Genomic DNA, 57,671 nt, shown 5'->3' with positions numbered 1-57,671 from the left:
TAGTAACCCGCATTACGAATATCTAATACAGAGTCTTTTACTTCTCCAACATCAGAAATTCTAACAGCTCCCCCATTTTTATAGCTCACAATTAAGGGAATATAGTCAGCAGCTTGTTTGGCTTGGTCATTTGCTTTAACTTCCCACAGCTCTTGTTTCTTTTCTATAAAGCCCTTAGGTCGGTTTGCATTTGTTGAAGTAATGGCAGAGCGTACAGTATCGAGCCCAATACCATAGTGCGCCAACTGGCTAGGGTTAAGCTCAACCCGTACCGCGGGCTGTGCTGCTCCCCCAATGCTGACATCACCAACTCCCTCAATCTGGAGGAGTTTTTGCCCCAAAATCGTATCGGCTGCATCATACATCTGGCCTCTAGATAAAGTTTTAGAGGTCAGCGCCAAAATCATGACCGGCGCATCAGCAGGATTGGCCTTTCGATAAGTTGGGTTATTTTGAAGCCCTGATGGTAACGAAGAAAGCGATGCATTAATTGCACCCTGCACGTCACGAGCGGCACCATTAATATCGCGATTTAAATCAAATTGAAGCGTAATACGAGTAGAGCCTAATGTACTTGAAGAGGTAATTTCATTTACCCCAGCAATACGTCCTAAATTTCGCTCTAACGGCGTAGCCACAGTGGCTGCCATCACCTCTGGACTTGCCCCTGCCTGTTTTGCCGTTACAGAAATAGTAGGAAAATCAACTCGCGGTAATGACGCGACGGGTAAAATATTAAAAGCTAAGAAACCCAGCAATACCAACCCAATACTCAGTAAAGTCGTTGCTACAGGACGGCGTATAAAAGGCGTTGAAATACTCATACTTCATCCACCCCAGACTTAAAATGTTCATAAGGTGGCAACTCGCTGGCATCTTTATCTGGACGGCGATTTCCTTTTATGCGCTGAGCCAAATGGTCAAAGGCAAGATAAACAACTGGTGTGGTAAATAAAGTAAGAAGCTGACTCAGAATTAAACCACCAATCATGGTAATACCAAGTGGGTGGCGTAATTCCGATCCCATTCCACTACCAATAACCAAAGGCACAGCACCTAATAATGCCGCCATTGTTGTCATTAAAATTGGTCTAAATCTTAGTAAACAAGCTTGATAAATTGACTCCATTGGGGTTAGACCCTGATGCCGTTCTGCATCTAGGGCGAAATCAATCATCATAATTGCATTTTTCTTAACAATACCAATCAGCAGCACAATGCCAATAATGGCAATAATGTTTAAATCATTATGAGTTAAGGACAATGCTAAAAGTGCGCCAATCCCTGCCGATGGTAAGGTCGATAAAATGGTGAGTGGATGTATGAAGCTTTCATAAAGCACGCCCAAAATAATATACATCACCACAATTGCAGCAATAATAAGCCATACCGTATTACTTAAAGAAGCTTGAAACGCAAGAGCAGCCCCCTGAAATTGAGTCATCAAACTATTTGGTAGCTTTAACTGTTGCTCGGTTTCTTTTACCGCTTGAACTGCTTGTTCTAATGACACACCTTGAGCAGTATCAAATGAAATTGTTGCGGTTGTGAATTGGCCTAGATGGTTAATCTCAAGCAAAGTATTTCTAGGTTGAATCGTGGCGATTGAACTTAAACGAACTGGCTTTCCACTGCTTGAAGGAATATATAAATTTTCTAAGGCTTGCAGACTATTTTGATCTTGATCGGATAGCCCAAGCACTACATGGTATTGATTAGTTTGAGTGAAAATAGTACTGATGAGCCTTTGCCCAAACGCATTATAAAGAATGTTATCAATATTCGCTGTCGTCACCCCATATTGAGCGGCGGCGTCACGGTTAATATCAACATAGACCTGTAAGCCTTTATCTTGCCAGTCACTTGCTAAATTTGTAATTTCAGGACGCAAAGACAACGCTTGAACAAGTTTTGGAATCCATGTCGCCAAGTCCTCAGAACGCGTAGATTGCACGGTAAACTGATATTGAGTTCTACTTTGTCTTGCATCGATTGTTAAATCTTGAGCAGGCTGCAAATATGTAGTCACACCTTGAGCCTTACTCAGGCGTTGTTGCAAATTACTAATAACCATCTGCACATCGGGACGAGCCGACTTATCCTTTAAATTAATTAAAATACGACCAGTATTGAGTGAGCTATTTGTCCCATCAACACCAATAAACGATGAAATACTTTGTACAGCAGGATCTTGCAAAATAATTTTTGCCGTTTCTTGCTGTTTAACGCTCATTGCCTGAAATGAAATCGTCTGATCAGCTTCAGTTATAGCAATAATTTGTCCTGTATCCTGAACAGGGAAAAAACCTTTCGGGATAAAAACATACAACATGACCGTAAAGACAAGCGTCGCAACCGTAACGACTAAAAATAGCCCTTGTCTTGCTAGTACCCAACGTAATGCTTTGGAGTAGACACCAATCGTTTTATCAAAAAAGCTCCCCATGGCATGATAAAAACGTCCCTGCTCTGCCTCATGGATATGTTTGAGCAATCTTGAAGACAGCATCGGTGTGAGTGTCAAAGAAATAAAAGCTGAAATTAAAATAGAAACAGCAAGGGTTACCGCAAACTCACGAAATAATCGTCCAACTACATCGCCCATAAATAACAGCGGAATGAGTACAGCAATTAGCGAAATAGTCAGGGAAATAATGGTAAAACCGATTTGCTCCGAACCTTTTAAGGCAGCCTGCATCGGCGGTTCGCCTTGCTCAATATAACGGGAAATGTTTTCGATCATGACAATGGCATCGTCAATGACAAAACCCGTTGCAATCGTAAGCGCCATCAAACTTAAGTTATCGACCGAAAAACCGATCAGATACATCACAGCAAAAGTGCCAACCAAAGAAAGTGGTAACGCCACTGCGGGAATAAAGGTTGCCCGTACACTACGTAAGAATAAAAACACGACAATGATGACCAGCACCATTGCCAAAACCAGCTCAAACTCTACATCTTTTAGTGAAGCCTGAATGGTCGCAGTACTATCATTTAAAATTTCCACATTCACAGATTGTGGAAAACTACTTTGTAATTTAGGCAGTATTTGCTTAATTTGATCCGCAACCTGAATGACATTTGCATTGGGTTGACGTTGCACATTAATAATAATGGCTGGCGTTTGGGTTGCAGCATTATTGCTAGTATGTCCAACCCATGCTGCTAAACGCACGTTTTCTGCGGAATCAATGGTCGCAGCAATATCGGACATACGAATTGGTGCACCATTTTTATAGGCAATAATTAAATTTTTATAATCATCCGCCGTATGCAACTGATCATTGCCATCAATGGTAGAGGACTGCACGGCTCCACTAATGGTACCTTTCGCTTGATTCACGTTAGCTGCCGTGACCGCTGTACGCACATCTTCTAAAGTCAGCCCCATATTGGCCAAAGCTGCCGAGTTTACTTGTAAACGCACTGCGGGGCGCTGTCCACCACTTACACTAATTAAGCCAACTCCACTCACTTGAGAAAGTTGCTGTGCTAAACGGGTATCGACCAGATCTTCCAGTTTAGTAATCGGCATTTCTTTAGAGCTGATTGCAATGGTCATAATTGGCTTATCAGCCGGATTTACTTTGCTATAGGTCGGTGGGGTAAGCAAATCGTTAGGTAACAAATTATTGGATGCATTAATTGCAGCCTGTACTTCTTGTTCAGCAACGTCCAATCCCAAATTTAAATTAAATTGCAAAGTAATGACTGATGCCCCATTGGAGCTAGTCGATGACATTTGGCTTAGACCCGGCATCTGCCCAAACTGACGTTCAAGCGGAGCGGTAATCGTTGAAGCAATAACCTCAGGACTAGCCCCCGGATATAGGGTCGTGACCTGCATAGTTGGATAATCGACCTCTGGCAATGACGCCACAGGCAAAAATTTCCAAGACACCAACCCACATAAAAAAATGGCAATCATGACCAGTGTAGTCGCCACTGGACGCTGGATAAATAAACGGGAAGGATTCATCGGAACTCCTTACTGCGCGTTTTGAGCAGAAGGTTGACTGGCTACAACACTTGATGTGTTAGCCTGTTCACGTCGATGTTGCCATTTATGCTGTCCAGTATCTGAAGTGCTATTTGCCTCTGGTGTGCCACCTTGCGCATTTTGATGCTGCCAGTGCCGATTACCACCATTTGTATCAGTAGCTTGCCCTGCACCTTGATGTCGTCCAGTACCAGCTACACTAATTTTTGCGCCATCTTTAAGTTTATCAACGCCATCTGTGACTACGCTATCATGGACTGTTAATGCCCCACTGGTAATTACGGTGTTATCACCTACAACAGCCCCAGTTTGAACATTCACAGCACTTACTGTCTGGTCAGAATTCACTTTATAAACAAAAGAACCATTGGCACCGAGTTGTAAAGCAACTGTTGGAACAATCATCGCATTGGCAATATTGCCTAAACTCATCCGAACATTAACGAACTGATTTGGAAATAAATGCTGGTTTTGATTATCAAAACTGGCTTTGATATTAATAGTTCCAGTATTGATATTGACCTGATTATCTAAAGCCACCAATTTACCATCGGCCAGTTTTTGAGTGTTTTGACGGTCCCAAGCTTCAACCTTAACGTTTTGGTTAGGGTTATCCATAAGTTGCATCAATTGCGTTAAATATTGCTCAGGTACTGCAAATACCACTGAAATATTCTTAAACTGAGTAATATTAGCAATGCCGTTTGCATCAGATGTCGTCACCATATTGCCAACATCTACCTGACGTAAACCTATACGCCCATCTACTGGAGATACAACACGCGTATAACTTAATTGGAGTTTTGCATTTTCAACAGCAGCCTGATCTGTCTTTAAGACACCTTCATACTGTTTGACCAACGATGCTTGAGTATCATACTGTTGCTTAGCAATTGAATCTTGCTTCCAAAGCTGAGCATAGCGTTGTAAATCAAGCTTAGCATTCGTTAACAATGCCTGATCTTTAAGTAACTGGCCTTGAGCTTGCAATAAAGTTGCTTTAGGGGCACGGTCATCAATAAGCGCTAAAAGCTGCCCCTTGTGAACATAACTCCCTTCTTTAAAATTAATTTGCATCAACGTACCATTAATTAACGGATGCACAATAATTGTATTGGTGGAGGTGACAGTACCTAAAGCTTGAATGGTTTGTTGTACATCTTGTTGCACCACCTTACTCGTGCCAACCACAATAGAAGAGTTGCCCCCTCCAAAATGACTACCTTTTCCTCTTTTATCCGAAGATGCACTTTGTGAAGACTTTAGCGGCTGATGTGTTAAATGCCAGATTCCAAACCCTACAAGGAATAGTATTAAAAACAATACTATATAGCTTAAAAATGACTTAGTTTTTGAAGGTTTTTTTATGACCTTGTTTGGTTCAGATGTGTCATTCATAGAATCATCGTACGCTTATTTTTTCATACAATATAAATATGCTTTTATGTTTAATTTAGACTTAAATGTTAACAAATCACAACACAATTGTTTGATTAAATTAAATTATTCAGCTTTCTTTAAATAATGATTTTAATAATTTAATTAAACTTATTTTAAATTTTTCATATATAAACTATTTATAAGCTATCAATATATATGCTGAAATAACAGTCTCAGTATAATTATTATAAAAAAAGATTGCTTCATCATTTTTCTAGAATAAATTTAAGTAAATAGATACAAATGGTAGGAATGGTATGAATCAAAAAATAACAAACCCAGAAGATATTCCTTTAGCATTTCAAATCGCATGGAATAATCATGATATGAAGGCCTTTGCTGCTCTTTTTCATCAAGATGCGACTTTCGTTAATCGTTTCGGTCATTACGTTAAAGGTGTTGATGAAATTGTTGCACTTCATCAGCCTATTCATGACACCATCTATAGCGACTCAACACTAGAGAATGAACTCATAGACATTACACCTATGAGTGATGATATCTGTATTTCACACTTTTGGAGTCGCTTAACTGCGAGCGTAGCTCACCCTCAGGGCCCCCATCAAATTGATACTCTCATTCTTACTGTACTCACCAAGAAGAACAATTCTTGGTACATTCAGGCGCTTGAAAATGTGACTTTAACAAACCCTCGAACGGGAGAGACCATACTTAGAAATATATAAAAGAGCGTAAGATTATTTTTAGTAATTTATATGTATAAAAAAAAGCCCTTGTCATTAACAAGGGCTTTTTAAGAATTTTGGCGGAAGCGGTGAGATTCGAACTCACGGAGGACTCACACCCTCGTCGGTTTTCAAGACCGGTGCATTAAACCGCTCTGCCACGCTTCCAACGAGCGCTATAATATAAATAAAAAGCCAACTTGGCAAACCTTTTTATTTAAGTTTTTATCTGAACGCTCAAAATAAAAACAAAAAACCTTTAATTTTGAGTTTTTATCTACCTATTACTACTTTTATGCCTAAACTTATCTTTATTTGGGAAGTATTAATTGTCTTTAACTATCCTTCATGCTTCACACAACTATATGATACTGGTCTATCTTTTTGATAACATAGTCATAAAGATAAAAAAGCTTTACGCTTTACTCAGGGTATTCTCCCCTTTTCAATTACAGATAAGTTTTAATTCCTGTTGTGGTTTCTAACGAAACTATCTATATGAAGAAAGTTTGAGCTATATGACGAACCGCAAACTATTAACGGCTGAAGGCTATCAACGATTACAAGATGAGTTAAACGATCTTGTAAGAAAAGAACGCCCAGAAATTACCAAAATTGTGTCTTGGGCAGCCAGTCTTGGCGATCGCTCAGAAAATGCAGATTATCACTACAACAAAAGAAAGCTACGTGAAATTGATCGTAGGATTAGATACCTCACCAAACTTTTTGAAGTTGCCCAAAAAGTAGAATATCGGCCGGAACAAGATGGTAAAGCCTATTTTGGAGCTTGGGTTGAATTAGAAAATGATGAAGGCGAAACTACTAAATTTCGTATTGTCGGCGATGAAGAAATTTATGGTCGCAAAGACTATATTTCTTTGCAGTCACCTATGGCAAAAGCTTGTTTAGGTAAAGCCGTAGATGATGAAATACAAGTTCAAACACCTAAAGGTAAAATGATTTGGTACATAACAAAAATAAGTTATCAGTAATTAATTCAGAGTATTCATTTTATTTTTTATTACAACCCAAATTATAATATTAAAAATATATTAATATCCAAATTTATACATATTATTTTATATAAAATTAGAAATCATTAAATTTAAAAAAGTAGATAAAATGCCATCGATAATTGATCAAAATTAAAACACAATTATATTTTTATATAAAAAGAGATTATTAATCATGAAAGGTATAAAAATTTCTGCAATATCTACTTATCACCCAAGAACAATTAGAAATAATGAATATTTTTTAAATAAATTTGAAGATAAAGATAGTTTAAATAGAATTTTTGAAAAAGTAGGAAGAAATAAAAGACATGTCATTATTAATGATGAAGAAAATGCGCTCACAATGGCAGTTAATGCATCAAAACAATTATTAAAAGATTATAACATTTCACATGACAGCATTGATATTATTATATTTTCTTCTACAACATTAGAATATCTATCCCCAACTAATGCTTTACTGATTCATTCAGAATTAAATATTAAAACTGACTGTATATGCTTTGATATAAATGCTAATTGTTTAGGAATGTTTGTTGCTCTTGAACAAGCATCCGTTTTGCTCGCATCAAAAGAAAGTTATAAACGCGCACTGGTGATTGGGTCTGATCATCTAACAATGCTTGGAGATGAAAAACAGGTGATTCCTTCAACAATTGTCGGAGATGCAGCAGCAGCAATAATACTAGAAAAAAATACCAATGATTCGGGCATTATTGACAGGATGTACCAAACAGATAGTAGTTTTTGTAAAACTATTGTTTTTCCTCCTCATGGCCTAACGAATTATCACAGTAAGGAACAAAAAATTCATTGGGCACCATTTACTGGTTTGGAAAGTGTGGAATTCGCGGCAGATGCACTAGATAAATTATTGAAGAAAAATAATTTAAACATTGAAGATATATCTTGTTTTTTACTATCCCAATTTACGAAATCAAATATTGATATTCTTCAAGATAAAATCAATATTCCCTCTGAAAAAATTGAATATATTGGAGATCAATATGGATATACAGGAGTAAGTAGTTTTTTTATTGCCTACAAAAAACGGTTAGAAAAATCACTTATAAATAAAGGTGATATTATTGTTTTTTGGTCTTTAGGAGCAGGTTATCAGACCGGTGTAATGCTATGGAAGATTTAATAAGATATAACTGATAAAGTTATTAATTGAGCTAAAAGATACTTTTTCTAGTGGTATCTTTTAGCTTTAATTTAAATGTAAACAAATTAAATAGAACTAAAAATCACTAAATTATTTTATTTTTTCAGTTATTTAAGCTATAGCAGTTACCTAGTATATAAATCAAATTTCACGTTGTAATAACATGATGGCTACAAAACGTAGCATTTCATACCCGATTTTCTCACACCACAAGTGTATAAATTTTCTTCCTTAATAAATTCATGGTGTTATGTTGATATATCCGATATTTAATTGTTCAAAATTTGACAAACTTTTTTTTGAATATTATGATGCGCGCATCTTAAATGTTGAGTATTTTTTAACCCAACTTAAAACTATGTAGATTTTCTACACAGTCTGTTTTTTCATTTCATGTCATTTTGAATGACGTCATGACTGCCCACCCCTTATTGAATTTATCAACTTTTAGAAGTTATGGCAGCTTTTTGTCTGGCTTTTAGGGCATAAATTATCTGTAGCGGAGACAACATGCACAGTAATTCAAGTTCTGGGTCGAGGCTTTGCCTTAACTCTTTATTTTCTTCTCTCCCATTGAAAGTTCTTGCACTCAGCACTATGTTTTTTCCCTTTCATAGTATTAATGCAGGAAAAACCCTACAGTACAATACTGTAGTTAACACAAACACATTAACGGTAGTTGCTGTAGAAAGCCCAACTACTGTTTTTAAAGAAGATCAATTTTTGCATGGCTTTGGTTATGACCTCGCTCGTAACTATGCGCAAAGCTTAAATGTAAAACTAGACTTCAAAATCGTGGCAGATAATGCCACTGCACTCAAATGGGTCCAGCAAGGTAAAGCAAATCTTGCCATGACGACCGCAGGCTTAAGCTCAATCGAGAGCAAAGGTTTAATGTCTTTTTCTGCAAGTTGTGGTGATATCGTAAATTTGCAAAAAAATGGATTAAATCCTGATTTAAGCTGGGTGTTTAAACAAGCAGATGATCCTCTTACACAAACTGCCAGTGGTTTTGTTTGTCAAAGCAAGCAAAATGGTCTGACTCAACAACTGGCTTCATTTTATAACCGTAACGTTGTAAAACCTGAGTCTTGGTCTACTATTCAACGTGATTTAAGTACACGTCTGCCCATTTACAAAGCTAGCTTCAAACAAAGCGCAGCAAAGTATGATTTAGATTGGCATTTGCTTGCAGCAATGAGCTATCAAGAGTCATATCTCAAGCCAGAGTCTGTTTCACCAACAGGCGTACGTGGATTAATGATGTTAACCAACAGTACAGCTCGGGCAATGGGTGTAAGTAACCGTAGTGATCCAGCGCAAAGCATTCAGGGCGGTGCGAAATATTATGATCTCATGCTAAGTGAGTATGATGATATTCCTTTCCCAGATCGTAACTGGTATGCCCTTGTGGCTTACAATATGGGTCCGGGTGCAGTCAACCAGATCCAGAAACGCTTACAGACTCAAGGAAAAGATCCGAACCAGTGGGTCAACCTTTATGAGTACTTACAGCGTAATCAAATGCGAAATGGTCGGTACAAACAAGCGGTACAGTATGTGACCCGTATTCGTGCTTATCTTGAGCATATTAAAACGGCACAACCTCGAATCAATATCTAATTTTTATTATTTAAAAGTTGATAAATTCAGTGTTTGTACAAATAAAAAGCTTACCTCTTGGGGTAAGCTTTTTATATGAATTCTTTTTAACTTAAGCTGTTGTTTGTTCTAATACTTTCTTGAACAAATCTTTTTGTTCTTGGCTTGGTTTAGCTGTTTGCAAAGCCATTAACTGAGACATATCGCCTTGAACTTTAATTTTACCAGTCATAAATGCTTGCATAGCTGCAGCCATATCAAACTCTAAGAATACTTTACGTAAAGTTTCAGCATCCATATTTAAAGTTGTTTTGGCATTTGAAGACAAACCTTTTTGGATTTTACCCCCATCTAAAGCTAATTCGGTATTTCCAGAAGCATCTGTAACTACTAAATTAATTGCCAAATTCGCAAGAGCTGGTGGCAAATTAAGATCACCTGCTTCAGCAGTTAATTTTTCGACAGTCGCAAACCAATCATCAGTTAAAAATGCAGGCATGATTCTTCCTCAAATTTATTTGTTCAATTTCTCTAGTTAGTTGTCTATCCAGACAACATCATATGAAGCACTTCTGCTTGTGCGTTGTTATAGCATGTAATTTTAAGGTTGGGCTATGACTTTTTGTACGGAACATTCATTTTTTAGTGTTTTGATACATTAAAGGCACTTGTTTATAAAGTGCCTTTAATTGACTTGTTCAAATATTTTATTCAGCAGCGAAACTTAAGTTCACTACATCTAAACGATTTTTAAGTTCTTCAGGGTCTTTAAAGTCGATCTCACGCTGAGAATCTAGCGCTTCAAAATCAAACAAATCACGGTCAGCTAACTGAGACGGAGAAACGTTTTGTAAAGCACCAAAAATACTGTGTAAGCGTTTCGGATATTGCTTATCCCACTCACGTAGCATTTCATTCAGCATGGCACGTTGTAAGTTCTCTTGTGAACCACAAAGGTTACACGGAATAATTGGAAACTTACGTAATTCGGCATATTTGATAATGTCTTTTTCTTCAACATAGGCCAAAGGACGAATCAAAATATTTTTCTTATCTGACGATAAAAGCTTAGGTGGCATTGCCTTTAAGCTACCGCCATGGAATAAGTTCAAGAAGAAAGTTGCAATGATGTCATCACGGTGATGGCCTAGCGCAACTTTGGTGGCACCAATTTCTTGGGCAAAGCCGTATAGCGAACCACGGCGCAAACGTGAACACACTGCGCAGTATGTTTTACCTTCAGGTGTTAAACGCTTGGTAATGGTATAAGTGTCTTTTTCCAAAATGTAATATGGAATGTTATTTTCTTCCATATAACGTGGTAAGACATCTTCTGGAAAACCCGGCTGCTTTTGGTCAAGGTTAACCGCAACAATGTCAAAATTGATCGGTGCAACACGTTTGAACTGCAACAAAATGTCGAGCAAGGTATAACTGTCTTTACCACCAGACACACACACCATGACCTTGTCACCATCTTCAATCATATTGAAGTCACGAATGGCATGTCCAACTTGACGGCGAAGCTTCTTAAGCAAACGATAATAAACCGAGCTTGTTGGAAGTTCAGGCTTAAAATTAAATCCTTCGTTGGACTCAACTGGCGCGTACATAGACGAGATATACCCATAAATAAAAATACCGCGCAATTTTATATGATTCGGACGGGAATCGCATCAAAAGAATAGTTTCAATTCTTGAAGTCGTCATAATGCTCAGGCATGATGCAAAAGCCGTGCTCCATTTTGACCGATGAGTTCATTTTTTGCGCAAAATGCTTACTTTTTGGACTTTTCCACAGTTTTCCACAAAACCTGTGGATAAAATTGTGGATTTCTTCATGCTTGACAAACTGTTTTCACCTTCTGTTAAGGGTTTTATTTAAATTGATCATTTTTTAACCAATCATTTTTACCTTTAATTTTCAAATAGTTATTCAAGTCAATAGAATCATTTTAAAAATTTTTTTTAATTTTTTTTGATGATCATTCGAACAAAACAGCTTGATTTTTTTAAACAGCCAAAATAAAAAAAATTACACAAAACTTCTTTCTTTAATATTTTTTGATAAACTCTTTGAGAAGTCTCGAATACCTTAAAATTGTGAATAACATAAAATGAAAAATTCGGTTCAATATCTTTTTTCTTGTTTGCTGGGGATGACCACTTTTTCGGTCGGTGTAACGTCGACTTTTGCAGGTCAGATGTACGTTTACCAAGATAAAAATGGCAGTACTTTACTGACCAACCGTAAAAGCTATGATAATTCACTCAAGAAAGTAAAAGTGACTTACTATCCTGATAGTAATATTCATAGTTATACAAACTGGGGCGCTTCAGAAGCTTCTGTTCTACCGAGCTATAGCAAAAATAAAAATGCGTTTGACCATATTATTAGGCAGGCGGCACAACAGCACGGTGTATCTGAAGGTCTAATTAAAGCAGTCATGCATACCGAATCGGGTTTCAATGTAAATGCCCACTCTCCAGTCGGTGCCCAAGGCCTAATGCAACTCATGCCAGCCACTGCCCGTCGCTTTAACGTTTCTAACGCTTACGATCCTCAGCAAAATATCTTTGCTGGTGCGAAATATCTAGGCTGGTTGCTCAAGCGTTTTAATGGCAATACGCAAATGGCACTCGCAGCCTATAATGCTGGTGAAGGCAACGTTGATAAATACGGTGGCATTCCCCCATTTCGTGAAACCCAAGATTATGTTCGCCGAGTAACCAGTCGATATCAGAACTTATATTCTGCTGGGGTAAGCCTTTCATCTTTTACGAACTCAAATATTTCTACCCAGGCTGTAAGTCGTCCAGAGCTACCTCAAGCCACCACAACACAACAAGTATCGGCTAAACCTGTTAAATATTCTTCTGCACGCCAAATTGTGACTTTGGCTGATGGTACCTATACTGATGCACCTACAGGAACTTATGTCACCAATAACGCAACAGCAATTGCGCATATTAGAATCGAGTAAATTGAAACAACTCATGCATTGCAGTTAATCTTTTAACGAGGCCCATTGTCTAAAAATTGTAATGATCTATTACCCATACCTCTGTGTTTAGATGGGCCGTATAAATAACTTGTTTAATTTAAATACATTCTTATCCACTAAAGAATGTATTGATTCCTTATTTTTTTCTTGAATTTTTCCCCTAAGCGCCGCATATTAGCTAAGTGATTTATAATTTATAAATCAGATAATATTTTATTTATAAGAGGATTTTCTCAATGATGCGGATTGGTTTGTTTTTGCTTACCAACCTCGCGGTACTGGTTGTAGCTGGCATTATTTTGTCACTCTTCGGTGTCGGTAGTTACCATGGCGCGGGTGGCTTGAATCTAGGCAACCTTTTAGTCATCTGTTTTGTGTTTGGTATGGTGGGCTCATTAGTCTCTCTATTTATGTCCAAATGGATGGCTAAAAAAACTACTGGTACAGAACTGATTGACCCAAATGCTCCTCGTAACCAAGCTGAAAGCTGGTTATTGCAAACAGTCGCTGAACTTTCTCAACGTGCTGGTATTAATATGCCAGAGGTTGGTATCTTTCCTTCATATCAGTCTAATGCCTTCGCAACAGGCTGGAATAAAAATGATGCCTTAGTTGCCGTTTCAAGCGGTCTACTTGAGCGTATGAACAAAGATGAGCTACGTGCAGTGCTTGCGCACGAGATTGGTCACGTTGCAAATGGTGACATGGTCACATTGGCACTCATCCAAGGTGTTGTAAACGCCTTTGTTATGTTCTTTGCTCGCGTAGTAGGTGACTTTATCGACCGTAATGTTTTTGGTCGTCAAGACAATGAAGCACCTGGTATGGGTTATTTCCTCATTACGATGGTTTTAGATATCGTATTCGGTATTCTAGCTTCTGCTATTGTGATGTGGTTCTCTCGCTACCGTGAATACCGTGCTGATGAAGCAGGTGCACGTTTAGCTGGTAAACAAGCAATGATTTCTGCTTTATTACGTTTACAGGCAGAAACAGAGTTACCTGACCAAATGCCAAAAGAAATGAAAGCGTTCGCTATTGCGGAAGGTAAAGAACAAGGCTTTAGCTTGGCTGCATTGTTCCAAACTCACCCTTCGATCGAACAGCGTGTTGCAGCGCTACATCAGTTAGATTGCCCATAACACAGTGAATGAAAAGCCTCCAGTTGGAGGCTTTTTTATTAGGCTGAATGGGCAAGTGCCCAAAGAAAACTGATTCCCCACCACATTGCAAAACCAATCAAAATAAGCACAAACACCCCCAATAAATCGGGTATATGTAGCCATAGCCAACTCACAACAGGGTTACGCCAGAAAGCTGACTGTTGCTGCTTCTTTTCAAGCTTTTCATGTAAATACGGATGGACAACATGCATATCACTTTGAATCGCATATTCTTCACGAATGTGGGTATGGACGACGTCTAACGCTTTTCTGCTAGGACGTATAAAAATATCGAAAATAGTCCCAGCAACTGGAACACAACCCACCACAGCATCGACTACAGCCAATTTTATAACGGGAGTGAGCTTATGCTGCGGTACACCAATTTGCTTGGCTTTATATATGGCATAGCAAGTCAGAACAAACCCCGCTACATCACCCGCAATAGGAATGGTACTTAGGGCCGCATCGGCCCCAATACCCTGCTTTGTAAAAGGAATACGGACTGCGCTATCCATCATGGTTGCGAATTTAGCCAGATCTCGTTCTAATGCGATGACCTGTTGCTGTGTTAGTTTTTTTTCTTGAAGCATCTAAATCAAATATATGAAGAGAAGTTAAACTTAATATACTTGATTTAATACCTCTTTTTAAATTGTTTACTTTTAACTCGAAGCTTTCGACTTAAACAGTGAGCGTAATAACACGTACATCACTGGAATAAAGAATAAAACCAGCACAGTACCAAACATCACACCGCCTAAGATACTAATACCAATTTCTTGACGGCTCACCGCACCAGCACCCTGTGCAAACACAAGTGGAATCACACCAGCACCAAAGGCTAAAGAAGTCATTAAAATCGGTCTTAAACGCAAGCTCGCGCCTTCTAGAGCAGCCTGAATAGCATTCTTTCCTTTCTCTTGAGCTAATGCAGCAAACTCAACAATTAAAATTGCATTTTTACATGACAACCCAATCGTAGTTAAAAGTGCAATTTGGAAATACACGTCATTTGGTAAACCAAAGATATAAGAGAAAATAATGCTTCCCCCTACACCTAATGGAATAGAAGTCATTACGGCAGCAGGAATACTTAAACTTTCATACAAAGCAGCTAAACATAAGAAAATAAAACCTGCCGAAATCAGATATAACCATACAGCCTGATTCGTTGACTTCTGCTCTTCAAAAGACAAGCCTGTCCAAGCTAAACCTATATCTTTTTGTTGATTTACAAGTTGTTCAACATCCATCATGGCTTGACCAGAACTGCTACCACTCGCAACATCTGCCTGTAACTGTAAAGCACTATATCCCATATAGCGTTTCACAATTTCTGGCGCCCCGCCCCAGCTAAAGTTTGCAAATGAGCTAAAAGGCACCATTTCATTTTGGCTATTACGCACAGACCAATTATATAAATCTTCAGGTTTAGATCTAAACTGGGCATCACCTTGAATCATGACGCGTTTAATACGGCCCCGATCAATAAAGTCATTTACGTAAGTTCCACCCCATGCACTCGATAACGTATTATTAATTGCTGAGAGTTCCAAACTATTTGCCAAAGCCTGTTTCTGGTCAATCTTGATATTCAGATTCGCTTTACTATTGGTAGACTGCTTATCAAAATTTTCGAAAGTTGAATAGTTTTTACTTTGAGTTTGTAACTGTCGGAACATCCCATCTAAGAAGTTTTGACCCTGACCATTTAAGTCCTGAATCCAAAAATCTAGACCATCCGTTTGGCCTAAACCATTTACTGAAGGTGGTAAGGTCACATTAATTTGAGCATTATTTAAATGACTAAAATATTTCATTGCACGCTTTTGTATAGCGTCAGCGGAGTTTTCTTTTGCAGTACGGACATCCCAAGGTTTTAAAGCAACAAAGCCTTGTGCTAAATTTTGTCCGGTACCGGCATTATTTCGACCGTAACGAATTAAAACCAAATCAACATTTTTATCTTCTTGTTTCAGAAAGTATTGGCGTACTTGCTCACCGATTTTCTGACTTTCAGAAATTGGAGCACTATCTACCAATTTAATTTGAACGCTTAAAATACCTTGGTCTTCTTTAGGAATAAATCCACTTTTTAAACCACTATAGAACAGCGTAAAAACTGCTATGAGCGCAACAAAAATCACAATAACTGATTTACTGTAATCAATACTCGTCTGAACAAGCTTGATATATTTATTCTTAAGTTGATCAATTTTTTGGTTAAACCAAATTGCCCAACGCTTAGGTTCAGAGTTCGGTTTTAAAATTAATGCACATAAGGCGGGGGTTAATACAAGTGCAACAACCAGCGATAGTGCCATAGCGGCAACTAAAGTAATGGAAAACTGGCGGTAAATCACCCCAATTGAGCCACCTAAAAAAGACATTGGAATAAAAACTGCGGTTAAAACCAAAGTAATCCCAACCAAGGCCCCACTAATTTCACCCATTGACTCAATCGCAGCTTCTTTAGGGCTTAAATGCTGTTCATGCATAAGCCGTTCAACGTTTTCAACCACCACAATTGCATCATCAACCAACAAACCTATGGCGAGTACCAATGCAAATAATGTCAATGTGTTAATGCTAAACCCGAGCACATATAAGACAGCAAAAGTCCCTAGAATAACAACTGGCACGGTAATACTCGGAATAAGAGTGGCGCGCCAGCTTTGTAAAAATAGGAACATGACCAAAATAACCAGAATAATCGCTTCTACAAGGGTCTTAACAACTTCCTTAATTGACTCTTGAACAAACGGCGTATTATCTCGTGGATAAACGATCTTATATCCGGCTGGTAATTTAGTTGCGAGCTGATCTAAGGTTTGATGAATGAGCTTAGAGGTCTGAATTGCATTTGCACCAGAAGATAATGAAATACCTAAACCTGCCGCAGGATAACCATTAATCGTATTAAAGGACTGGTAGTTCTCTGCACCAAGCTCTACTCTAGCAATATCTTTTAAGTAAACATAACTCGCCGTCTTATTCGACTTTACAACAATATTTTTAAAATCATCGACTGTTTTTAATCGAGATCCAGCCGTCACTTTTGTATTTAAATATTGTCCATCAATGACTGGTAAATCACCAATTGCACCTGCAGCAACTTGGGTATTTTGGGCAGTGATTGCGTTGGCCACATCACTTGGCATTAAATTATATTGTTTTAACTTGTCCGGATTTAACCAGATACGCATCGCATATTGCGAACCAAATACATCAGTTTCACCCACCCCTTCAATACGATTCAGGTTATCTACCACGTGCGTAGTTAAATAGTCTGATAGCTCAATATTTCCCGTTTTACCTGTCGAGTCATATAAGCCAATTACCATAAAAGTATCACCTAGTGACTTACTGACTGTCACACCTTGGCGCTGAACTTCATCGGGTAAACGGCGTATGACACCGCTAATACTGTTTTGGACTTGGACCTGAGCAGTGTCTGGGTTGGTTCCATTATCAAAACTAATGGTAATTCGGCTACGTCCCGATGAATCACTTGATGAACTAAAATAGAGTAAGTGGTCAATACCTTGTATTTGCTGTTCTAAAATTTGAGTCACACTTTGCTCAACCGTTTGCGCATCTGCACCACTATAGTTGGCTGACACTGTAATCTTCGGCGGCGCGATATCTGGATATCGTTCTACAGGTAAATTCATGATCGAAAAAATACCGAAAGCCATAACAATGATCGCCAGAACATTGGCAAAAATAGGACGTTCAATAAAAAATTTAGATAGCATGGCTGCCCGGTATAATGTCGTTAATTAACAGAAATAAATGCCGCTTTGAGACCATGTGATCATCAACGAGCAATGTAAAAAAGACAAGTAGAAATAAAACAATAAATGTAATTAAGACAAAAACAAAGCGCGTTTGAATATTTCCAACAAAGCAATAAAGAACCAGTTAACTAGTGTCACTTAAAATTCATGAATTCTTCATGATCATGTCAAACTAAATCTTAATACTTGAGTCGTTTCAACTAAAACAATATGAGTAGAATTATGTTTAGAAAAGCACTTTTATGCTTAAGTTTAGTTAGCTTGGTCGGTTGTAATGACGATGATAAAACTGAAACGACACCAACTACACCAGAATATCAACTTCCTAAAATTTTAGTAATCGGACACCGTGGCGCTAGCGCTTTACGTCCTGAGCATACGTTAGCTTCATATCAAAAAGCGATTGATGATGGTGCTGACTTTATCGAACCCGATTTAGTGTCAACAAAAGATGGTGTATTGGTTACGCGTCATGAAAACGAAATTGGTGGGACTACCAATATCAGTACCCTTACCCAATTTGCGGACCGTAAAACCACCAAAAATATTGATGGCGTTAATTTAACGGGTTGGTTTACTGAAGACCTCACCTTAAATGAATTACAACAAGTTAAAGCACGTGAGCGTATTCCTGAGTTCCGACCAGCAAATACAGCTTACAATGACCTCTATTCAATTCCGACGCTCGAACAAGTCATTGAACTTGCCGAAGCAAATTATAAAAAAACTGGCAAGATTATTGGTTTATATATCGAAACTAAACATCCGACTTATTTTAAAAATAAAAATTTGGCTATGGAGGACACACTTCTTAAAACTCTAGCCAAGTATCAATATACACGTGATATCGCACCTATCTATTTGCAGTCTTTTGAAGTCAGCAATTTAAAATATTTAAAAGATCAACTTGACCTTCATAAGACACTTAAACATGCACAAATCATTCAGTTATATGATGCAAAAACATCTCGACCAGCCGACTTTGTTGAATCTGGTGTATCTAAGACGTATGGTGATTTGGCCACAGCACAAAGCTTAAAAGATGTTGCTAAATATGCAAATGGCGTTGGCCCAAGCAAAAACTATATTCTTAATTTCAATACTGATGGTTCAGTACAAACCACTTCATTTATTAGCGATGCACATGCCGCTGGCTTAAAAGTACACCCATATACTTTCCGCCCAGAAAACAACTTTTTACCACAACCTTTAAAATGTAGCGATAAACCTGCTGAACGTTGTCCAACAGGTGCTTTAAAAGAGTTCGAAGCATATTTTAAAGCAGGTGTAGATGGTGTCTTTACCGATGATCCTGCACTTGGCCGTCAAGCTGTGACTAATTTTGAGAAAACAACAAAATAATTAAATACTTAATAAAAAATGGGGCATTGAATGCCCCATTTTTTTACTTCTCAAGACTGTTATTAAAATATAAAGGAATCCACTGATATTGCTCTGCATTCACTTTATATACATGGCCAATCCCCGGGAATGGCAAATGTGGAGCAGCTACCCATTGCTGTTTATTTGAAATTTCAGCAAACATTTTCAAACGAGTGTTAATTGCCTGCTCGGAATTTACATCAAAATCTACGCCAGTTTTTGGAGCATCAAACTGCAAAGAATGTGAGTGGACAATGTCCCCTACAAAGACAATTTGTTGACCCTTGCTCTTTAAACGGAAGCTATGGTGACCCGGTGTGTGCCCTTGTGTATTGATTACTTCAAAACCTTGAATGACATCACCATCTTTAAAGGTTTTGAATGCTTTTCTCGCCTCATAAGGTGCAAGTGCAACTTTTACATTTTTAACAGTGCCTAAATAATTTTCTTTTTGATTTGCTGGTACTGTTTTTTCAGAAGCTGGGTTTAACCAGTAATCTGCTTCACGTTCATGCGCATAAATAGTTGCATTAGGAAATACTGCTTTTCCATCTTTAGCAATTCCACAAACATGGTCTGGGTGCAAATGTGTCAATAAAACCGTTTTCACGTTAGCAAGCTGATAACCTGCCAATTCAAGATTTTTAGCAATTGAACCCAACTGTGGGCCAAAACAACTTGAAGCTCCACTATCAACAAGCGTCAAACTTTTGCCGTCATCTACTAAAAATGCATTTACAGAAGTCTGGATGCCCTTCTCATTAACAGCGGCATACTTAGTTAAAATTTTAATCTTCTCAGCCTGACTCAAATTTTTGAATAATTTAGGGTCTAAATAAATGGTGCCATCAAGTAAAGAGGTGATGCGATAATTACCAAATTGATGCTTATAATATCCCGGTACTTGCTGAGCTGAAGCAGGCTCTGCATAGCTTACATGTAAGCCACCCATGACAAGTCCTAATGCTACAAATAGTTTTTTCATCTCTTCTTCTCTATCAAGTTATAAAGTCAAAATCTTTAAAAAAGATTTAATATTTTTTTTGAGGGCCGCGATATATAATGCATGAAAAGTGTTAAAAATATAAGTGAATGAATAGTTATTCTCCCTACAAAGGCAAAAGCGGACTCAAGCGCATCTTGAATGCGACAGGTTATTCAATTTCAGGATTTAAGGCAGCTTATAAAAATGAAGCCGCTTTTCGACAAATTGTTTTAATTAATGTCGTGCTTATCCCTACTAGCTTTTTCCTAGATGTGACTCGTGGCGAACATGCACTTATGGTCGTTGTATGTTTATTTGCAATTATTGTAGAGCTATTCAATTCTGCGATTGAGGCAGTAGTTGACCGCGTATCACTTGAAAAACATCAACTCTCTAAAAATGCCAAAGATATGGGAAGTGCTGCACAGTTTGTTGCACTGTCTATTATTGCAGTGACGTGGCTTATCATTTTATTAGGCTAAAAAAAACCATGCTTATAAAAGGATAAGCATGGTGTAACAAAAAAGAGGAACTACAGCTACTGTTCCTGACTATAAGTTTAAGAATATCAACTTAACTTTTTCTTAATTTATATATGAAATAAAAAAAATCCCTGCAAATGCAGGGATTTTTTTATTTAGACGTTGATATTGAATTACATCATGCCGCCCATTCCACCCATACCGCCCATGTCTGGAGCAGCTGGTTTGTCTTCAGGAATGTCAGTAATCATACATTCTGTAGTCAACATTAAGCCCGCAACAGAAGCAGCGTGCTCAAGTGCAGAACGAGTTACTTTAGCTGGGTCAAGAATACCCATTTCTAACATATCGCCATATTCGCCAGTTGCAGCGTTATAACCGAAGTTACCTTCACCACCTTTAACAGCGTTGATCACTACAGATGGCTCATCACCAGCGTTCGCAACGATTTGACGAAGTGGAGCTTCGATCGCACGACGTAAAATGTTGATACCTGCAGTTTGGTCTTCGTTAGCACCTTTCAAGCCGTCAAGAACGTTTACAGCACGTACAAGCGCAACACCACCACCTGCAACAACACCTTCTTCAACTGCTGCACGAGTTGCGTGAAGAGCGTCATCTACACGGTCTTTCTTCTCTTTCATTTCAACTTCAGTTGCTGCACCGATTTTAATTACAGCAACACCGCCTGCCAATTTAGCAACGCGTTCTTGTAATTTTTCACGGTCATATTCTGAAGTAGATTCTTCGATTTGAGCACGGATTTGTTGAACACGCTCAGCGATAGCAGCAGCATCACCAGCACCATCAACAATAACTGTGTTTTCTTTAGAAACAGTGATTTTGTGCGCTGTACCTAAATCTTGAAGAGTCGCTTGTTCTAAAGACATACCAACTTCTTCAGAAATAACAGTTGCGCCAGTCAAGATTGCGATGTCTTGAAGCATAGCTTTACGACGGTCACCGAAACCAGGAGCTTTAACAGCACATACTTTGATAATACCGCGCATGTTGTTTACAACAAGAGTTGCAAGCGCTTCACCTTCAACATCTTCAGCGATGATAAGAAGTGGTTTACCAGTTTTAGCAACTGCTTCTAAAACAGAAATCAATTCACGAATGTTGCCGATTTTTTTGTCAACAAGAAGGATGAATGGGTTTTCAAGTTCAGCAGTCAAAGTATCTTGCTTGTTAGCAAAGTACGGAGAGATATAACCACGGTCAAACTGCATACCTTCTACAACGTCTAATGCGTCTTCGAAGCCAGAACCTTCTTCTACAGTGATTACGCCTTCTTTACCTACTTTTTCCATTGCTTGAGCAATAAGTTTACCAACAGTAGTATCAGAGTTAGCAGAGATAGAACCAACTTGTTCAATTGCTTTGAAATCATCAGCTGGTTTAGCAATAGAACGGATATTTTCAACTACAGTTTTTACTGCAATGTCGATACCGCGTTTTAAATCCATTGGGTTCATGCCAGCAGTTACTGATTTGATACCTTCGTTTAAAATTGCTTGAGCAAGTACAGTCGCAGTTGTTGTACCGTCACCTGCAATGTCATTAGTTTTGCTTGAAACTTCACGAACAAGTTGAGCACCCATGTTTTCAAACTTGTCTTTTAATGAAATTTCTTTAGCAACAGTCACACCGTCTTTAGTGATGTGCGGCGCACCGAAAGAACGGTCGATCACAACGTTACGGCCTTTAGGACCTAAAGTCACTTTAACCGCATCTGCAAGTACGTTTACGCCTGCAATCATTTTTGAGCGAGCTGAATCACCAAATTTTACGTCTTTAGCTGACATATTAAACTCCGAATCTTTTTAAATACTGAATCTGATAATGAATTGAGTTATGAATCGATTAGCCTTCTAATACAGCTAAGATGTCTGACTCTTTCATGATTAAGAGTTCTTCACCGCTTACTTTAACTGTTGTACCTGCATAAGTACCGAATAACACTTTGTCACCAACTTTAACATCCAAAGCACGTACGCCGTTATCAGTGATTTGACCATTACCTACTGCAATTACTTCACCTTGAGATGGTTTTTCAGCAGCAGAACCTGGCAATAAAATACCACCAGCAGTTTTGGTTTCTTCTTCTACACGACGAATCACAACGCGATCATGTAATGGACGAATGTTGCTCATAATTAACTCCATCAGACTAAGTCTTTTTGATTAATCGTTATTGCTTTAATCCAGAGCAATAACAAAATATTTAGATGTCACTTTTGTGGGGATGAAAAAAAAGGCTTCAAGGGGAAATAAGAAAAAATTTCCTCTTTTTTGAATATTTTTTAAACAATCAAATATTTAATCTCATCTAACCCAGATCAATCTGAAGTGAATTCAGCCAACTGTTCATTGAACCAATAATGCTGAATCTTTCCTGTATTTGAAACTGTATTAAAGCTATTCGGATTGTGATGATATAAACGAGTAGAAGTTGCTGTACCCGCATGAATATCATAAATAGGATGATCTATTTCTAAATCATAAATTTGCGTTAAATCATATACAGCAGTTTTATGGAGATGGCCATGCAACATTCCAAATAATCCTGTTGTACTCCACTTTTCTAAGGCAATTTTTCCCAAAACAGGGCAATCCTTTATTCCATGCTTATTGTCAGGTGGTGTATAAAAAGGTTGATGGAAAACCACCAGCTTTATTTTATCTTTTGGCGCTTTCTCTAAACGCTCATAAGTATCTTGAATTTGTTCAATCGAAATATGCCCACGTGTGTGATAACGACGACGTATGCTGTTTACCCCAACAATATAGAAATGTTCGGTTTCTAAAGTCGGCTCTAGTTCACCAAAAAAATATCGATATCGGGTAAATGGAGAAAAAAAACGGTTCCAGACATGATACAAAGGAATATCATGATTTCCAGGCACCACAAGATAAGGAATATTGAGACTATCTAAAAACTGTCGGCATTTAAAAAATTGTTCATATCTGGCACGTTGGGTAATATCCCCACTCACAACAATCACTTCAGGCTGTTGCTGAATACAAAAGTATCTTATCGCCTCTAAACACTCTTTTTTTTCTGTGCCAAAGTGTAAATCAGACAGATGTAATAACATTCGGCACCATAATATTTAAAGCATTCTTTTCTACAGTGAAATTTAAAGGTGGTTTCATTTCTATAATTTCACCATCTAAAGCAACTGTAAGTTTCGATTTCTTTGCACATTCCACCACAACATGATCTGCACAAAAACTATATACGTCTTCTGCATCTTCAACTTTACCTTGAACCCATTGCCAAAGCATATTCAGCAAACTCAGCTTATCACTTTTTGTAATTACAACTCCAGCCACTCTTCCCTGTGCTGCACATTCTGCAATCCTGAGTTTCATATCACACAACTGTAATTGGTTATTTCCAAAAAAAATTAGAGGGGCTTTAACTGGATATTTTTTCCCATCTACCGTTATCGACAACTTCATGGATTTATTTTCTCTTAATAAAACATCTAAAGCTGAGGTATAAGCATGTAAAGGAAGCCTTCCTAAATATTTATTGTAAAGTTCGCGCTTTTTAATAAAGAGTGGATATAGACCTAAACTGGCATTATTCAAATAAATATGATCATTGATTGCTGCTATATGAACCGATCGAGGTGTACCTGTGGCAATAACTTCTACTGCGTCCAAAAGGTCTAATGGAATATCTAAAACTTTAGCAACGTAGTTAAAAGTCCCTAAAGGCAAAATTCCCATTGGAATAGATGTATTTTTAAGTTTAGATGCAACAGCATTTAAAGTGCCATCCCCACCAGCTGCAACAACTACCCCTCTATTTTCGTTTTGTGAATGCCGATGGATCACATTATTCATCAAATCATCAAATGATGTATCTTCATTTAATTCAAAAACTTGTATCTCAAAATCATGTTCTGTTAACGCGGTCATCACTTGCTCATAAACATCTTCATGCTTTGAAGCATGAAATCCTGATTTTTCATTGTAGATGATTGAAAGAGGTTTTAAGGGCCGCATTTTATTATCGTAAATAGGGATGTTTATTCTATTTTGTATATAAAATCACCTATTAAAAGTCTCTTTATGTAAATTTTGAATGATCTTCATTTGTTTAATCAATAATAATTCTCAAGAAATATTTAAGAGTTAATTTATTGATTTTAAATAAAATAATTTTAATAAATAACACACATACAACATAAAAATATGAAAGTATAAACCGTATAAAAAACTCTAACCAAATGATTTTCATTAAAAAACACTCAAAAACCCAAATATCTAATTGTTAGTCTTTAGTCTTATTTTTTTTATGATTTTATGCTTTAATACAGCCACTTTTTTATTTGATCTTTCATTGTACCCCAATGAATAGACTTGTACGTTGTACACATTTTGAATAGGCCTCACCATGACCACAGTGAACGCACCAGAATTCGTTCGTCATCCTAAGCTTATAGCATGGGTTGAAGAAATTGCAAACTTAACCAAACCAGCAAAAATCGAATGGTGTGACGGAAGCGAAGAAGAATCTCAACGTCTAATCGACTTGATGATCGCTAACGGCACCATGCAGAAATTAAACCAAGAAAAACATCCTGGTTCTTATCTTGCAAATTCTGACCCATCTGACGTTGCGCGTGTTGAAGATCGTACTTACATCTGCTCTCAAAATAAAGAAGATGCTGGTGCGACAAACAACTGGGAAGATCCAGCTGTTATGCGTGAAAAATTAAATGGTTTATTTGAAGGTTCAATGGAAGGCCGTACGATGTACGTTGTTCCTTTCTCTATGGGTCCTTTAGGTAGCCATATTGCTCATATCGGTATCGAGTTAACTGACTCTCCTTATGTTGCTGTTAGCATGCGCAAAATGGCACGTATGGGTAAAGCAGTTTATGACGTATTAGGTACAGACGGCGAATTCGTTCCTTGTGTACACACAGTAGGTGCACCACTTGCTGAAGGTCAAAAAGACGTTGCATGGCCATGTAACCCAGAGAAATATATCGTTCATTACCCAGAGACTCGTGAAATCTGGTCTTTCGGTTCTGGGTACGGCGGTAACGCATTACTTGGTAAAAAATGTTTAGCTCTTCGTATCGCTTCTGTCATGGGACGCGAACAAGGTTGGTTAGCTGAACACATGCTTATTCTTGGTGTAACTAACCCTCAAGGTGAAAAACACTACATCGCTGCTGCTTTCCCATCTGCTTGTGGTAAAACAAACTTTGCGATGTTAATTCCACCAGCAGGTTATGAAGGTTGGAAAATCGAAACTGTAGGTGACGATATTGCTTGGATCAAACCAGGTGAAGACGGTCGCTTATATGCGATTAACCCTGAAGCTGGTTTCTTCGGTGTAGCTCCTGGTACAAATACCAAGACTAACCCGAACTGTATGGCAACTCTTCATAAAGATGTTATCTACACAAACGTAGCAGTAACCGAAGATGGCCAAGTATGGTGGGAAGGTCTTTCTAAAGAAGTTCCAACAAACTTAACGAACTGGAAAGGTCAACCTCACGTAAACGGCGAAAAAGCAGCACATCCAAATGCTCGTTTCACTGTTGCAGCTGGTCAATGTCCATCTATCGATGCTGATTGGGAAAACCCAGCAGGTGTTCCAATTTCTGCATTCATTTTCGGTGGTCGTCGTGCAGATACAGTTCCTTTAGTTTCTGAAGCTTTTGACTGGGTTGACGGCGTTTATAAAGCTGCAACTATGGGTTCTGAAACTACAGCTGCTGCTGTTGGTCAACAAGGTATCGTTCGTCGTGACCCATTCGCGATGCTTCCATTTGCTGGCTATAACATGGCTGACTACTTCGATCACTGGTTAAGCCTTGGTCAAGAAGTAAGTACAAAAGCTGAAGCTGCTGGTAATAAATTACCAAAAATCTTCAATGTAAACTGGTTCCGTCGTGATGCTGAAGGCAACTTCGTATGGCCTGGTTTCGGTCAAAACATGCGTGTTCTTGAGTGGATCATTGACCGTTGTGAAGGTCGTGCAAACGCTGTTGAAACACCAATTGGCCTTGTTCCAACTTACGATGACTTGAACTGGGAAGGTACTGAGTTCTCTAAAGAAGAATTTGACCTTATCACAGCTCAAGATAAAGATCAGTGGGTTACTGAAATTGAAAGCCACACTGAGTTATTCAATAAACTTGGTGAGCGCTTACCAAAAGCATTAAAAGAACGTCAAGCAGCTTTACTTGAAGCTGTAAAAACTGGCTTCTAATTGCTGAATATAAAAAAGGCCGCTTTATGCGGTCTTTTTTATTATGCGGCATCATCTTTTAGTCGACGTTCAGATAAATAAGCTTCTAACACTTTTATCTGTTTATCATCAAATGCCAAACCTAATTTAGATCTTCGCCAGAGTATGTCTTCTGCAGTATTTGCCCACTCATATTCACATAAATATTTAACTTCACATTCAAATAAATCGTGACCAAAGTTTTGCCCTAATTGTTCTATAGTACTTCGTTCTTGAAGCATGTTCCAAACTCTTGTGCCATATGCATGAGCCCAACGTTTGGCAAGGGATTCAGAAACTCTATTTACATGTAATTGAATCTGGTTGATTAAATCATCTAGTGTAGTCCAGTTCTCAGCACCGGGTAATGGCTTATTGGCAGTCCACTCCTCTGCCATTTCACTAAAGAACGGAGACAGATGTTCTAAAGCAGCCTCAGCCAGTTTTCGATAAGTCGTAATCTTGCCGCCAAATACCGATAACAATGGTGCGTTAGTATTTTCTGCTTGTAGTGCCAAAGTATAGTCACGGGTAATTGCCGAAGGGTTATCAGACTCATCATCACATAAAGCGCGTACACCTGAGTACTGACTTACAATATCTGCTCGCGTTAACTGTTTTTTAAAATGTGAATTTGTGACCGTCAAAAGATAATCTATTTCTACATCGGTAATCTCTACCTTTTGTGGATCACCTGTATATTCCTGATCTGTTGTACCAATGAGGGTATATTTTTCTAAATATGGAATTGCAAAAACGATGCGTCGGTCTTCATTTTGCATAATAAAGGCTTTATGGCAGTCATATAGCTTTGGCACAACAATATGACTTCCTTGGATCAATCTGACTTGATAAGGCGATCTTAAGTTTAGGTTTTCACTAATAATTTCTTCAACCCAAGGACCAGCTGCATTTACTAAAGCTCTTGCACGTATCTGATAAACCTCAGCTCCACTTTGTAGTTCCAAGTACCACAGTTCTTGTTCTTTATAAGCCTTCACACATCGAGTTCGTGTCACGACTTTGGCACCCTGCTCTTTAGCTTGTAGCGCATTTAATACAACAAGACGTGCGTCATCTACAGTACAGTCAGAATATTCAAACCCACGCGTTATAGCTGGTTTCAAGGGACTATCTTCTTTGAAATAAATCAGATTTGAACCTAATAATTTTTCTCGTTTTCCCAAATGATCATAAAAGAATAGACCCGCTCGAATTAGCCAAGCAGGACGTAAATGGGGTCGATGAGGCATAATAAAACGCATTGGTGCAATAATATGTGGCGCTTTAGCCAACAACACTTCTCGCTCTGCTAATGCTTCTCTGACCAACCTGAACTCTTTATGTTCTAAATAACGTAGACCACCATGAATTAATTTACTGCTAGCAGATGAGGTGTGACTGGCTAAATCATCCTTTTCACATAAAAATACGGATAATCCACGGCCTACTGCATCATTAGCAATACCGACGCCATTAATACCGCCACCAATTACGGCAATATCATATACTTTTGAATAATCATTAGATTGTATTGTCATTTCTCATATTCTTTTTATTGTTGATCTTATAAAAATTAAAACATCAAATTGATGAAACAACAATCTAAAAAGTAGAATAATCAAATTTGAATTAGCAAACCTTTAGCCATTAATTGATTACTCTACAATTTAATTAATTTAAGAAAAAATCAATCCTCAGCCCAATTTTGACTACGCTTAACCGCCTTAAGCCAACCTTTATAAATCAGCTCAGATTGTTCAGCAGACATTTTTGGCTCAAATACCTTTTCTATGGCAGATTTATTTCTTAACTCATGAAGATCCTGCCAAAAACCCGTCGCCAAACCTGCAAGGAAAGCTGCACCCAAAGCAGTTGTTTCTTTCATTATTGGGCGTTCTACTGGTGTCGCTAAAATATCGGCTTGAAATTGCATCAAGAAATTATTTTCCGTTACTCCCCCATCAACACGGAGAGTACGAAGCTCTTCTTCGGCATCTTGCTGCATGGCATCAAGTACATCTCTTGTCTGGTAAGCAATGGACTCTAAAGTTGCACGAATAATATGTTCAATGCTAGCTCCACGTGTCAGACCAAAAATTGCCCCACGCGCTGTTGGGTCCCAATACGGTGCACCTAATCCAGTAAAAGCAGGAACTACATATACACCATTACTGTCTTTTACCCGTGTTGCATAAAGCTCAGAGTCTTTAGCGTTCTTAATGACCTTTAATTCATCACGTAGCCACTGTACACAAGAGCCACCATTAAATACGGCACCCTCTAAAGCATAGTTCACCTCACCGCTTGAACCGCATGCAATAGTTGTGAGTAATCCATGCTCTGAACGGACAATCTTTTTACCCGTGTTCATGAGTAAAAAGCAGCCAGTACCGTAAGTATTTTTAGCCTGCCCTGCCTCAACACACATTTGTCCAAAAAGCGCAGCTTGTTGATCACCTGCAATTCCCGCAATTGGAATACCGACTTCTTGCCCACTAATGGTATGTGTATATCCATAAACCTCTGATGAACTTCGTACCTCAGGTAACATTGCTTTAGGGATATCTAAGGCCTGTAAAAGCTTTTCATCCCATTCAAGCTTTTCAATATCAAACAGCATAGTTCGTGAAGCATTGGTAAAATCAGTGACGTGAACACCGCCATTGGTTAATTTCCAGATTAACCATGTATCCACCGTACCAAACAACAACTCACCTCGCTTAGCACGTTCACGGCTTCCTTCAACATGGTCTAAAATCCATTTAATTTTTGTCGCTGAAAAATAAGGATCAATGACTAAACCCGTTGTTTTACGGATATATTCTTGCCAACCTGCTTTATGCAATTGATTACAAATTTCAGTCGTCTGTCGGCTTTGCCAAACAATTGCATTGTAAATCGGCTTGCCTGTTTTTTTATCCCAAACAACTGTAGTTTCTCGCTGGTTTGTAATGCCAATTGCCGCAACTTGTTCACTCTTAATACCGGCTTGAGCCAATGCCTCTACCCATACCGCACTTTGTGTTGCCCAAATTTCCATAGGGTCATGCTCAACCCAACCCGGTTGAGGATATATTTGAGTAAATTCTTTTTGAGCAATACTGACAACGTTTGCATCATGGTCTAAAACAATTGCTCTTGAGCTTGTTGTTCCCTGATCAAAAGCAACAATATATTTTTTTGGGCAATTTGACATCTGAATGTCCCTTTCATTATCTACACACATCTAGTCCACAATGCTAAGACATTATGTCCAACTGTATTTATTTAAAATTTTCTTTGGAATATATCATTATTTTTAAGGGATATAGGTTTTCTTCTTCCAAACATTGCTCATTCTTTATCAGTTTTTACTAATTGGGAAAAAATAACAGCCCAAAGTTTCAGATAAGGTCACAAAAATCAGTTGGTCGACTGATTTGAAATCACATAAATATTCAACTTATTCCTTCGCTTAAATAATAAACATTGTTTTACAGACATAAAAAAAATAAAGTGAAATACTCTTCTAGATAATATGAAAAATCAGAATAAATCTTCTCTTTTTTAGCATTCAACCCAAGCAAAACATGGAGCGAATCATGGTTGATCAACCTTCTACCGCAACACCTCCACATTCTAATTTAGATACAAAAACTCGTCTAAAATCAATTTTGGGCGGTTCTGCCGGTAACCTTGTCGAATGGTACGACTGGTATGTATATGCCGCATTTACGCTCTATTTTGCTCATGCCTTTTTCCCAAAAGGAAGTCAAACAGCTCAACTCCTACAAGCAGCTGCAATTTTTGCAGTAGGTTTCCTTATGCGTCCCATCGGCGCATGGATTATGGGAATTTATTCAGACCGCAAAGGACGTAAGGCGGGTCTTACACTTTCCGTTACTTTAATGTGTGTTGGCTCTCTACTGATTGCAGTTACACCATCTTATGAAAGCATTGGTGTATTTGCCCCATTACTTCTGGTTGTTGCACGTTTAATACAAGGTCTAAGCGTAGGCGGTGAATATGGTGCAAGCGCTACATATTTAAGTGAAATGGCAGAAAAAGACCGACGTGGTTTTTTCTCAAGCTTTCAATATGTCACCTTAATTGCAGGGCAACTTACCGCCTTGTGTGTTCTTTTAATATTACAAATGGTACTTACCGAACAACAATTGCATGATTGGGGATGGCGTATTCCATTCTTTATTGGCGCTTTACTTGCGATTGTTGTGTTCCGTATTCGTCGTGGCTTACTAGAAACTCAATCTTTTAAAAATGCTCAAGCTGAAAAAGACCAACCACAATCGGGCATGTTTGCTTTATTTAAACACTACCCTAAAGAAGCATTCACCGTATTATTCTTAACTGCTGGTGGTACTTTAGCTTTCTATACTTACACGACCTATTTACAGAAATATCTAGTGAATACTTCTGGTTTTTCTAAACCTGAAGCTACTCAAATTACCACTTTAGCGTTATTTGTTTTCATGTGTCTACAACCTGTAGCGGGTGCTTTATCAGACCGAATTGGTCGAAAACCTCTTATGATTTTCTTCGGAATAACAGGTGTTTTATTCACATACATTTTATTTGATGCACTGGCAAACACGCATAACTACTGGACAGCATTTTGGTTATGTTTTGGAGGTCTAGTAATGGTGACTGGCTACACTTCAATTAATGCTGTAGTGAAGGCCGAACTTTTTCCAGCTCATATTCGCGCTTTAGGAGTAGCTTTACCCTACGCGATTGCCAATACTTTGTTTGGTGGCACAGCAGAGTTTTTCGCATTAAGTTTCAAAGAGGCTGGACATGAGTCTTGGTACTTTATTTATGTCAGTGTCATGATTTTCATTTCATTGCTGATTTATATTTTTATGAAAGACACTAAGCATCATTCAAAAATTAAAGAGCATTAATATTTTACAATTAGAGCCCAATATCGTCAGTTAATATTGGCTCTAACCAAGCGAATAAGCACAAACAACCCTTCTATTTTATGAGATACTTCATATAAGAAAATAAGGACGATACTGATGAACAAAAGTATTTTATGTTTGGCATTAAGTAGTATGTTTATTTTAACTGCTTGTCAGACTACACCTCGACAATATAATGGTTCAACTGGCTATCAGATTGAAAACCAAACTAAAACTTCAGCGACTTTAGCTTATACTTTAGCTGGTCGTAGTAACCAGCAACTTGATGAGCGTAAATTACAACGTGCTTGCCAAAATGTGTTAGGTACTCAGAAAGTTTATAAATTATCAATTTTAAGTGTCAATGAAATTCCAAACCCAGCTAAAGATGAGCAGTATGGAATTAAATTGGGTGAAACTCGTGCTTCTTTCGGTTTATCAAACACACCAAGTCTAAATAATGGTGAAGATTACGCGACTCGCCAAGCACTTGAAGCTCGCCCAAGCACATTAAAAGTGGTTCGTTATACTTGTTCATAAAATAAAAAAAGACGCTGTTCTTTTACAGCGTCTTATAAAAACTTACATTTCTAAATTCTCTTGCTTCATCCAGATCTGGCCACGTAGTAGCGCTTCTTTCTTCAATTTTTTCATATTTTGGATGACTAAAATTTTTAACTCGGCTATCTGCCACCCAAACTTCTGGCGCAAATTTTAAAAATTCGTCTAAGAAAAAGCGGTTACACTGGTCATATAAAACATCGGCAGCCAATAGAACATCAACTTGTTCAGCTTTATATAAATCATCCAAATATTCAAGCTCTACATCATTAAGTAAAGCATTTTCACGGCAAGCATTTAGACTAACCTGATCAATGTCACAGCAGATTACTCGTTCTGCTCCTGCCATTTTTGCAGCAATAGCGACTACACCAGAACCTGCTCCGAAATCTAACACCACTTTATCTTTAACATGGTGCGGCTCTGCAAGTATCCATTGCGCCATCGCCAAACCTGATGCCCAACAGAAAATCCAATACGGCGTGTCATTCCAAATACGGCGAATAACTTCATCATCTAAACGATCAGTTGGAAAAACAGGTGGAATCAACCATAAAGAAATAGGAGTTTCAGGCAACTGTTGTGCCATTAATTCACAATGAGGAATCACTTCATGTAAGGCTTGAAGTAAATGTTCAGGGGCTTTGATCAATTGAAAGGTGCAGCTCATCAGATTTCTTTTAATTCATTTTTATAACAAGCATAACAGAGTCATTCCATTATGATTTGAATTTTTACCTTAACCTTGGTTAGACCTGAGAAGCCCTGCTTCGCAAGGCTTTCATAAAAATTAGGTCTAACCATTGTCACCCGCAAAACTCGGCAGATACTCTCTAGAATCGAAAGCATCGCAGAAACATTAAATTTTTAACGTATTTCTGCCTCAAACAATTGCGAATGACGGTTACGCGTATCAAATAACAGCCTAGCGTTAATTAAATTAACCTAAAGCTTTTTCAGCAGCTTCTACAGTTTGACGAATCAAAGTTGTGATTGTCATTGGACCAACACCACCCGGTACTGGTGTGTAAGCAGAAGCAATTTCTTCAATACCTTGTAATTGAATATCACCAACACCGCCGCCATCCCGCGGATGGAAACCAGCATCTACAACAACTGCACCTTGTTTAATCCAATCTTTTTGAATAAGTTCAGCTTTACCTACAGCACCAACAATAATGTCAGCTTGTTTTACAAGCTCAGGTAAATTTTGTGTACGTGAATGACAAATCGTTACTGTTGCATTTGCTTGTAACAACATCATTGCCATTGGTTTACCTAAAATTGCTGAACGGCCAACTACAACTGCATGTTTGCCCGCAATTTCGATATTGTTTTCTTTGAGAATCGTCATAATGCCAGCTGGAGTTGCTGAACCATACGCAGCTTCACCCATTGCCATACGGCCAAAACCAAGGCAAGTTACGCCATCAACATCTTTTGCTAATGAGATTGCATCAAAACATGCACGCTCATCAATTTGTGCAGGAACTGGATGTTGTAAAAGAATACCGTGAACATCTGGATTGGCATTTAGCTTTTCAATTTCAGCTAACAATTGTTCTGTTGTCGTTTCTTGTGGTAATTCGATTTTTAATGAATCCATACCTACGCGGCGGCAGGCATTACCTTTCATACGTACATAAGTTGCAGATGCACCATCATCCCCAACCAAAATAGTCGCCAAAATCGGGGTACGACCTGTTTTTGCTTTTAAAGCTTCAACACGTACCGACAAATTTTCTTCAATTTGCTTTGCTAATGCACGACCGTCTAAAACCAATGCCACAGCACATCTCCAAGGTAGACATGAATTTAATGTGCCAATAATACATGATAATTTCGCTAATTTTATTCTAGATGTTGTTTTTATGTGCATCTTCGCTCAAAACGGTATTGTTTTTTTCGTAAAGGTTGCTAATATGTGCATCACCAAATGTAGGCGGGGTGGCAGAGTGGTCATGCAGCGGACTGCAACTCCGTGGACGCCGGTTCGATTCCGACCTCCGCCTCCAAATTTGGTAAAGCCCGGGTGGTGAAATAGGTAGACACAGGGGATTTAAAATCCCCCGCCCACAAAGCGTGCCGGTTCGAGTCCGGCCCCGGGCACCATCTTCAAGTATTGAATATGGTGTCATAAAGAATCCAGCGTAAGCTGGTTTTTTTATATCTAAAAAAAAGGGCTACATATGTAACCCCCTATTCTTTCATGCTTTAAGCAGTCTTCTGATCTTGCTTTAAAGGCGTCAAATTCAGATCCAATACAATATCATTTTGCCTGCTTGAATCCACTTGATATTCAGCATTCTTAATTGAATCTAAAAATACCCACTCTGAATGAACTTGTGCCTGATCGAGAGTAATAAGCAAGTATCCGCGTTGATTTAAATTACAATAGACCAATTCATCAATCAATGTAGTAAACGCAAACTCAAACTGCTGTAACTGTGCCAATGGAATACTTAAATATTTCTCTAAGCCAGGAGATGATACAGAGCTTGTTGCCAGTTCAACACCTACATATTTTCCTTTTTGGCTATATAAATAAGATGCCCAAGCATTGTGTGTATCTCCCGCAAGCACAATCATCTTTTTATTAAGCTCTGCCAATTTATCGTATACAACCTCTCTTTCAGCATAGTAACCATCCCAAGCATCTAAATTGTAGGGTGCAACCGTCATAATCCTTGCTTTTTCTTGGGCTGTTAATGTTGGATCATTTTGTTGTAAACGAAGTTTTAAAGTGACCAACTCGGTAATTTGTGCGTTCATCTTAGCAAGTGCTTCAGATGAAGTTCCTCCTGAAGTAATTTGCCCTAAAGACAACAATAACTCAGCCGGAATCCACATTTTACTCATTAAGACTTGCTGCCCCACCACATTCCATGTTGCTGTAGATTGCTTTAATTTATCGACTAACCAATCTCTTTGCGTATACCCCATTAAAGTACGCGCTGGATTTATTAAATCTGCTTGAAATTTTGCAATATCTAAGCCAGAGGCTGTCATATAATCCGCATATTCAAGTTGCTTGTCACGCGCAATAATGCGTGTATCTAGCATAGTGAGTTGGACAAGAGAGCCAAAGTTAAACTGGCGATAAATATTTAAATGGTCAGAACTAGAAACTGGACGAATCGGCATCCATTCAAAATAAGCTTGCAGAGCAGCTAATTTACGATCTGAGAAAGACCCTTCGTTACTTTGATGGTTTTCCGCACCATCACGCCAAGCATCGTTCGCTAACTCGTGATCATCCCAAATTACAATAAAAGGATGGCGTTGATGAGCTGCTTGTAAATCTTTATCCTGACGATAAAGTGCATAACGTTTGCGATAATCATCTAATTTAATAATTTCTTTATTATTGTCAGCAGGTAACGTACGACCTAGCTTTGCAGCATCTTCTGTCGCATAACCATCTGCCCCATACTCATAAATATAGTCACCTAAATGAATAATGACATCGACGTTTTGTTTTGCCATTTCACGATAAACATAAAAGTAACCCGCAGGATAGTTAGAGCAAGAACATACTGCAAAGCTTACTTTATTGGTCGATGTTGGTAATGTTTTCGTCTGCCCTACTGGTGAGACCTTACTACCGAACTTAAAACGGTAGTAGTACACCATATCTGCTTGTAATCCAGTGGCATCAACTTTCACTGTAAAGTCATCACTCTTGCTTGTTTCAACCATTCCTGTCTTTAAATTTTGTTTAAACTGATTATCAGTTGAAATTTCCCACACAACTTTTAAGCGTACCCCGGAGTCTGCAGGTGTCAGCCGTGTCCATAAGATGACTTTATCCTGTAAGGGGTCTCCACTTGCGACACCATGAAGAAAATCTGCTTGTATTTGCGGACTGTCATCATCGGAACCATTATTACAACCAGTAAAAACAACAGGCATAGATAAAGCCCCAAAACCGAGTAGACTTTTTTGAATTAATTCTCGGCGTGAAATTTTCTCTGACATAAAATTCTCTAAGTTTTAAGCAATGAGTGCTTTAAACTTAAGTACATAAGATGAACGTCTGATCTCAGTTTGATGAACAAATCATGACACAAACTGGTTAATTTATATAAATACCGACAAGAACTGATTGAAAATAAAGCAAACTCTCTGTTTTTCTCTTGCCAATCGCGCACTTGTCCTCTATTATTGCGCACATGCCCGGGTGGTGAAATAGGTAGACACAGGGGATTTAAAATCCCCCGCCCACAAAGCGTGCCGGTTCGAGTCCGGCCCCGGGCACCATTTTCAACTATTGAATTTGGTGTTAGAAAGAATCCAGCGTAAGCTGGTTTTTTTATGTCTGATGAAAATAAAAATTATGATAAAAACAATCATATTTATTTCCACCCTACTTTTTATATCGATTGCAGATGCTGAAGATATATTTAACGGCACAATCTTATTTAAAAATAATGATTGGCACTTTATACGCTGCTCTCTAACTCAGGATGACTACCTAATCAAAACATCTCAAGATGTAATTACTCAATTAAAAGCATTACAACATAAAAAGACAACCTATTGGATAAGCGTATTAGCAGATGTGAATGAACAGCAAAATGGACATTTAATTTTAGAAATTAAAAAAATAGATCAGGTACATTTAAAAGCATCTTGTCATTTATTAGATGCGATTGAAAATTTTGAGAATCGAGAGTAATTACCACTCTCGATTCATAACCAGCTCTTCCATTTCAAGATCTAAAAATCCTGCATCTTGAACTACCATCATCATTGCCTCAGCAATGTAATCGGCAGCACTATCATCAAGCGATGAATCCAGATCTTCAAACTGTGGCTTCATTTCATTAATTTCATTTACAGTCTGATGAGCATATCGATAAACATCTTGATCAGCTAAAGCAGGCTTCTGAACTTTTTTAGCAAATTGTTCAATAAGCTGCTTAAGTTCAGCGACCAAAATATCTGGATAATATTCATCATCAAACATTGGGAGAAGTAGGTCTTCGAACATACAAAAGATTACACAACAGCAAAAACTTGCCGCTTATAACATATTTTCGCAAAAATCACGAGATTTTTATCCGACTCCTCATCCACCTTTATGTGACACACAGACATCTAATTCAATAAGAATACACTTTATGCCTGCTGCATAGCTTGCCAAACTAAAACAGCCTCATGCATCGCTTTCACATCATGTGCTCTTACAATCGATGCTCCTTGCTGAATACTTAACAAATGCCCAGTAACACTTCCTACAGCACGCTGATCAGCAGCTGCACCTTTCAAAGCCTCACCTATAAAGCGTTTACGAGAAAGACCTGATAAAATTGGATAACCTAACTGATTAAGTTTCCAAAATTCTTTTAATAGTTTTAAATTTTGCTGAGCATTTTTTGCAAAACCAAATCCAGGATCAATAATAATATTATGCCGTTTAATTCCAGCAGCCAAAGCCTCATCAATGCGTTGTTGCAGCTCTTGCATCACATCAAGTGTTACATCAGTGTACTGATCCAACTGATTCATTGTGGTTGGCTCACCACGCATATGCATAATCACTACAGGTATATCCAACTCTGCTGCGGTCTCCAATGCATTAGGGCGTGTTAGAGCGCGTACATCATTCCAAATATGCGCCCCTGCTGCTTTTGCTGCGCGAATCACCTCTGGCTGGCTCGTGTCGATTGATAAAATAATATTATGATGAGATAAAGCTTCAACTACAGGTACCACGCGGCGTATTTCTTCTTCTATTGCCACTTCTGAAGCACCAGGTCGAGTAGATTCACCACCAATATCAATAATAGTCGCGCCTTGTTCAATCATACTAAGCGCATGCTCAACCGCTTGGTCTAATTGGTTATGTTTACCACCATCGCTAAAAGAATCCGGTGTAACATTTAAAATACCCATAACATGTGGCTGAGATAAATCTAGTTGAAGCTGTCCACACTGTAAAATCTGCTTGGGTAAAGATATTAACTGCATAAAAAGCTCCGGTTCAAAATCAGGTGATATTTTAGCAAGTCTATACTTTACATGCTGTTGATTTCTTTTCAACTTTAGCCGAATTTAAGACAAATAAAAAAGCCACATGACTGTGGCTTTTTTATTAATTAACTTAATTCATCGCTGGTAATGGCGGTGGAGTAGATGGACCATCTTTCGGTGGTTCAAATGCCGATACCGGATTTTCAGCAATATAAACTTTAGGTGGTTGAGGCTCGCGACCTTCCATGATGTCACGGATTTGCTCACGATCAATAGTTTCCCATTCCATCAACGCTTTAACCATAGCATGTGCGATATCTTTATTATTTTCCAAGATATCACGAGCAACTTTATATTGTTCATCTAAAATACGGCGTACTTCCTGATCAACCTGTTGTTGAGTTGCTTCAGAAATTGTGCGGCTACCTACGTTACCGAAGAATCCATTTTGATTTTCATCTTCGTAAACCATAACACCCATTTTGTCAGACATACCGTACTTCGTAACCATCGCACGAGCCATTTTCGTAGCACGCTCAAAGTCATTTGAAGCACCAGTCGATTGCTGCTGAATAAAGACTTCTTCAGCAATACGACCACCAAACAAAATTGCAATTTCATTTAACATTTTGTCTTTATAGTGGCTAATCTGATCTTGTTCAGGTAACTGCCAAGTTACACCTAAAGCCCAACCACGCGGCATAATTGTTACTTTATGCACAGGGTCAGTACCCGGTAAAATCTCAGCAACAATTGCATGTCCAGCTTCATGGTAAGCTGTTGCGCGGCGTTCTTCTTCACGCAGAACCATTGATTTGCGTTCTGGCCCCATATAGATCTTATCTTTTGCATCTTCAAAGTCATGCATATCGACAGTGTTCTTATTACGGCGAGCAGCAAATAAGGCAGCTTCGTTTACAAGGTTTGCCAACTGAGCACCAGAGAAACCAGGTGTACCACGTGATAAGACTTTAACATCTACACCAGTCACTGAAGGTAACTTTTTCAAATGTACATTCAGGATTTGCTCACGACCACGGATGTCCGGTAGACCTACCATAACTTGACGGTCGAAACGGCCTGGACGTAACAATGCTTTATCCAACACATCAACACGGTTAGTTGCAGCAATAACGATTACGCCTTCATTACCTTCAAAACCATCCATCTCTACGAGCATTTGGTTTAAGGTTTGTTCGCGTTCATCATGTCCACCGCCAGTACCTGAACCACGGTGACGACCTACTGCATCAATCTCATCAATAAAGATGATACATGGTGCATGACGTTTTGCTTGTTCAAACATATCACGGACACGGGACGCACCCACACCCACAAACATCTCAACAAAATCAGAACCAGAAATGCTGAAGAATGGAACTTTTGCTTCACCAGCAATTGCTTTAGCTAATAACGTTTTACCAGTACCTGGAGGACCAACCATAAGTACGCCACGTGGAATTGTAGCGCCCAAGCGTTTGAACTTTGCAGGATCTTTTAAGAAATCTACAATTTCTACAACTTCTTGCTTCGCCTCATCACAACCAGCAACGTCAGCAAAAGTCACTTTGATTTGGTCTTCAGAAAGCATTTTTGCTTTTGACTTACCAAAACTCATCGGACCATTTTTACCGCCTGCACCACCACCCATGTTACGCATAAAGAACATGAATAACAGAATGATTAACAGTACAGGGAAACTAGCAATGAGAAGTTGCATCAAAATGCCTTGACGTTGTGGTGCTGTGCCCTCTACAACAACATTTTGCTTGTTTAAGCTTGGCATAAGTTCAGTGTCTTCAACTTGCGGACGAACAGTTTCAAACTGAGATCCGTTAGTTTTTTCACCACTAATATTTAAACCGTCAATCGTGACTTGCTTAATTTGGCCAGCATTCACCGCTGCAACAAAATCTGAATATTTCATTGCAGAAGGCTTATTGCGGTCACTGATATTACTGAAAATTAAAATCAGAACACCCAGTATTATTAGCCACAATACGGCATTCTTGAAGTAATCGCTCAAAGCTTTATTCCCATATCGATCTAATTTGATCATGCCTAATCTTGGCCGATCTTCTTAAAAACAGCAATTGTCTTGCTTGCGGATAACCTAAAAGATACAAAATGCACAATTTTTAGGAGCTTGGCAAGTAAACTTTATTGCAATGCTTTTTTACGCCCTTGTCCAACCAAAAAAACTTCTTTAGATCGTGCCCGAGAAGCTGCTGGTTTTGCTGTTTTTAAGACATCAAAACTATCAACGACTTGTTTACGAAACTCATCAAATCCTGCGCCTTGGAACACTTTAACAACAAATTGTCCATTTGGACCCAAGACTTTTTGAGCAAAGTCTAAAGCAAGTTCACATAAGTAAATCTGTCGAGGTTGATCAACAGCCCTATTACCTGATGTATTGGGGGCCATATCAGAAATTACAATGTCTACTTGTCTTCCATTTAAAATATTTAACAATTTTTCAAATACTGCTTCTTCTCTGAAGTCGCCTTGTAAGAAAGTGACATCCGGCAAAGCATCCATAGGTAAAATATCGGAAGCAATAACCAACCCCTTGCTACCAACAAGTTTTCCAGCAATTTGCGACCAACTCCCAGGAGCCGCTCCCAAATCAACCACTGTCATGCCTGGCTTGATCAACTTATATTTTTCTTGAATTTCAAGAAGTTTATATGCTGCTCGTGCACGATATCCTTCCTTTTGTGCTTTTTTTACAAAAGGATCGTCTAGATGTTCCCTCATCCACGCACGACTACTTTTAGACAATTTTTGGTTTGTAATGCGTGTTGCCATAACTCACTAAATATCAAAAAAACTTCTGATTGCTCATTGTACGTGAAAATTACTCTCATTACAGTACGGATATAACGTAATCTCAATAACTTTTACAGTTTTTTTCCAATAATGTTGATCGATTATTTATACAGTTTTTCGTACATTTGATTTTAAGTTTTTTGCTATACTAAGTCGTTTTTAAAATCAGGTATTTTTAATGGCCGCTTTATCTATTCATGAACGTAAACGTTTACGTCAAATTGGTCATGTGCTTAATCCGGTTGTCATGATTGGTGGACAAGGCTTAACAGATGCTGTAATCGAAGAAACTCTTCGTGCTTTGAATGATCATGAACTCATCAAAGTAAAAGTTGCTGGCGAAGATCGTGAAGCTCGTGCTGCTGTAATCGATGCAATTGTTGAAGCAACTGGTGCTGAAGCTGTGCAAAAAATTGGTAAAATTGTTTTACTTTACAAAAAAGCAGCTAAACAGAACCAACACTTATCTAACCTTGTTCGTCACGCTCACTTAGCAAACTAATTTATTGACTACTTTATGGCAAGTTACGAACTTTCAGCTTTTGATCGTTTTCATGCTGTTTCTGTTGTTGGCGCAATTGAACAGCAAACCCCACATACATTAAATGTGGGTTTTTGGATTCGTGATCCAAACCAACTTATTATCTGGCCTCAAAAAGTTGCAGCTCATCCCCGTCAAGATTTTTTGTGGGAAGAGACTTGTTTTGAGATTTTTATTGGCGTGCATGGTGAAGATTTTTATCGGGAAATTAATCTCTCCCCTTCTCAAGCATGGCAAACTTACCAGTTTGAAGAATATCGCTATCCGGAAAGCATGCCTCCCCTCGTTGCTTACGATATCGAGCTCAATCATCTCAAGCGTACTCACTACGGCTTAAATGTAAGTCTTGATTTAGGTCAGTTTATGCAGCAGCATCATTTAAAATGGGCAAACCTTTATTTAGGTTTAACCGCTGTTTTAAAGACTAAAGATGGTATGCAGTACTATGCAATGCAGCATAGTGGACAAAATGCTGATTTTCACAATAAACGTGATTGGCTACATCAGTTTTAAAAATAAAAAAGCGAGAAATTGATTCTCGCTTTTTTATTAATTTTATGAAGCTAAACTTAGTTATCTCTTGCTTTGTTCCAAGCTTCAACCGCATTATTTTTAGTGCGTTTCAAACTCTCACTTAAAGAATCTTTATGCTTCAAAGAGATTTGGCTAATGTCACCTTTAAGTTCTTTGGTAACTTTTGTTAAATCTTCAATTAATGCATTAATTTCAGCTTTTAATGTATTTTTCAGTTCATTTAATCCTTCTTGAGACGTATTGAACTGAGCTTTAATCACATCAAGACGTTGTAAAATATCTTGTTTAATCTGAGCAAACTGATTTTGAATGTTTTGGTTCAACTCTTGAGTCTCAGTCTCTATTTTTTCTTCAGTTTCACTCAATACAACTTTTACTTGTTCTTGAGTTTCATTTATAGCTTCTTTAACTTGCGAAGTTGCTTCTTGAGCGACTTCTTTCACCTGTTCTGTTTTTTCAGCTACAACTTCTTTTACCTGCGTCGCTTTAGCACTCACTGCTTTTTTAGCGCGGGTCGTTGTTTTAGCAACAGCTTCTTTCACTTCGGTTACTTCAGCTTTAACAACATCTGCAACTGTAGAAGCGTTTTCAGCTATATCTTTTGAAACTTGATTGCTCATACTATTTCCTCATATTGTTTATTTTTTTCTGAGATTACAATAAGTGGAATTAGCATAATTTAACCGCCAGATTGTTAGACAATTTGCCAAAAGTATCAATTTCAGACAAGCGGATGAATATTTTTGCAAAAAGCAAGCAAGGAATTATATTTTTTAATAGAAAACAAATAGACTTTTTAGGGTTCCATGCGTATAATGCGCTGTTAAGTTACAAGCGGGCAGACCGATGAGGAGGGGCATGTTTTTTTAGAACATCGCCTATCTTTTTTAGGTCTACTCGCTTTTTTACAGCCGAAATTCAGGAGCTTTGGTTTGAGCATCCCCGCCATTTTAGCCCTCGCAGATGGAACGATCTTTAAAGGAACGTCAATCGGCGCAACGGGAAGTACGACTGGTGAAGTCGTTTTTAACACAGCCATGACAGGCTATCAAGAAATTTTGACTGACCCAAGTTATGCACAACAAATTGTGACATTAACTTACCCTCATATTGGTAACACTGGTTGCAACGAAGAAGACGTTGAATCTGGTCGTATCCATAAAGTATGGGCGAATGGTTTAATTATTCGTGACCTTCCACTACTACACAGTAACTTCCGTTCTGAGCAGTCGTTAGGTGAATATTTACAAGCGCACAATGTTGTTGCAATTGCTGATATTGATACACGTAAACTTACTCGTATTTTACGTGACAAAGGTGCACAAAATGGTTGCATCCTTGCTGGCGAAAATATTACTGAAGAAGAAGCGATTGCTAAAGCTCGCGCTTTTGGTGGTCTAAATGGTTTAGACCTTGCTAAAGAGTGCTGTGATCCAACAGGTTTTGAATGGTCTGAAGGTTCATGGGTGTTAGGTAAGGGCTTTACACAACCTGAGTTAAAATATCATGTGGTTGCATACGATTATGGTGTCAAAACCAACATCTTGCGTATGCTTGCAGACCGCGGTTGCAAACTTACTGTTGTCCCTGCTGAAACTCCGGCTGAAAAAGTATTAGCACTTAATCCAGATGGCGTATTCCTTTCAAACGGTCCTGGTGACCCAGCTGCTTGTGACTATGCAATCGAAGCTGTAAACACTATTGTTGAAACCACAACATTACCTGTATTTGGTATCTGTTTAGGACACCAAATCTTGGCACTCGCTTCTGGTGCAAAAACTGTAAAAATGAATCATGGTCACCACGGTGCAAACCACCCTGTACAAAATCTTGAAGATGGTACAGTGATGATTACATCTCAAAACCATGGTTTTGCTGTAGATGCAGAAACATTACCGGCTAACTTAAAAGCAACCCATAAATCATTGTTCGATGGCACCTTACAAGGTATCCACCGTACTGACAAACCAGCTTTCAGCTTCCAAGGTCACCCTGAAGCAAGCCCAGGTCCACATGATTGTGCACCATTGTTCGATCATTTCATCGAACTTATCGAAGCATCTAAACAGTAATTACGGAGCGAATAATGCCTAAACGTACGGATATTAAAAGCATCTTAATTATTGGTGCTGGTCCAATTGTTATCGGTCAGGCTTGTGAGTTTGACTACTCTGGTGCTCAAGCATGTAAAGCGCTTCGTGAAGAAGGCTACCGTGTTATTTTGGTTAACTCTAACCCAGCGACCATTATGACTGACCCTTCAATGGCTGATGCAACATATATTGAGCCAATTACTTGGCAAACTGTTGCTCAAATCATTGAAAAAGAGCGTCCAGATGCAGTCCTACCTACGATGGGTGGACAAACTGCATTGAACTGCGCACTTGCACTTGATGAAAATGGCGTATTAGCGAAGTACAATGTAGAACTTATCGGTGCAACTAAAGAAGCGATTGAAAAAGCCGAAGACCGTAAACTCTTCGACATCGCTATGCGCAAAATCGGTTTGGAATGTCCAAAAGCTGCTATTGCTGAAACCATGGAAGAAGCATTAGAAATCCAATCTCGCTTTGGTTTCCCAGTAATTATCCGTCCTTCATTCACAATGGGTGGTTCAGGCGGTGGTATTGCATATAACCGTGAAGAATTCCTTGAAATCTGTGAACGTGGTTTCGACCTCTCTCCTACTCACCAATTATTGATTGATGAATCATTAATCGGCTGGAAAGAATACGAAATGGAAGTTGTTCGTGACAAAAACGACAACTGTATTATCGTATGTGCGATCGAAAACTTTGACCCAATGGGTGTTCACACTGGTGACTCAATCACTGTAGCACCAGCTCAAACATTAACTGACAAAGAATACCAATTGATGCGTAATGCTTCAGTTGCAGTTCTTCGTGAAATTGGTGTTGAGACCGGTGGTTCTAACGTTCAGTTCGGTATTAACCCGAAAGACGGCCGTATGGTTGTGATCGAGATGAACCCTCGTGTATCTCGTTCGTCTGCTCTTGCTTCTAAAGCAACTGGTTTCCCAATTGCAAAAATCGCTGCGAAACTAGCTGTTGGTTATACTCTTGATGAATTGAAAAATGACATCACTGGTGGTGTAACTCCTGCGAGCTTTGAACCAGCAATTGACTATGTTGTAACGAAGATTCCTCGTTTTAACTTTGAGAAGTTCCCACAAGCAGAACCAGTTCTTACCACTCAGATGAAGTCTGTTGGTGAAGTCATGGCAATTGGTCGTAACTTCCAAGAATCTGTACAAAAAGCATTACGTGGTCTTGAAGTTGGTGTAAGCGGTTTTGATGAAAAAATCGAAGCTGGTGCAACAAACGTAAAAGAAACGATTTTAAAAGAGCTTAAAGTTCCGGGTCCTGAGCGTATTTGGTACGTAGCAGACGCATTCCGTCATGGCTTCTCTTTAGATGACGTATTTGAAGCAACTAAAATTGACCGTTGGTTCTTGATTCAAATTCAAGATATCGTCAACACAGAAGCTCAAGTAAAAACTTTAGGTTTTGGTGACTTAAACGCGGACAACATCCGTTCGTTCAAGCGTAAAGGTTTATCGGACCTTCGTATTGCTCACCTCATGGGCATTTCACAAAAGCAATTCCGTAAACAACGTTGGAACTTGGGTGTTTATCCAGTTTACAAACGTGTTGATACATGTGCTGCCGAGTTTGAATCTGGCACAGCATATATGTATTCAACTTACGATGAAGAATGTGAAGCAAATCCATCAAATCGTGACAAGATCATGGTAATTGGTGGTGGTCCAAACCGTATTGGTCAAGGTATCGAATTTGACTACTGCTGTGTACACGCTGCTCTAGCTATGCGTGAAGACGGTTATGAAACAATCATGGTGAACTGTAACCCTGAGACTGTTTCTACCGACTACGATACATCAGATCGTTTGTACTTCGAACCTGTAACACTTGAAGATGTTCTTGAAATCGTTCGTACTGAGAAGCCAAAAGGCGTAATCGTACAATACGGTGGTCAGACTCCACTTAAGTTAGCACGTGCTTTAGAAGAAGCTGGTACTCCTATTATCGGTACTTCTCCAGATGCAATTGACCGTGCAGAAGACCGTGAACGTTTCCAACAAATGATTCAACGTTTACAGCTTCGTCAACCAAACAACAGCATTGTAAAATCTGCTGAAGAAGGTATCTCTGAAGCTGCGAAAGTTGGTTATCCGTTAGTTGTTCGCCCATCTTATGTATTGGGTGGTCGCGCAATGGAAATCGTGTATAACGAAGATGAACTTAAACGTTATCTTCGCGAAGCAGTACAAGCTTCTAACGAAGCCCCTGTTCTTCTTGACCGTTTCCTTGACGATGCAACTGAAGTTGACGTTGACTGCGTATCTGACGGTAAAGATGTTGTGATTGGCGGTATCATGCAGCACATCGAACAAGCAGGTATTCACTCAGGTGACTCTGCGTGTTCTATTCCTCCTTACTCTCTGTCTCAAGAGATTCAGGACGAAATGCGTCGTCAAACAGTGGCTATGGCAAAAGAACTTGGTGTTGTTGGCTTGATGAACGTTCAATTCGCAGTTAAAGGCGATGACGTTTATGTTCTTGAAGTTAACCCACGTGCTTCACGTACTGTTCCGTTCGTATCGAAATGTATTGGTGAATCTTTAGCAAAAGTAGCTGCTCGTTGTATGGCGGGTCAATCACTTGAATCTCAAGGCTTTACTAAAGAAATCATTCCAACACACTTTTCTGTGAAAGAAGCGGTTTTCCCATTTGCTAAATTCCAAGGCGTAGATCCAATGCTTGGACCTGAGATGAAATCTACAGGTGAAGTAATGGGTGTTGGTAAGACATTTGGTGAAGCATTCTATAAAGCTGTTTTAGGTTCTAATGACCGCTTACCAGGCCTACCAACTGAAGGCGAAGAAAAGATTGCTTTCTTATCTGTCCGTGAATCTGATAAGAAATATATCGCTGATATCGCTAAAAAGTTTGTAGCATACGGCTTCAAATTGGTAGCAACAGGTGGAACTTATAAAGTGCTTAAAGAAGCAGGTTTGGAATGTGAACCTGTAAATAAAGTAACTGAAGGTCGTCCACACATTGTTGACCGCTTGAAAAATGGCGAAATACACCTTATTGTCAACACTACTGAAGGCAAACAAGCTCAATATGACTCTGCAATGATTCGTCGTGCTGCCCTACAAGGCAAAGTGTATTACACAACGACTATCAATGGCGCAGAAGCAGTTTGCCAAGCCTTTGCTGTGAAATTGCCAATGGATGTATACCGCTTGCAAGATTTAACTGTAGGTTAATTTTTTTCCGATAAGTCCCGCCACCTTATCGGTGGCGGGATTTTTTCATTTTTTTAACTGTGTTTTCTCAACTTAAGAGGGACCGAAATGCAACGTTATCCAATGACCCCTGAAGGTAAAAGTGCCTTAGAGAAAGAATTACAACATCTGAAATCTGTTGAACGTCCGCGTATTACTCAAGCGATTGCTGAGGCACGTGAACATGGGGACTTAAAAGAAAATGCAGAATATCATGCTGCTCGTGAGCAACAAGGTTTCTGCGAAGGCCGTATCCAAGATATCGAAGGAAAATTGGGTGCTGCACAAGTCATCGATGTTAAAGACTTAGAACAAAACGGTCGTGTTGTATTCGGTGTTACGGTAACGATTGAAAACCTTGATACTGAAGAACGCAAGACTTATAAAATTGTTGGCGATGATGAGGCTGATTTTAAAATTAATAAAATCTCAGTGAACTCACCAATTGCTCGTGGCCTTTTAGGCAAAAATGAAGGTGATGAAGCAAAAATTATCACTCCTCAAGGTGAAGTTGAATACGAAGTTGTAAGTGTAGAATATCTTTAAGATACTACTCTTAAGCCCCTCTTTATGAGGGGTTTTTAATTGCTTTAACTCATTTGTTTGGATAGTAAATTATGGATACACCTCTGATTAACTCGCCAGTCCGTCATTGGTGTGAATTTGAGTTTATTTCCAAAACTGTCAAAAATCCGAATATCCATATCAAGGGTAATTACTCTTACTACTCAGCCTATTGGGATCAAGGTTTTGAGCGTTGTGTAGTGCGCTATTTACATGACAAACCCTCTACTCCAGAAAAACCTATTGATCAGCTTTATATTGGTAATTTTGTATGTTTTGGGGCTGAATGCGTGATTATGATGGGTGGCAATCAGCTTCATAGACCAGATTGGATTGCAACTTTCCCCTTCGATACTCGTAGTTTTTTAGCTGCTGGTGACACCATCATTGCAGATGGCTGTTGGGTTGGAAGCCGTGCAATGATTATGCAAGGCGTAAAAATTGGTGAAGGTGCAGTTATTGCAACTGGAGCCGTTGTAACAAAAGACGTCCCACCCTATGCAATTGTTGGTGGAGTTCCGGCAAAAGTTATTAAATACCGTTTTCCGACAGAGCAAATAGAGAAACTACTCACTTTAAAACTTTATGATTTAGATGAAAAACAAGTTTTAAAAATGCGTGAATATTTGCAAACTGATGATATCAATGCTTTAACAACACATATTGAAAATTTAAGAGATAAATAAAAAATAGTGCCAAGATTTTCTTGTTTCAATAACACAAATCATTACGAGCTAGAATTTAAATCGTAAGAAAAGAAGTATAAAGTATTGAATAAATAAGCATCATTACAATAAGGAACAATCTCATGTCATATCAGCATATTCTTGTACCAATTGATGGTTCTGAAACTTCTACGGTCGCTATGAAAGAAGCCATCAAGCTCGGAAAAGCATTAAATAGTAAAATTACTATCGTACAAGTGATGGCACTTGATCCAATTATTGCGGATATTTATGTAAAGACTGGTCAAACAAATGAATTGATTGAACGCACTAGAACTTATTTACTCGATATTTTAGAACAAGCCAAACAACAATTTGTACAAGAAGGGCTTACCGTAGAAACCAAATTACTTGAAGGCTTTGTGGTTCATGAAGAAATAATTCAAGCTGCACAAGACATCAATGCAGATCTCATCGTTATGGGTTCGCATGGCCGTACAGGTGTCCGAAAACTTGTATTAGGAAGTGTTGCACAAAAAGTTTTAGGTGAAAGCCATATCCCTGTTTTGATTGTTCGCTAAAAAAACCCTATCTGGCTTAATTCAGCCAGATAGGCACCTATTTTTTAAAAGGAATAACGTCTTCTCTTGATTGCTCAACCGTTATTGTTTTTTTACTTTTAAAAGCATCCCAAGAATAATTTTTATAATTTAATTGCCATAAATAGTAAGATTGACCGATATCTTTAAACCTAATATTTAATGTCATCCATTTTTCATCATGGCAATGCGGTGACTTCTTATACTCTTGTTCTGAAAAACAGGCCCGAATCATTTCATTCGAAGAAAAAGCAATATCTTTTAATGCAACTTGATACCGCCCTTTAGGCTTAAGCTCAATAAAATCAGCATTTTCTTCAAAACGCCCCCCTCCAGAGTAACCAGTAAACCAAGTATTTAGTACTGCTATGGCATATTCATTTTTATTGAGTGGATATAGTGCTGGAAAGATTTTGAGTCCATCAGGACCTAAATCATCAGAATGTGGCTCTTTATTAGTATGTTCATAATTTTTAAAGTTCCACTCATTTATTACTGTGTATTGGTTATTCTGCTTTTTAACTTGAGCAATTTGCGGAGTCTCATCTATTAAATAATAAGTCTGATCTTGTGTATTTTTGGGTTTCCACAGCTTAACTTCATCGCTACATGTCTGACTCAACTGCTGACAAATCGAGTGTATTTCTTGTGATGAAGCTTTCACATTTATAAAAGGTTGGGCTGAAATAGTCTGCTCTGCGAAACTCGATTGCACTGTTAAACTTATTAATAATATGCCTACAGTCCGCCATTTATAATTCTGCATTTGTATTTTTCTCTTTAATAATATTAAGGTTGCCAAGCAAATTGCTTTAAGTTCACTTTACCATTCAATAAGTAGACTCCTTCAGCTTCAAGCTTTAACTGCTGAACATTTTCACCTTTTTCATTAAATTTACTTAGGCTAATTTTACCTTGTGAGTTAATAACGCGGTACCAAGGCACCTGATGATCTGCTTCAAGATGTTTAAGAACATAACCCACTAATCTGGCATGTTTAGGTAACCCAGCCATACGTGCTATTTGTCCGTAAGTTGCTACTTTTCCATATGGAATTAGAGCGATGACTTCTAAAATTTGTCGATGTAGTTCATACTGAGTTGTCAAAATGGAATCCATAAAAATTGACATCGTTCATATCATATAAAAATTTACTTTAAATCACTTTAGAATAATATGCAGAGACAATGCGATGAATATGAAAAAAACCTTATTGATGATTACAGGAACACTTCTTTGTGCCTCTTGTACAACCACTCCTCCTCAACTAAAGCCAGAGCCATTGATAGAAGAACCTGCTAATAATAGGCCTGTAGTTCCAGTCACTTTCGTTTTTACAACCAACAATCCTTCTGCTGCACGTTTCGACAACCTTGCACAAATGCGAAAAGAAGTTGGTATTTTGAATAAATATTATTTAGATGACCAAGGAAACAAAATATTTAATTTTAAGTTAAATCGTTATATCTCTTATCAAGATTTTTCAAAATTGCACTGCCAACTTGGTAATGAAATAAATCAACCTCGCCCTATTTCTATAGGATCTATGCCTGCAAGCGTCAATGCATGCTTTCCTAAACGTACAACAAGTAAAGAAGTGATTGTCTTTATATACGATGCTTATTCAAAAAAGTTAGAGTTTAACGATATTACGAGCCGAACATTCCGTAATAATGGAAAGCCTTTTATTTTATTAGACTGGAATAGATTAAATTATAATATACAAGCAGGTAGTATTCATGAAATGGGCCACGCTTTCGGCTTGAAACATGTATGTGCACCTAATGCTACAAAAACTACCCCGACTAATATTATGGCCAGTGCTGAGTGTAAATTAGGCAGTGGCGGCTTAAGAAATTTGGGTTTTACCCCATCACAGCTTCAAACGATTTTATCGAGTTATCAACAATACCCTTAAAATTTAATTTCAACGTATCTCCCCAAGTTATCATGGGTAGTCGTGTAATCCTCATGGGTCAGTAAAGATGTCATATAAGTACTGGCCTTTGAGAAGTCATTAATATCTACTGGATATGGCTGCCAGAATGTTTGTAAATTATTGGTATAAATTGGATAAAGTCGAAGCAAATCCTTTGTTAAATCTATTCTGGCAATACAGCCAAATGGCAAAGAATGATGCTGCTCATATTCCCCATCACTATTAAATACAGCATTGCCGATACCCAACACCACTGGCTTTTGGTTGATCATCTGAATTGGCTGAATAGTATGAGCACCATGACCAATAATCAGGTCAGCCCCGGCCTGCGTCAGAATACCAGCAAGTTTAATTTGCTCTTTTGTAGGAGGTTTAAAGTCGACTCCCCAATGACAAATAACAATAATTTTATGTTTAGGATGAGCCTGTTTATAAAAAACTATTTGCTCAAGTAAGACACCGTTTAAACAAGCGACTCCACTTCTGGACCCTAGCGCATAAAAGTCATAATCCAAATAAGCAGTGTCTCTATGCCAATAACCATTAAAAATCGCATAGTGCTTATTTTCAAAAACTATTTCAAAGTAATTGTGAGCATCTTTTTGGTTGTGCCCAGCACCAATATAGGAAACATTAGCCTCGTCCAATTGTTGTAATGTATAGGTAAGCCCTTCATCACCATAATCTTTGAGATGATTATTTGCTAACACCAAATAATTTAGATGAATGCTTTTAAATTCTTCTAATGTTTTTTTAGCATCGGCTTTTAGAATGAATGGCTTTTTATCTTTTAATAGTGATTGATTTTCTAAAGAAAAGACTGCTTCAAAGTTAGCTATGTTTATGTCATTTTTACCTAAAAATGGCTGTATTTTTTCAAATGAAAAGTGATATCCATATTGTTGTAGAGCATCTATTTGCCTTCTCGACTTACGCTTTTCAGTATAGGTCTCACCGAAATATGTATCTCCAAGAATATTAATAATCCCAGTCTGTGAAGTACAATTCTTCGCCTTTACGCGCTCTTCTTGGAAACAGTGATAATAAGGAACCAAATGCTCGAGACGGTGAATGTCATCTAAAAAAGAGAAAAAGCCAATGCTCTGGTTATCCTCAAGATAAGTGACATAAATTTTTCTAAATTGATGGGAGATATATAAAGCCGAGGTTAGCACTGGATGAGCAATTAAAGGTGTAATCGGTTGATATACTTTATTTTTAAAAGAAAGTGTTTTGAGAAAGAAAAGGTTATTTAGCTCGGCTGGATAGCTATAAATATTTTTTGCCAACAAAAATAGATTTTTTAATTGATTAGGTGATTTTAAAGTTAACTTGTAGTTTTCCGCCCTTTTAGACAGGATCAATTGAGCTTGCTCAACGGAATCAAACAGTATATTGCTTAAGGCATCTTTAACATCATTTGCATGAGTAAAAATTAAGAATTGTAAGAGCTCGACAAATGTATAAGATTCATTTTTTTCTAAACCTAAATTTTGTTCACCAAGTTGCTTAGGCTTTTGCTCAGATACAACATAGGTCTTATTTGCTTCGATGTTTTTTTGTTGAAATTGCTCCAATGCATAATCAATAAGCAATAAAGTTGAAACATCTCCATCAACTTCAAATTTCCAAATCGCATTATCGAAGTTAGTATGATCTAGAGGCGCCAATAACTTAATTTCAAAAAGAGAGTAAGTCATATCTCCTCTCCTTCGAAATCTTTTACGTAGGCTATATAGCCTGATAAGTTATGTTCTTGGTCATCTATTCTTACTCTAAAGCGATCATGTCGCACATAAAAAGCATGTAATATTTTATCTGGACGATCCATATACATCGCCATTTCTGGATAGAAAAAACCCGTAGTTTGGAATTCAGCCCGAAATTTAATGAGTTTTTTTAGCTCTGACATATAAGCTTGTTCAAGAAGCTCTTGATGGCCTTGCTCTTTTAATCGATTTACCATTTTATAAGCAGCCATGAGCATTTCTAATAAAGTGGCATAAGTTGTCTTTCTATTTCTTATAAAAATAAAATGTTTTAAATAATTATTTAAACCAAAAATAAAATATTTTTCTTCAGGACATATTTTTGTAAGCTCGTTGGTACAATAACTTAACCAATGATCATGATATTTTTCATATCTTTTATGAATAAAATTATCAAACATTAATTTAACTGTTTCTAATAATCTTTTATCCTGATTTATTTGATATAACCTTAATAAAGCTAATGCTGCTTCGCCATCGTAATAAATAATTCTAAACTTTTCTTTTAAATCATAGTCTGGATAATTTAACACATGGGTAGTTAATCCATCTGAATCAACTAATTTTAAAATACCATTTGCAAGTTTTTCTGCATATTTTAAATATTCAGACTTTTGGGTAATTTCCTGATATTTCGTTAACATTAAAATAGCTGCTGCGTTTGCACCTAGTTTAATTTCAAACTCCCCTTCTTTTCCATCAATCATAAAAGCAGTTGTAGGGTCTTTTTCTTTATAAAAGTTAGAGAGTGCATATTGCATGGCACTCATTATTTTAGGCAAATATTCAGGTTTATCTTGTACTTCGAAAGTTTCTAATAGTGCATAAAGTGATGTGCAATGACGTACTGTATTATAACTGCGGATATCACGATCAAAAGCAGGAAAATAGCCATAAATGAATTTGCCATTTTCTTGAATCTGACTGTGCAAAAAAGTTGCATTTTTCTCAATAAGCTCTCTAAAATGCTGCTTCTTGTTCTTTACAATACCTCTAATACCATTTGTATCATAACGGCTTGCTAAATTAATGAATTGTCCATTTTCATAAAAAGTTGCATAGGTATCGAAAGTCCAAACATCTTGCAGCTCTTGTAGTCTAATTTGTGGTTTAGTAGCGTTATATTTTTGCTTAATTGCATAGTTCAGATTGTTTTCATCAAAAAAATTAGGTTTGTCATAACTCAAACCTCGAATAATTGCTTTTCCATAGATCTCTTGCTCCAGAAAAACCACTGAACATGCTTCATCAAATGCGATTCCTCTGCGGTAATGATTATTATGAAATTGATGATGAACAAGTTGTTCTATTTGACTCCAACTTTGTTTTTCTAGGTTGTACGCAACATCAATTTTTATATAGTCTGGAAGTTGATTTGGAGAAAACTGTCTATCAATAAAATCGAGTAATTGTATAGTAGCTTGTGAAAAAGCTGTTTTGTCGGTATGCCAGACATTACATCTTTGATCTTTAGGACCAAATGATATAAACAAAATTGTTTCTTCTGTAAGATCTGGAACATGCTGAACAATATGTTCCAACCAAAGCTTAAGTTGTCTTTTAAAGTCTAAAAATACCGACACTCGAATTAAGTCCCTATTCGTTATTTGTTGTTCTATAAAATTTTCAATACATCATAGCATGAACTCTGTAAAAGCTAAGTTAACGTATTGTTTAAACATAAAAAAGAGAACCCTAAGGTTCTCTTTTTTACTTGGTTAATTATCTATTAGTAGATAATTTGACCATTATTAAGTAACTCAGTTTCACTGGTCGTAACACCTTGTAAAACTAATAGATTAGTAAAGTTATTTGTAGGTAAAATCAATCCAGTTAACCCATCACGGTCAATTTGAATAGTGGTATTACCATTACTTACAGTAACATTCAAATATTCACCAATATTAGCAGACGTTTGTGCTCCATCTAATAAGCCTCTGATATCAATCAAATCAGCCTGAGAATCTGTAGCAACATTACCCACATGGAAATTAGTCCAAGTATCTACACCATTACCACCCGTGCTTGCACCATTGTTAGCAGTAGCAGTACTTCCATCTAATACATGATAAATCAATGTATCTGAACCAAAGCCAATGGTGCCATTATCAGTATTAAACGTATCATTCGCTGATGTACTGAGTACATGGGTATTGTAATCAGAAGTAGTCAGATTAACCGTCAATGTTGAGAAAGACTCAGCACCATTTGCTGCTACTAACTTATAGTTAATCGTATCTGTTGGATTAGCCAATGTTAATGATGAGGTATTAGCACGGTATTCATAATCACCATTCGAATTGATCACAAGTGTGCCATTTGTCGTGGTAACCGTTTGCCCAGTAGCTTCAACATAAGTGCCAACACTATTTTGAACATAAAGTTTGACACCATCAGCAGTAAAGGTACCACTGTCCGCAACCCCACCAATTGTGTCTCCGGTAAGAATGTTACCGTGAACCCAGTCAGATGAGTAACTGTTCAAATGCGTTGTTGTGGTCGTTACTTGAGTATCCAAAGTGGTTGTACCAAGTGATATTGCCGTCAACGTATATTGAACACGGTATGTACCAGCGCTTAAATGCTCAACAGCATCTTGGAATGCCACCGTTCCGAGGCTAATACCACCTACACTCGCAAGTGCTGTCGCCGAACCAGTATAGGTTGTGTTAACCCATGTTGCCCCAACCAACTGCTGAACAACATAACTTACCGTTGGTAATGCACTTAGCAATGGTTGGTTAGCATAAGTCGCAGCAACCTGCACATCGACTAAGTCTCCTGCCGCAACAGTGAAGCTATTAGACACAACAGAAGTCGAACCAAGTAAGCTGATTGATATATTCGGACTTGGAACATCTACTGGTGTATCTGTTGAGTTACTAAAGTCAACCGTTGCAATAGCCTGATCTGCATTTGCAATAACTTGCGTTATGCCATCTGTTCCAGGACTCGCAGTATTCCAAGTAATACTTACATCAGGTGATCCAATCTGTATGTGTAATACAGCTGTACTTGTAGCACCCGTTGCTGGGTCTTTAATTGTGTAAGTAAAGCTATCTACTTTACCAATGTTGGCAGGGTTAGCAGTTGGTGTATAGCTATACGAACCATTCGCAGAAATCGTAAGTGTTCCGTAAGCGCCAGTTACTGGTGTAGAAGAACCAATTGTTGTTGTTACCGCACCTACTTGTTCACCCACTACTGTAGATACCACAGTTGTTCCAGTGATTGTATCTGGAGTATATGAAGGACCATATATAGCAGAATCATCATCTGTAAGCACATTACCGCTTACTGTTGCTGCAGTATATGTAGGTACTACTGTGTGGTTATAATCATCGCGAACCACACTCATTGTACCTAACAATCCTACACCTACACCGGTATAGACCATAAATGCTCTATAAGAACCACTTGCTAAGTCTGTGATAGTCGCACCGTATCCATTACCGCCGAGTATTCCGACGTTAATTAATCCAGTACTCGCGTCACCTGCAACATTCTGCCATGAACCATCCGGTGCTTGTTTTTGCAAGACTATTTTATAGTCGTTAAGCAAAGATAAACTGAGTAAAGCTCCATAACTAATCGTTGCATCTGAAGTATGTCCAGCGGCAATATTGAAGCTCACGCTCGGAGTACCTAAAAGCGATACGTTGAGATTCTCAGTTAGACCGATCAATGCTAGATAAGTTGCAGAACCAGCATTAATACCCGTTGTCGTTAATGGAACAATGTCTATAGCTACACTATCCACATTGTCATGTGCAGTAATTGTTGGTACCAGAACAAGGCCAGCAAGATTAGCACCTGAACCCGGGTTACCTGCAAGGTCGGTATAAGTACCGTTTGCAACACTCAAGCTCGGTGGTGTTGCTGTACCATCTTGAGTAAAGGTTGCTGTCCAGGTCTTACCACCATCGGTACTTGCTAAACCAGCCAAAGTACCACCCGTCAAGCTTACATCACTGGCATCAAAGCCAGTCACCGGTTCACTGAAAGTGAAGGTCACTGTGGTGCTTTCACCTACAGATAGATTCAAGTCACTTGCACTAATCGCAAGGGTCGGTGGCGTAATGTCAGCTGTTAAGCCTGCAAGACTCGCACCTGAACCTGGGTTACCCGCAAGGTCGGTATAAGTACCGTTTGCAACACTCAAGCTCGGTGGTGTTGCTGTGCCATCTTGGGTGAAGGTCGCTGTCCAGGTCTTACCACCATCGGTACTTGCTAAACCAGCCAAAGTACCACCCGCCAAGGTTACATCAGTTGCATCAAAGCCAGTCACTGCCTCACTGAAGGTGAAGGTCACTGTGGTGCTTTCACCCGCTGCAAGGTTCAGGTCACTTGCACTAATCGCAAGGGTCGGTGGCGTAATGTCAGCTGTTAAGCCTGCAAGACTCGCACCTGAACCCGGGTTACCTGCAAGGTCGGTATAAGTACCGTTTGCTACA

Annotated in this window: 46 protein-coding genes, 4 tRNA genes and 1 pseudogene (1 of these 51 running past the window's edge); 23 read left to right on the top strand and 28 right to left on the bottom strand. The window is 38.3% G+C overall.

From position 1 onward, the window contains the following. The 3 genes in view from AC056_RS16770 to AC056_RS16760 are tightly spaced (at most 9 nt apart) and all read right to left on the bottom strand, a layout consistent with a single transcriptional unit that may run on beyond the window. Positions 1–824, bottom strand: partial view of an efflux RND transporter permease subunit gene (locus tag AC056_RS16770; RefSeq protein ID WP_077164270.1) — the start only. Its footprint begins 2,350 nt before the window's first position; the window shows 824 of its 3,174 coding nt (coding positions 1–824); its start codon is at positions 822–824; its stop codon lies off the left edge, out of view. Beyond that, the gene (locus AC056_RS16765) at positions 821–3,982 is read right to left on the bottom strand and encodes an MdtB/MuxB family multidrug efflux RND transporter permease subunit (protein ID WP_077164269.1); all 3,162 of its coding nucleotides are present in this window, start codon (positions 3,980–3,982) and stop codon (positions 821–823) included. The genes AC056_RS16770 and AC056_RS16765 overlap by 4 nt, the downstream gene beginning before the upstream one ends. Before the next feature lie 9 nt (positions 3,983–3,991). Continuing rightward, a complete protein-coding gene (locus AC056_RS16760; RefSeq protein ID WP_039255464.1) occupies positions 3,992–5,401 on the bottom strand; it encodes an MdtA/MuxA family multidrug efflux RND transporter periplasmic adaptor subunit in 1,410 nt (469 codons plus the stop codon). Positions 5,402–5,685: 284 nt separating this feature from the next. On the opposite strand from AC056_RS16760, the pseudogene AC056_RS16755 reads away from it, so the two are divergent. Further along, positions 5,686–6,129, top strand: a pseudogene (locus tag AC056_RS16755) (SgcJ/EcaC family oxidoreductase); the annotation flags it as partial. A gap of 78 nt (positions 6,130–6,207) precedes the next feature. Here AC056_RS16755 and AC056_RS16750 read toward each other — a convergent pair. Next, positions 6,208–6,297, bottom strand: a tRNA-Ser gene (locus AC056_RS16750). 350 nt (positions 6,298–6,647) lie between these two features. On the opposite strand from AC056_RS16750, the gene greB reads away from it, so the two are divergent. The 3 genes from greB (at position 6,648) to AC056_RS16735 (ending at position 9,936) form a co-directional block, all read left to right on the top strand. Continuing rightward, a complete protein-coding gene (gene greB, locus AC056_RS16745; RefSeq protein WP_004699685.1) occupies positions 6,648–7,121 on the top strand; it encodes a transcription elongation factor GreB in 474 nt (157 codons plus the stop codon). Between the two features lie 196 nt (positions 7,122–7,317). Beyond that, entirely contained in the window at positions 7,318–8,292 is a 975-nt protein-coding gene (locus AC056_RS16740) for a 3-oxoacyl-[acyl-carrier-protein] synthase III C-terminal domain-containing protein (RefSeq protein WP_077164267.1), read from the top strand. A gap of 531 nt (positions 8,293–8,823) precedes the next feature. Then, positions 8,824–9,936, top strand: a complete 1,113-nt coding sequence (locus tag AC056_RS16735; protein WP_004699682.1) for a transglycosylase SLT domain-containing protein — start codon at positions 8,824–8,826, stop codon at positions 9,934–9,936. Between the two features lie 91 nt (positions 9,937–10,027). Here the strand turns inward: AC056_RS16735 and AC056_RS16730 are convergent, their stop codons facing one another. Together AC056_RS16730 and ttcA are read right to left on the bottom strand one after the other, a co-directional pair. Next, positions 10,028–10,414 (bottom strand): SCP2 sterol-binding domain-containing protein, encoded by a 387-nt coding sequence (locus AC056_RS16730; protein ID WP_004699680.1) that lies wholly within the window; start codon positions 10,412–10,414, stop codon positions 10,028–10,030. A gap of 208 nt (positions 10,415–10,622) precedes the next feature. Beyond that, positions 10,623–11,528, bottom strand: a complete 906-nt coding sequence (gene ttcA / locus AC056_RS16725; RefSeq protein WP_019456587.1) for a tRNA 2-thiocytidine(32) synthetase TtcA — start codon at positions 11,526–11,528, stop codon at positions 10,623–10,625. Between the two features lie 504 nt (positions 11,529–12,032). Here ttcA and AC056_RS16715 point away from each other — a divergent pair. Together AC056_RS16715 and htpX are read left to right on the top strand one after the other, a co-directional pair. Beyond that, on the top strand, positions 12,033–12,899 hold the full coding sequence (locus AC056_RS16715; protein WP_139344672.1) for a lytic transglycosylase domain-containing protein: 867 nt from the start codon (positions 12,033–12,035) through the stop codon (positions 12,897–12,899). Between the two features lie 257 nt (positions 12,900–13,156). Beyond that, positions 13,157–14,062: a protease HtpX gene (htpX, locus tag AC056_RS16710; protein WP_004699673.1), complete on the top strand. Its 906-nt coding sequence runs from the start codon at positions 13,157–13,159 to the stop codon at positions 14,060–14,062. A 38-nt stretch (positions 14,063–14,100) separates the two neighbouring features. Here htpX and AC056_RS16705 read toward each other — a convergent pair whose 3' ends face one another. After that, a complete protein-coding gene (locus tag AC056_RS16705; RefSeq protein WP_077164266.1) occupies positions 14,101–14,676 on the bottom strand; it encodes a DUF4112 domain-containing protein in 576 nt (191 codons plus the stop codon). Positions 14,677–14,748: 72 nt separating this feature from the next. Beyond that, on the bottom strand, positions 14,749–17,844 hold the full coding sequence (locus tag AC056_RS16700) for a multidrug efflux RND transporter permease subunit (RefSeq protein WP_077164265.1): 3,096 nt from the start codon (positions 17,842–17,844) through the stop codon (positions 14,749–14,751). A gap of 264 nt (positions 17,845–18,108) precedes the next feature. Between AC056_RS16700 and AC056_RS16695 the strand changes: the two genes are divergently transcribed. Further along, entirely contained in the window at positions 18,109–19,248 is a 1,140-nt protein-coding gene (locus tag AC056_RS16695) for a glycerophosphodiester phosphodiesterase (protein WP_068935462.1), read from the top strand. Positions 19,249–19,291: 43 nt separating this feature from the next. Here the strand turns inward: AC056_RS16695 and AC056_RS16690 are convergent, their stop codons facing one another. After that, complete coding sequence (locus AC056_RS16690) at positions 19,292–20,254, bottom strand: MBL fold metallo-hydrolase (protein ID WP_077164264.1); 963 nt, start codon at positions 20,252–20,254, stop codon at positions 19,292–19,294. A gap of 107 nt (positions 20,255–20,361) precedes the next feature. Here AC056_RS16690 and AC056_RS16685 point away from each other — a divergent pair, with 107 nt between their 5' ends. Continuing rightward, entirely contained in the window at positions 20,362–20,736 is a 375-nt protein-coding gene (locus AC056_RS16685; protein ID WP_004699662.1) for a diacylglycerol kinase, read from the top strand. A 173-nt stretch (positions 20,737–20,909) separates the two neighbouring features. Here AC056_RS16685 and groL read toward each other — a convergent pair whose 3' ends face one another. The 4 genes from groL to AC056_RS16665 all read right to left on the bottom strand — a co-directional run bounded on the left by groL (position 20,910) and on the right by AC056_RS16665 (position 24,756). After that, complete coding sequence (gene groL, locus AC056_RS16680; protein WP_068935468.1) at positions 20,910–22,544, bottom strand: chaperonin GroEL; 1,635 nt, start codon at positions 22,542–22,544, stop codon at positions 20,910–20,912. A gap of 58 nt (positions 22,545–22,602) precedes the next feature. Then, positions 22,603–22,893, bottom strand: coding sequence for a co-chaperone GroES (locus tag AC056_RS16675; RefSeq protein WP_004652030.1), 291 nt, complete (start codon positions 22,891–22,893; stop codon positions 22,603–22,605). Between the two features lie 185 nt (positions 22,894–23,078). Beyond that, entirely contained in the window at positions 23,079–23,837 is a 759-nt protein-coding gene (locus AC056_RS16670; protein ID WP_039252981.1) for a metallophosphoesterase family protein, read from the bottom strand. Further along, positions 23,818–24,756, bottom strand: a complete 939-nt coding sequence (locus AC056_RS16665) for a diacylglycerol/lipid kinase family protein (RefSeq protein WP_004699656.1) — start codon at positions 24,754–24,756, stop codon at positions 23,818–23,820. Before AC056_RS16665 ends, AC056_RS16670 begins: the two co-directional genes overlap by 20 nt. A 391-nt stretch (positions 24,757–25,147) precedes the next feature. Between AC056_RS16665 and AC056_RS16660 the strand changes: the two genes are divergently transcribed. Further along, positions 25,148–26,980 carry a phosphoenolpyruvate carboxykinase (GTP) gene (locus AC056_RS16660; protein ID WP_004699652.1) on the top strand — a complete coding sequence of 611 codons (1,833 nt, stop codon included), beginning with the start codon at positions 25,148–25,150 and terminating at the stop codon, positions 26,978–26,980. A 41-nt stretch (positions 26,981–27,021) separates the two neighbouring features. Here AC056_RS16660 and glpD read toward each other — a convergent pair whose 3' ends face one another. Then, on the bottom strand, positions 27,022–28,539 hold the full coding sequence (glpD, locus tag AC056_RS16655; RefSeq protein WP_077164263.1) for a glycerol-3-phosphate dehydrogenase: 1,518 nt from the start codon (positions 28,537–28,539) through the stop codon (positions 27,022–27,024). Between the two features lie 149 nt (positions 28,540–28,688). Next, entirely contained in the window at positions 28,689–30,197 is a 1,509-nt protein-coding gene (gene glpK, locus AC056_RS16650; protein ID WP_004699649.1) for a glycerol kinase GlpK, read from the bottom strand. 373 nt (positions 30,198–30,570) lie between these two features. On the opposite strand from glpK, the gene AC056_RS16645 reads away from it, so the two are divergent. Beyond that, positions 30,571–31,902 carry an MFS transporter gene (locus AC056_RS16645; protein ID WP_077164262.1) on the top strand — a complete coding sequence of 444 codons (1,332 nt, stop codon included), beginning with the start codon at positions 30,571–30,573 and terminating at the stop codon, positions 31,900–31,902. Between the two features lie 117 nt (positions 31,903–32,019). Next, the gene (locus AC056_RS16640; protein WP_077164261.1) at positions 32,020–32,442 is read left to right on the top strand and encodes a hypothetical protein; all 423 of its coding nucleotides are present in this window, start codon (positions 32,020–32,022) and stop codon (positions 32,440–32,442) included. 22 nt (positions 32,443–32,464) lie between these two features. Here the strand turns inward: AC056_RS16640 and AC056_RS16635 are convergent, their stop codons facing one another. Together AC056_RS16635 and folD are read right to left on the bottom strand one after the other, a co-directional pair. Then, positions 32,465–33,133: a class I SAM-dependent methyltransferase gene (locus tag AC056_RS16635; protein WP_077164260.1), complete on the bottom strand. Its 669-nt coding sequence runs from the start codon at positions 33,131–33,133 to the stop codon at positions 32,465–32,467. Positions 33,134–33,403: 270 nt separating this feature from the next. Next, positions 33,404–34,252 carry a bifunctional methylenetetrahydrofolate dehydrogenase/methenyltetrahydrofolate cyclohydrolase FolD gene (gene folD / locus AC056_RS16630; RefSeq protein ID WP_016140185.1) on the bottom strand — a complete coding sequence of 283 codons (849 nt, stop codon included), beginning with the start codon at positions 34,250–34,252 and terminating at the stop codon, positions 33,404–33,406. 152 nt (positions 34,253–34,404) lie between these two features. Between folD and AC056_RS16625 the strand changes: the two genes are divergently transcribed. Together AC056_RS16625 and AC056_RS16620 are read left to right on the top strand one after the other, a co-directional pair. Next, positions 34,405–34,478: transfer RNA gene (locus AC056_RS16625), tRNA-Cys, on the top strand. 11 nt (positions 34,479–34,489) lie between these two features. Next, a tRNA-Leu gene (locus AC056_RS16620) sits at positions 34,490–34,575 on the top strand. A 102-nt stretch (positions 34,576–34,677) separates the two neighbouring features. On the opposite strand, the gene AC056_RS16615 is transcribed toward AC056_RS16620, so the two are convergent. Beyond that, positions 34,678–36,441 carry an alkaline phosphatase D family protein gene (locus AC056_RS16615; RefSeq protein WP_077164259.1) on the bottom strand — a complete coding sequence of 588 codons (1,764 nt, stop codon included), beginning with the start codon at positions 36,439–36,441 and terminating at the stop codon, positions 34,678–34,680. 196 nt (positions 36,442–36,637) lie between these two features. Here AC056_RS16615 and AC056_RS16610 point away from each other — a divergent pair. Both AC056_RS16610 and AC056_RS16605 read left to right on the top strand, forming a co-directional pair. Next, positions 36,638–36,723: transfer RNA gene (locus AC056_RS16610), tRNA-Leu, on the top strand. 76 nt (positions 36,724–36,799) lie between these two features. Further along, positions 36,800–37,141, top strand: coding sequence for a hypothetical protein (locus tag AC056_RS16605; protein WP_077164279.1), 342 nt, complete (start codon positions 36,800–36,802; stop codon positions 37,139–37,141). Here AC056_RS16605 and AC056_RS16600 read toward each other — a convergent pair whose 3' ends face one another. The 4 genes from AC056_RS16600 to rlmE form a co-directional block, all read right to left on the bottom strand. Continuing rightward, positions 37,142–37,456, bottom strand: a complete 315-nt coding sequence (locus AC056_RS16600; RefSeq protein WP_004699637.1) for a DUF5713 family protein — start codon at positions 37,454–37,456, stop codon at positions 37,142–37,144. Between the two features lie 128 nt (positions 37,457–37,584). After that, a complete protein-coding gene (gene folP, locus AC056_RS16595) occupies positions 37,585–38,436 on the bottom strand; it encodes a dihydropteroate synthase (protein WP_139344671.1) in 852 nt (283 codons plus the stop codon). A gap of 133 nt (positions 38,437–38,569) precedes the next feature. Then, positions 38,570–40,465 (bottom strand): ATP-dependent zinc metalloprotease FtsH, encoded by a 1,896-nt coding sequence (gene ftsH / locus AC056_RS16590; protein ID WP_025469076.1) that lies wholly within the window; start codon positions 40,463–40,465, stop codon positions 38,570–38,572. A gap of 134 nt (positions 40,466–40,599) precedes the next feature. Further along, positions 40,600–41,250 carry a 23S rRNA (uridine(2552)-2'-O)-methyltransferase RlmE gene (rlmE, locus tag AC056_RS16585; RefSeq protein ID WP_000235573.1) on the bottom strand — a complete coding sequence of 217 codons (651 nt, stop codon included), beginning with the start codon at positions 41,248–41,250 and terminating at the stop codon, positions 40,600–40,602. 199 nt (positions 41,251–41,449) lie between these two features. On the opposite strand from rlmE, the gene yhbY reads away from it, so the two are divergent. Beyond that, positions 41,450–41,773 (top strand): ribosome assembly RNA-binding protein YhbY, encoded by a 324-nt coding sequence (gene yhbY, locus AC056_RS16580; protein ID WP_004699631.1) that lies wholly within the window; start codon positions 41,450–41,452, stop codon positions 41,771–41,773. Positions 41,774–41,788: 15 nt separating this feature from the next. Then, positions 41,789–42,325 carry a DOMON-like domain-containing protein gene (locus AC056_RS16575; protein ID WP_077164258.1) on the top strand — a complete coding sequence of 179 codons (537 nt, stop codon included), beginning with the start codon at positions 41,789–41,791 and terminating at the stop codon, positions 42,323–42,325. 56 nt (positions 42,326–42,381) lie between these two features. Here the strand turns inward: AC056_RS16575 and AC056_RS16570 are convergent, their stop codons facing one another. Then, a complete protein-coding gene (locus AC056_RS16570; RefSeq protein ID WP_049065668.1) occupies positions 42,382–42,966 on the bottom strand; it encodes a hypothetical protein in 585 nt (194 codons plus the stop codon). Between the two features lie 312 nt (positions 42,967–43,278). Here AC056_RS16570 and carA point away from each other — a divergent pair, with 312 nt between their 5' ends. The 5 genes from carA (at position 43,279) to AC056_RS16535 (ending at position 49,491) form a co-directional block, all read left to right on the top strand. Beyond that, a complete protein-coding gene (carA, locus tag AC056_RS16555; RefSeq protein WP_039253009.1) occupies positions 43,279–44,418 on the top strand; it encodes a glutamine-hydrolyzing carbamoyl-phosphate synthase small subunit in 1,140 nt (379 codons plus the stop codon). A 14-nt stretch (positions 44,419–44,432) separates the two neighbouring features. Next, positions 44,433–47,663 (top strand): carbamoyl-phosphate synthase large subunit, encoded by a 3,231-nt coding sequence (gene carB, locus AC056_RS16550; protein WP_004699623.1) that lies wholly within the window; start codon positions 44,433–44,435, stop codon positions 47,661–47,663. 87 nt (positions 47,664–47,750) lie between these two features. Then, the gene (gene greA, locus AC056_RS16545) at positions 47,751–48,227 is read left to right on the top strand and encodes a transcription elongation factor GreA (protein WP_004699621.1); all 477 of its coding nucleotides are present in this window, start codon (positions 47,751–47,753) and stop codon (positions 48,225–48,227) included. Positions 48,228–48,298: 71 nt separating this feature from the next. After that, positions 48,299–48,931 (top strand): CatB-related O-acetyltransferase, encoded by a 633-nt coding sequence (locus tag AC056_RS16540; RefSeq protein WP_004699619.1) that lies wholly within the window; start codon positions 48,299–48,301, stop codon positions 48,929–48,931. 122 nt (positions 48,932–49,053) lie between these two features. Then, a complete protein-coding gene (locus AC056_RS16535) occupies positions 49,054–49,491 on the top strand; it encodes a universal stress protein (RefSeq protein WP_077164257.1) in 438 nt (145 codons plus the stop codon). Positions 49,492–49,528: 37 nt separating this feature from the next. Here the strand turns inward: AC056_RS16535 and AC056_RS16530 are convergent, their stop codons facing one another. After that, positions 49,529–50,275, bottom strand: a complete 747-nt coding sequence (locus AC056_RS16530; RefSeq protein WP_077164256.1) for a hypothetical protein — start codon at positions 50,273–50,275, stop codon at positions 49,529–49,531. Positions 50,276–50,298: 23 nt separating this feature from the next. Continuing rightward, positions 50,299–50,628 (bottom strand): MGMT family protein, encoded by a 330-nt coding sequence (locus tag AC056_RS16525; protein ID WP_077164276.1) that lies wholly within the window; start codon positions 50,626–50,628, stop codon positions 50,299–50,301. A 79-nt stretch (positions 50,629–50,707) separates the two neighbouring features. Between AC056_RS16525 and AC056_RS16520 the strand changes: the two genes are divergently transcribed. Beyond that, positions 50,708–51,427, top strand: coding sequence for a metalloprotease (locus AC056_RS16520; protein ID WP_039253021.1), 720 nt, complete (start codon positions 50,708–50,710; stop codon positions 51,425–51,427). On the opposite strand, the gene AC056_RS16515 is transcribed toward AC056_RS16520, so the two are convergent. From AC056_RS16515 to AC056_RS16505, 3 genes are all read right to left on the bottom strand, one after another. Then, complete coding sequence (locus tag AC056_RS16515; protein ID WP_077164255.1) at positions 51,424–53,148, bottom strand: CapA family protein; 1,725 nt, start codon at positions 53,146–53,148, stop codon at positions 51,424–51,426. The genes AC056_RS16520 and AC056_RS16515 overlap by 4 nt on opposite strands. Next, complete coding sequence (locus AC056_RS16510) at positions 53,145–54,800, bottom strand: poly alpha-glucosyltransferase (protein WP_077164254.1); 1,656 nt, start codon at positions 54,798–54,800, stop codon at positions 53,145–53,147. Before AC056_RS16510 ends, AC056_RS16515 begins: the two co-directional genes overlap by 4 nt. A gap of 146 nt (positions 54,801–54,946) precedes the next feature. After that, positions 54,947–57,671, bottom strand: a 2,725-nt coding sequence (locus tag AC056_RS16505; RefSeq protein ID WP_139344673.1) for a BapA/Bap/LapF family large adhesin, incomplete at its 5' end; no start/stop codon positions are given.

The sequence above is a fragment of the Acinetobacter genomosp. 33YU genome, assembly GCF_001990725.1.
Lineage (GTDB): Bacteria > Pseudomonadota > Gammaproteobacteria > Pseudomonadales > Moraxellaceae > Acinetobacter > Acinetobacter seifertii.
The sequence above is the reverse complement of the archived record's forward strand: the minus strand, read 5'-3'. Positions and strand labels throughout refer to the sequence as shown.

Bases quoted from the DNA above. Each gene is read 5' to 3' on its own strand.
- AC056_RS16765 (WP_077164269.1), bottom strand. From the start codon at position 3,982: ATGAATCCTTCCCGTTTATTTATCCAGCGTCCAGTGGCGACTACACTG.
- AC056_RS16760 (WP_039255464.1), bottom strand. From the start codon at position 5,401: ATGAATGACACATCTGAACCAAACAAGGTCATAAAAAAACCTTCAAAA.
- greB (WP_004699685.1), top strand. From the start codon at position 6,648: ATGACGAACCGCAAACTATTAACGGCTGAAGGCTATCAACGATTACAA.
- AC056_RS16740 (WP_077164267.1), top strand. From the start codon at position 7,318: ATGAAAGGTATAAAAATTTCTGCAATATCTACTTATCACCCAAGAACA.
- AC056_RS16735 (WP_004699682.1), top strand. From the start codon at position 8,824: ATGCACAGTAATTCAAGTTCTGGGTCGAGGCTTTGCCTTAACTCTTTA.
- AC056_RS16730 (WP_004699680.1), bottom strand. From the start codon at position 10,414: ATGCCTGCATTTTTAACTGATGATTGGTTTGCGACTGTCGAAAAATTA.
- ttcA (WP_019456587.1), bottom strand. From the start codon at position 11,528: ATGTACGCGCCAGTTGAGTCCAACGAAGGATTTAATTTTAAGCCTGAA.
- AC056_RS16715 (WP_139344672.1), top strand. From the start codon at position 12,033: ATGAAAAATTCGGTTCAATATCTTTTTTCTTGTTTGCTGGGGATGACC.
- htpX (WP_004699673.1), top strand. From the start codon at position 13,157: ATGATGCGGATTGGTTTGTTTTTGCTTACCAACCTCGCGGTACTGGTT.
- AC056_RS16705 (WP_077164266.1), bottom strand. From the start codon at position 14,676: ATGCTTCAAGAAAAAAAACTAACACAGCAACAGGTCATCGCATTAGAA.
- AC056_RS16700 (WP_077164265.1), bottom strand. From the start codon at position 17,844: ATGCTATCTAAATTTTTTATTGAACGTCCTATTTTTGCCAATGTTCTG.
- AC056_RS16695 (WP_068935462.1), top strand. From the start codon at position 18,109: ATGTTTAGAAAAGCACTTTTATGCTTAAGTTTAGTTAGCTTGGTCGGT.
- AC056_RS16690 (WP_077164264.1), bottom strand. From the start codon at position 20,254: ATGAAAAAACTATTTGTAGCATTAGGACTTGTCATGGGTGGCTTACAT.
- AC056_RS16685 (WP_004699662.1), top strand. From the start codon at position 20,362: ATGAATAGTTATTCTCCCTACAAAGGCAAAAGCGGACTCAAGCGCATC.
- groL (WP_068935468.1), bottom strand. From the start codon at position 22,544: ATGTCAGCTAAAGACGTAAAATTTGGTGATTCAGCTCGCTCAAAAATG.
- AC056_RS16675 (WP_004652030.1), bottom strand. From the start codon at position 22,893: ATGAGCAACATTCGTCCATTACATGATCGCGTTGTGATTCGTCGTGTA.
- AC056_RS16670 (WP_039252981.1), bottom strand. From the start codon at position 23,837: ATGTTATTACATCTGTCTGATTTACACTTTGGCACAGAAAAAAAAGAG.
- AC056_RS16665 (WP_004699656.1), bottom strand. From the start codon at position 24,756: ATGCGGCCCTTAAAACCTCTTTCAATCATCTACAATGAAAAATCAGGA.
- AC056_RS16660 (WP_004699652.1), top strand. From the start codon at position 25,148: ATGACCACAGTGAACGCACCAGAATTCGTTCGTCATCCTAAGCTTATA.
- glpD (WP_077164263.1), bottom strand. From the start codon at position 28,539: ATGACAATACAATCTAATGATTATTCAAAAGTATATGATATTGCCGTA.
- glpK (WP_004699649.1), bottom strand. From the start codon at position 30,197: ATGTCAAATTGCCCAAAAAAATATATTGTTGCTTTTGATCAGGGAACA.
- AC056_RS16645 (WP_077164262.1), top strand. From the start codon at position 30,571: ATGGAGCGAATCATGGTTGATCAACCTTCTACCGCAACACCTCCACAT.
- AC056_RS16640 (WP_077164261.1), top strand. From the start codon at position 32,020: ATGAACAAAAGTATTTTATGTTTGGCATTAAGTAGTATGTTTATTTTA.
- AC056_RS16635 (WP_077164260.1), bottom strand. From the start codon at position 33,133: ATGAGCTGCACCTTTCAATTGATCAAAGCCCCTGAACATTTACTTCAA.
- AC056_RS16615 (WP_077164259.1), bottom strand. From the start codon at position 36,441: ATGTCAGAGAAAATTTCACGCCGAGAATTAATTCAAAAAAGTCTACTC.
- AC056_RS16605 (WP_077164279.1), top strand. From the start codon at position 36,800: ATGATAAAAACAATCATATTTATTTCCACCCTACTTTTTATATCGATT.
- AC056_RS16600 (WP_004699637.1), bottom strand. From the start codon at position 37,456: ATGTTCGAAGACCTACTTCTCCCAATGTTTGATGATGAATATTATCCA.
- folP (WP_139344671.1), bottom strand. From the start codon at position 38,436: ATGCAGTTAATATCTTTACCCAAGCAGATTTTACAGTGTGGACAGCTT.
- rlmE (WP_000235573.1), bottom strand. From the start codon at position 41,250: ATGGCAACACGCATTACAAACCAAAAATTGTCTAAAAGTAGTCGTGCG.
- yhbY (WP_004699631.1), top strand. From the start codon at position 41,450: ATGGCCGCTTTATCTATTCATGAACGTAAACGTTTACGTCAAATTGGT.
- AC056_RS16575 (WP_077164258.1), top strand. From the start codon at position 41,789: ATGGCAAGTTACGAACTTTCAGCTTTTGATCGTTTTCATGCTGTTTCT.
- AC056_RS16570 (WP_049065668.1), bottom strand. From the start codon at position 42,966: ATGAGCAATCAAGTTTCAAAAGATATAGCTGAAAACGCTTCTACAGTT.
- carB (WP_004699623.1), top strand. From the start codon at position 44,433: ATGCCTAAACGTACGGATATTAAAAGCATCTTAATTATTGGTGCTGGT.
- greA (WP_004699621.1), top strand. From the start codon at position 47,751: ATGCAACGTTATCCAATGACCCCTGAAGGTAAAAGTGCCTTAGAGAAA.
- AC056_RS16540 (WP_004699619.1), top strand. From the start codon at position 48,299: ATGGATACACCTCTGATTAACTCGCCAGTCCGTCATTGGTGTGAATTT.
- AC056_RS16535 (WP_077164257.1), top strand. From the start codon at position 49,054: ATGTCATATCAGCATATTCTTGTACCAATTGATGGTTCTGAAACTTCT.
- AC056_RS16530 (WP_077164256.1), bottom strand. From the start codon at position 50,275: ATGCAGAATTATAAATGGCGGACTGTAGGCATATTATTAATAAGTTTA.
- AC056_RS16525 (WP_077164276.1), bottom strand. From the start codon at position 50,628: ATGGATTCCATTTTGACAACTCAGTATGAACTACATCGACAAATTTTA.
- AC056_RS16520 (WP_039253021.1), top strand. From the start codon at position 50,708: ATGAAAAAAACCTTATTGATGATTACAGGAACACTTCTTTGTGCCTCT.
- AC056_RS16515 (WP_077164255.1), bottom strand. From the start codon at position 53,148: ATGACTTACTCTCTTTTTGAAATTAAGTTATTGGCGCCTCTAGATCAT.